Genomic DNA, 41013 nt, shown 5'->3' on the forward strand with positions numbered 1-41013 from the left:
GGCACGGCTGGGACGGAAGTCGCTGTCGTTCTCAAAATCGGTGGAGCTGCATGACAAAGTCATCGGGCATTATCTGAACATAAAACACTATCAATAAGTTGGAGTCATTACAGGAGAACTCTTCCTGGCTGGTTGCTCTCTGTGATTTCATTTTTGCACGCTTCAGGCAGTGCTGTATCCGTCTCTGGATACAGATCCGATCATCTTCCTGCAGGTAGTTCAGCAGCAATTCCTGCCAGCGTGCAGCGGCTCTGCGCCATAATCCCCGCTGTTCGAGCTCTTCAGCTTTTTTATCAGTAATCATATTCATCTCTGCTCTGGTCGGTCATGCTTTCTTCCCGGTATGTTATAGTTATTAAGATACTTTTGTCCCTGTTCTGTTCCGGAGTGAACATGATTTTTGTCTGTTCTGTTGTACTGGCTGACAAGGCATTCACCCTGCAGTTTGCCGGGAAAATGCTGTCCCTTTCTGCAGGAGATGTGCTTCTGATTGATGATACTGATCGTGAGGATTTTCAGCCTCATGCTGCGCATATCACTGAGGTGCGGCTGGATGAAAATATCATCCGCAGATATCTGGAGAGTTGTGGCGGCAACCGGGAGGCCGACAACACGGTTTCTTCTGGTTTCATCAGAGTGGCCTTTGCTCATCCTGCGTTGTTGCGTGACGTTATGCATCATCTGAATTCGGGAGGATTTGTTCATCCCGGATTTTCCGAGCAGATGTTTTTTTCCTGCATTGCTGTCTTTGCATCAAAAAAAGGCTTTCTTCCTTTGTTGCTGGGCGGAATGCTTTCTGTGGCCGGGAGAGTGAGGCATATCATCTGTACTGACCTTTCACGCCAGTGGAAGCTGCGGGATGTCAGCAGTCGTTTGTATATGAGTGAAAGTCAGCTGAAAAAGAAACTGAAGGAAGAAGGATGTTCGTTCACCGGAGTGCTTCTGGATGTGAGAATGGGCTATGCACGCCGTCTGTTACAGGCCCGTCTGCCGGTCAACAGGGTGGCCGCGCAGTGTGGTTATGTAAGCACATCTTATTTTATCTGCGTGTTCAGGGAATGTTTTGGCGTCACGCCTCACCGGATGCTGGCGCTTCAGGAGCACGGGCAGCATAAAAGTGAATGCTGAGTTTGAATTATTCTGAAGAACGGCGGGCATTTTATGGAAACGGCACATTTCCGTGTCTCTGTGGTCATTCCCGATTGCTGTTGACGCATCGCCACTCACCGGAAATGTGCCGGAATATTTTAATCGTTCTTCACCGTCTGTGAAGGTCCTGTGCTTACATTGCTGAGCGGAAAATGGCCTCAATTTCCTCCTGTGTAGCCTGAATCGGGTTTGTCAGACCACATGCATCCTTCAGGGCATTAGCGGCCAGAACAGGGATATCCTCTTCTCTGACGTTCAGGGCTTTCAGACTGGATTTGCCCCTATATTTCCAGACACCTGTTATCACTTAACCCATTACTGGCCTGCTGCCGCAGATATTCCCGTGGTGAGCGATAACCCAGTGCACTATGCGGATGCCATTCGTTATAATGCTCGAACGCCTCTGCAAGGTTCTTTGCTGCCGTTAACCCGTCTGGTTTAGGCATGATACTGATGTAGTCACGCTTTATCGTTTTCACGAAGCTCTCTGCTATGCCGTTACTCTCCGGACTCCGCACCGCCGTGTTCTTCGGTTCAAGCCCCAACATCCGGGCAAACTGCCGTGTTTCATTAGCCCGGTAGCATGAACCATTATCCGTCAGCCACTCTACTGGAGACGCCGGAAGCTCGTTGCCGAAGCGGCGTTCCACCGCTCCCAGCATTACGTCCTGTACTGTTTCACTGTCGAAGCCGCCCGTAGTGACTGCCCAGTGCAGTGCCTCACGGTCATAGCAGTCCAGCGCGAACGTGACTCGCAGTTTTTCTCCGTTATCACAGCGGAACTCGAACCCGTCAGAGCACCATCGTTGATTGCTTTCTTTCACGGCCACTTTGCCAGTATGTGCCCGTTTCGATGGCGGTACAGCGGTTTTTCGCTCAAGCAACAGCGCATTCTGGCGCATGATCCGGTAAACACGTTTGGCATTGATCGCAGGCATACCATCAAGTTCGGCCTGTCTGCGAAGCAGCGCCCATACCCGACGATAACCATACGTGGGCAGCTCTCCGATAACATGGTGTATACGGAGAAGCACATCCGTATCATCTGAGTGACGGCTGCGGCGACCATCTTTCCAGTCATCGGTTCGTCTGAGAATTACGTGCAACTGCGCACGCGACACCCGGAGACAACGGCTGACTAAGCTTACTCCCCATCCCCGGGCAATAAGGGCGCGTGCGCTATCCACTTTTTTGCACGCCCGTATTCAACGGCTTCTTTAAGGAGTTCATTTTCCATCGTTTTTTTGCCGAGCAGGCGCTGGAGTTCTTTAATCTGCTTCATGGCAGCAGCAAGTTCAGAGGCAGGAACGACCTGCTCTCCTGCGGCCACAGCAGTAAGACTTCCCTCCTGGTATTGCTTGCGCCAGAGAAATAACTGGCTGGCTGCCACACCGTGTTGCCGGGCAACAAGGGAGACCGTCATTCCCGGTTCAAAACTCTGCTGAACAATAGCGATCTTTTCCTGTGTAGTACGCCGTCTGCGTTTCTCCGGTCCTAAGACATCAATCATCTGCTCTCCAATGACTAGTCTAAAAACTAGTATTAAGACTATCACTTATTTAAGTGATATTGGTTGTCTGGAGATTCAGGGGGCCAGGTGCTGCCTCAGATTCAGGTTATGCCGCTCAATTCGCTGCGTATATCGCTTGCTGATTACGTGCAGCTTTCCCTTCAGGCGGGATTCATACAGCGGCCAGCCATCCGTCATCCATATCACCACGTCAAAGGGTGACAGCAGGCTCATAAGACGCCCCAGCGTCGCCATAGTGCGTTCACCGAATACGTGCGCAACAACCGTCTTCCGGAGCCTGTCATATGCGTAAAACAGCCAGCGCTGGCGCGATTTAGCCCCGACGTATCCCCACTGTTCGTCCATTTCCGCGCAGACGATGACGTCACTGCCCGGCTGTATGCGCGAGGTTACCGACTGCGGCCTGAGTTTTTTAAGTGACGTAAAATCGTGTTGAGGCCAACGCCCATAATGCGGGCGGTTGCCCGGCATCCAACGCCATTCATGGCCATATCAATGATTTTCTGGTGCGTACCGGGTTGAGAAGCGGTGTAAGTGAACTGCAGTTGCCATGTTTTACGGCAGTGAGAGCAGAGATAGCGCTGATGTCCGGCGGTGCTTTTGCCGTTACGCACCACCCCGTCAGTAGCTGAACAGGAGGGACAGCTGATAGAAACAGAAGCCACTGGAGCACCTCAAAAACACCATCATACACTAAATCAGTAAGTTGGCAGCATCACCCTGGATATCAAAGTTTATAGTCAACTACTTTGATGTTTTAGTCTTCCCTGACTCGCATAAACTCTACTTCTCGAACCGCCCAGTGCGCCCCCACATGCCGGGTGGGGTGGCAGGGGCGCCGCTTTGTGCTGCCCCCTATACTGATCAATCGTTAGCATAAGGTTTCAGTGGCTGCGGCGGTAAATCCATGTCACCCTGCCATCCGGCGGCGGAATAACGTACATAGAGCAGGAAATGGCTGGGCGCGTAATCTTTCGCCTGCTGGATATCAATTGCCGTACCGACAAACCAGTTGGATGTGACGCGACGCTCAAGTAATGCCCGCGCCGTATAGCCAAAGCCCTGACTGCTGCCGCCATCGTTGGATTGCCGCGCATCTTCTTCCTGCCAGTCAGTCGGGATCAGATTCATCAGCGGATAACGCGGCATGGTTTTGGTGCGTGAATGCGACCACGAGCCAGACGCCCCCAGCTCCCACGACCAGTTTTCCGTGCGCTCCCGCCACATCACCGGTATGGCAAACGACAGGTATTCCTGCGGACTGTAGTAACCGCCCTGACCGAGTGAGTAGCCACTCAGATCTTTGTCGTAATGCCAGATCATGTTGTTCAGGCCGATTGTGACGCGGCGATTGTTCTGGTTAATGACCTTATAGTAATAGCCCGTCATCCAGCGCACGCGCCAGTTATCTTCGACATTTTTACCGGTTAACTGGTCGCCACTAAGCGATGCCCAGACGCCGTTTGCTTCACCTTTATCGTAGCTCAGGCTTAGCCCCACGCCGTCCGCACGCACACCGCCCCATTTTTTCCCGGTATTACTCGGAGAGTCTTTTTGCCCACCAAAGGCCAGCAAAGAACTGGAGATGGGCCGACGGTGGGCGTTAACGGTGTAACCCAGCGGCCCGATATCATCGCTGTAACTGATGCCGCCGACCACATCCACCACGTTGAAGCCCATCGGCGTGGTGCCGATATCCCAGCTCCAGACGTCATTTCGCCAGCCGACCGCCACGCTGGCACCGGAATCCGACTGGCTGCGGTTGCCGCTACAGTCCTGTAATGTACAGGTGCCCCAGTTGTCATCCCATTTGCCATCGGCATTCGTGGAGAAACTGCCGACGTTCATATTGACGAAATCACTGCGAAAGAACATCCGCCCGTCAGAATACGGCGCGTCCACCTGCAACATAGTGGTGTGCGCTTTCAGATCGGAGTAACCACCGGTGCCGCTCGATCCCCAATAATCATGCTCAAGGGTGACGTTAAGATCCTGCTGGCGATAGAGGTCCGCCGCATCGCTGCGCACGCCGCGTTTCAGCCAGTCATCTTTCTCGTCGTTACGGGTCAGTCGGGTAAAGGTGTCGTTATCCTGCGGACGCGTCGTAGTCACACCGGATGCGACCATAGCGTCTTTGTAGGTTTCCAGCGCCTGCTTTGGATCGCCCGCCTGCGCTTCAAACTTCGCACCGTCGCGCAGCACCATCGCGCTTTCCATCGACGGTGGCTGAGATTTTGCCTGCGGGATCAACTTATTAAACGTCTGCTGCGCCGCTGCGGTATCTCCAAGCTGCGCCTGTGCCAGCGCCACGCGCCGCTGTGTGTTCAGCGAGGCGTTATCGGTAGCGGGCAGTTTCGCCAGCTGGCTACGTGCTGCCGCTGTGTCACCGGCAGCAATATCCACTTCCGTCAGCCCCAGAATGGCATCGGCGTTAGTTGGCTCCCGCGTCAGGACATTCTGATATGCAGCGCGGGCGGCGGTGTAATCACGTCGCTGCTGCGCCCAGTCAGCCAGCGTGAGGTCAATACGCGTGGAGGGCGGTTGCTGGCGCAGCATCGCTTCCGCTTCAGCTTCTTTGCCGCTTTCTCGCAGGCGATTAGCGGTTTCCAGCACCTGATCGCTTTGCAGGCGATTAACCAGCTCCTGAATATTGTTGTTCCACTGCGCGCGCGGCAGGCTGTTGATATGCGCCAGCGCCGCTCTGTCCTGGTCATGACCAGAGAGATACAGCCCGTAAGCGTAAACCTGCTCCGGGTCATTCGGCTTCTGCTGCGCCAGATTGCGCATTAACGTATCAGCCTGGCTGCGTTGTCCGGCCTGCCAGAGATCCTGCGAAAGTCGGTAAGTAATCCATACGCTGCCGGGGTCCAGCGCCAGTCGTTGCCGCTGAAGTGCTGCCGCCTGCGCCCATTTGCCCTGGTTTTCCAGTGCCTCTGCCTGCTGTGCCAGACGGTCGTTTTGCAGGCTGCGTTCGATATCATCAATGCTGCGCCGCTGGCTGGCAGAGAGCGAGGCGATAAACGCTTCAGCTTTTTCTGGCGACTGCTGGCGATAAATATTCGCCAGCCCGCGCACGGCGTTAGTGTTGCCGCTGTCCATCCGCAGGGTCTGCTGATAATAGCGTTCAGCGGCGGGGTAATCTTTGCGCGCCATCGCCACATCGCCCAGCCCCAGCACTGCATAACTGTCGGTGTTATCGACATTACGCGCCTGCTGGAACAGGCGTTCTGCCCGGTCAGGATTATTGGCTTTCAGCGCAGCATCGCCCTGCTGGATCGCCAGCCAGTAGCGGTTTACTTTCAGCAGACTGTTCCATTTGTCGTTGTTGCTGCTGTGCGGGTCCAGTGCGAGGGCTTTTTCCAGATTCGCCACTGCATTGGCGCGATCGCCTTTCTGTGAATATGCCTGGCCCAGCGCCCCCAGAGCCTCACTGTCTTTCGGGTTCGCCCGCACTGCCTGTTGTAGTTCGGGAATGGCTTTACCCGCCATACCAGAGTCCACCGCCGCTAAACCTTGCGCACGAGCGCGGAAAGCAGGGTCGGCCAGCTGTTTTTGCTGTTCTGCCAGTTGCGATTGTGCAGCCGCCACGCTATCGCCATCGCTAAAGATCGAAAGATATTTTTTCAGCGCCGACACACTGGCATCGCTGACGGGCATGTCTTTAATCTGCCCGTACCAGATTTTAGAGGCCCCCTCGCGTCCGGCGTTCGATTTCGCCATTTGTTCCAGAACGGCAAAGCCTTCGTCACGCCGATCGCTACTAAACAGCAATAGCGCCAGATTGTTTTGCAGGCCCGTGTTGCCTGGTGCATCCGCATTGATGCGTTTTAACTGATTGATCGCTTCGCCACGGCGAGCCGGAATTTTCGCCACCGTACTCCAGTACTCGACAGCAATGTCACCTTCCGGCGGCGCACCGTTGAACAGTTTGTTGTAACTCGCCACAGCTTCTTCCGCATGACCGGTAGTCGCCTGCAATCTTGCCTGTTGCAGTGCCTGACGACCATCCGGCGTGGAAAGTAGCATCGTAGTCCGCGACGATTTATACGCATTTGAACTCGGCGCTAACTGCGACAGCCGATCGAGCTGTTTTTGCGCGCCATCAATATCGCCCTGACGTAACAAAGAACGGAAACGGGCGGCAACGACGTCCGGGTTATTCGGATCAATAAGTTCCAGCCGATATAACGACTGTTGCACCAGATCTTCACGATGGGTCGCTTCACCTAACCGAACTTGCTCCAGCAACTGTTGCTGAGCGGTTGGTGCTGCCTCGACCATCGGCATGACGGCCAGACCGAGGGAAAGTGTGAATATGTTTAGTGTGAATTTGCGCATTCCTGGCCCCAGTCAGGTAATAACTCACCTTTTGTCGAGAAGAGAAAACCGTGTTGATCCCTGCCTTGTCCAAATAAGGACAGTATATAATTGTAATAAGTATTTCTGCATGGAAAGTCATTGCTCATTTGCTCAAGTATCTCCATTTTTTAAACTGTGTAGCCACCTCTCTTTTGTTCGGGGCACTTGCATATAGAAAATTATTTAGTCCCGCTACATTTACATTTTCTGTCTACTCTTCAGTAAAATTGATATCCTCCAATTAGTGGAACATATACTTTTCGATAAGTGAGTCGCTGATGATTCCAATTTATTGATAATGATTTATTGTCAGATAATGCCCTTGTCATCCGATGACACCTGTTTTGATAACGACAGCGTGTTCCCGTGCGATACAGGCAACAGATATTCTTGGTGGTGAAGTCTGTTTAACCATTTGAGGTTTATACTCATTTAAAAATATCCTACTGTTCTTACCCACCGTATCGACGTAGTACCCTCTGCACCAGAACGCCCTGTTCCTGTATTTGAATTTCAAATAACCAAACTGCTCGTAAAGCATCAGACTGCTTTTCCCTTTCAGATATCCCATAAAGCCGGATACGCTCATTTTGGGCGGAATCTCCACAAGCATATGGATATAATCTGCACAGCATTCAGCTTCCAGAATCCGTACGCTTTTCCACTCACACAGCTTTCTCAAAATACTGCCTGTTGCTCTACGCTTCTCTCTGTAGAACACCTGTCTTCGGTATTTTGGCACAAAAACTATGTGATATTTACAGTTGCATCGGGTGTACCTAAGCTCTTTTCGTTCCCCATTGGGCCCCCCTTTTGATTTCTTGTTTGACACTTGCAGTTGCCAGACCGCAAGGTGTTTTAACAAATCAAAAGGGGTTTTAATAACTGGCTCAAAGCTGAAAGCTTTCCGGAACCCCCTGCTAGGCTGGGGGGGGTCTGTGCATCGAGTAGGAGGCGGGATTACTCCCGCCGTCCTCTCACACCACCGTACGTGCGGTTCCGCATACGGCGGTTCATGTTAACTCTGGAACTGCCTCTGCTGTTCCAGCAGTGATATCAGACCCAGCCTCCTGAACCACGCATTCTTTATCGCCTGATTCATATGGCTGGCCCCCGAGTTCCACCATGGCCCGTGGTTGTTGTACGCTGAGATCATCGCCCTGTCCTTACTCAGCCCCGCTCTTTGCAGGTTCTTCGTCCGGGTTCCCGGTCTCTTCCACTGCCGCCACAACAGGCACCGCAGTTTCCGTTTGATCCAGCCATCCAGTTCTTCCAGCACTCCTCTAACTTCCGTCAGCCTGAAGTAGCTTATCCATCCACGCAGCACTGGCGTCAGGACATTGATTGTCGCTTTCACTGATTTGCTCCGGTTTCCCGTGGTCAGACTGCGGACTTTCTCCTTCAGCCTGTTCACGCTCGTCAGGGCTATTTTCAGCTTCGCCTGTTTGTGCCATGTCACACTGTACCCAAGGAACCTCCGCTCCCACGGGCGCGCCACCGCGCTCTTCTTCTCATTCACCTTCAGCTTCAGTTTGTTCTCCACAAACCCCCTGATTTCATCCAGCAGATGTTCGCCCGCTTTCCGGCTGCTTACATAGATGTTGCAGTCGTCTGCGTAGCGGCAGAAGCTGTGTCCACGTCGCTCCAGTTCTTTATCCAGTTCATCCAGCAGGATGTTCGACAGTAACGGCGACAGCGGGCCACCCTGCGGCATGCCCTCCTGCCGTTTCTCCCTTTGCCCGTCTTTAACCATTTCCGATTTCAGGTAGCGGCGTATCAGTCTCAGCACCCGCCTGTCCTTTATCGTTCTGGCCAGACGCGTCATCAGGAGTCTGTGAGCCACCCGGTCAAAGAACTTCTCCAGATCCATATCCACCACCCACCATTTGCCGCTCCGTATGTAACGCTGTGCCTGTTGCACCGCCTGCCATGCGCTGCGCCCCGGCCGGAAGCCGTAGCTGGAGTCTGAGAAGCTTTTATCCACGATGGCGCTTAACTGCTGCGCTATCGCCTGCTGGATAAGCCTGTCCAACACCGTCGGGATGCCTAAAGTTCTCACGCCGCCATCCGGCTTCGGGATGTCCATTCTGCGTATGGCCCGCGGCTGGTAATTTCCGTCAGTCAATGCCTGCCTGACGCTGGGCCTGTTCTTCTTCAGCGACGGTTTCAACTCCACCACGCGCTGATATGCCAACATCAGGTTTTCTCTCGTTATCACCGCTTCCGTTGTCAGCGGCACTTCCGCTTTCGTTTGCCCATCCGACGCCGTGCTGGTTTCAGTGCCATCATGCAGCCCTGACGAATACCGTCCGTCTCCTCTGCCGCTGGCCGCAGTTGCCTGCGCTTGTGCTTCATTAATCATCATCGGGTTCGAATGTCCTAATCACGGTTAATCATGTTCAGCCCTTCGCGCTGCCGGTTTTGCAGCACTACTACGGCGTCGGCTGACTTCTGTCGCCCCATGCCGGCGCCTCACGACGCCGGTAGCACACTGGCAGAGCGGCAGATATCCCGGGGTAATTCGCGCGACTTTCCTGCTTATGCCTGTCGGCTGTACGTCACAGCGTTCCGTGTGAGTATCGAGCTTTGGTGATTTGTGCCACCTTACCCCGCTGTGCCGCCTTAACCGCTTCCTGTTCGTCAGGCCAGCATTTTGCATCCGGCTTCCTTCAGATTTCACCTCGCGATGAACACCCTTGCCTTCCGCTAAAACTTCCCCTCACCGGGTGTGTGAAGGACTTTCACCTCTTAGTCGTTCTTGAGCCACCATAGTTGAAGAACAGCGCCAGTCACGGCGCTACGCGCCATGCCCGGCGCACACAATAAAGCTCCGTCTAAGTTAGACGGAGCTCTAACCAGTCTGTAAGGATCTGTATTACAGACCACGCTGACTTTACGCTTACTTACATCCCTGTTCTATGGGAACAGAGAAAGGGGGCTCTGGCAGAGGAAATGCTCAGTTGGCTGTATCACCCCGTTTGTTGATGTGAACGAGCGAACGTTTACTGAAGCCGTCACGTTCGCTAACTAAGCTGTATCGGCGGCGAAGCAGTAATGGGTTAAGTGATAACTGATGACTAGAATAGTGCTTCCAATCCAAGAAATATCTTATTTCTTCTGCTTCAAATTCAAACGGTGACGGCTGATAATACGCAGTATTCGCCACAATACCCAGGCGAGTAGCATCACACTACTCGCTGCCATCACGGCCAGTAAAACAGGATGATTCGCCAGGGTATACTGCAACCGCTCATGCCATGGCAAATGACCAACATAGTAAATATCGCCCGACCGCAGGCTTTCAATGCCTGAATCACGAATAATCGCCAACGAGCCAGATATCCCGGCGCGTTTTGCGCTGTCATTCAGAGCATTATTAAGCAACTGATAATCCTGAGCATTCTTTGCCAGTAACGCCACAACACTGCGCTTTTCGTGCCACGGTGACTCAAATCCTGTCACCATTGCCATCGCAGCGGAGGAGCTAAGCACTGTCTGAGTTTGTTTAAGTACAATATTGTTATCGTCTTTCAGATTCTCCGGGAGCGCGCCAATAAGCAAAATATCAGCATCTCTGCGTTCAATAGCGCGACTATCCTCCGTTATTGTGAGATTGATAGCAGGAAAACCAGTGTGTGCTCCGATTAACGCAACCGTATTTAACAGCGTGGACACCGGTGCTTCGTCTGGAGCTTTTGGCATCAGAACGAGCGTTTCTGAGAGATCCGCCATCCGGCTGAACGGAAATCCCGTGTGTGCAAACACCCGTAAATCTGGCATTGCCAAAAAGTGATGGTACTTAGAGAAATCGATCGTCGAGTCATCAGCAATTACCGCATGATTCTCAATCATCCGATAATTCATACAGCTCTTATCTGCCTGTTCTGGCAGTGCATTTTTAAACTCAAAGTTAAAATGCAGACGATTAGTTTCCCCTGGTTTTAACGCAGATGCGGGTACTTCTGGATGATCATCGAGTAATTCTTGTAATAGCGGTAAACGCAACACCAGACGTTGTGCATGGTCGTTCAAGGGTACGGATTGCAGAAACTGGTTGTTCAGGCTGATATCCATCTGCGCTCCATCGACCACCGGCGGAGCGGTGTAACGATATTTAAGGTGCATGTCGATACCAGTGTTGCGCAATAAAAAGAGATCTGGCGGTAAATTCAGTGCCACATCAATTGCCGCAGAATCCACGCCACTGGACTGTAACTGCCCTTCCCAGGTTTTCAGTTCGGCAAACGTAACCGGACGATCAGTACGTACCCAATTTGGCGCATCATATGGCTTTCGTGCTGCCAGCTGTTTGACATCTTTAACGACCACCCTTTCGCCACGGAATAATATATTGCCCTGAGCAATCCCCTTCGCCGCCATCAGTAGATCCTGATCATCACGCCCCAGGAGCAGCAATAATTTATGTTGCGGATAAGCAGGATGCGTCATCATTCCGACCACTGGTGCATCTACTGCCGGGTAATTGTTGAGGAAGTCCGGGCGATTATCGTTAGTGGCAAAAACGATAGCATTACTGGATGGTAGCTGATTGTAATGAACAGGAAATTGTTGCCCACGCCAGGCGGAGCGTGAGCCAAACCATGAGGCAACAATCGCGGCTGCCTGCTGCTGTTCACTGGCAGGTGATCCGGCAAATACCATCGGTATAATTGTGGGCCTCTCATCATGGGAATCGAAAAACGGTATCGGGAAAAAAGCTAAGTCGTTCTGTAGGGGAATTTTTTGCCAGCGCAACTCCAGGCCACTATTCCCTGAAACGTCCACCCACAGGCTACTGTTGGTCGGGTTCTCACAAACTTGTCGATAATGGCCAACGAACTCCACTCGCACACGGTTGAAGTCCTTCATATACAGTGGGTTAAGCGTTACACTGGCATAGGCTTTTTTTCCCAGTTGCGCCGATGTAATCGGCAATACATCCATCAACTCATCATTGAGATAGATTTTGAGTTGCGACTGAACAGGCAATAGTGAAGGCGATGGCGTATATTCAAGGTTAAGCAACGCTTTTGTTGCTACCTCATCACTACGCATTCCGAACTCAATGGTGCCATGCGGATTTACCCCATTGAGTTTCATTTTTCCCAATGGAGATATTTGCGCAAAAGCGAGTGTTACCTCGCGTGAAATTTCATCCTGAGTAGAAGAGCTACTCGCTGTTGACGGTGTAGAAGCTGTCGCTGGCATTAATGTTATTCCCATTGCCAGAGCATAGATACAAAACAGTTTTTTTAGCATTATCAGAAATCTTAAAACTAATTACAGTGAAGATATTTTATGAACGCAGAAGAAATTAAATAGTCATTTCTTCTTCATCGGAGAAATTAAAAACAATAAGAACTGGTAATAACCTTTTAGAGAAATCCAGCAAATAGTCAAAAAGCTTTTTAAAATCTTGTCGCCAGGAAGACTATTATGCCAGTCGCTCCAGAGATTATCTCTCGAAAAAGTTGCCCGTACATAATCGATATGTTGTTTATGCGTCATCGGCAGTATTTTCAAACCAATTTTATTTTTAAACGCGTGAACAATTTCAACAGGGATCGCGCACTCCTCATCACCAGTATGTAAATATAAGGTCATAGGTTTATTTTTTTCGATATTCTGATTATCCACCCCACCATGAAGTGTGATACCTAATCCTCCCTCAGAAAAATCGATTACCGAACAAGGTTGCCGTGTGCCATTCGTTAGCAACAAGTGACCACTAAACTCGACCTCAATACGCGGCGAAACACGCACTTGCTTTTGCTCAATAGAAACTGCCAGCGTTGCGCCAATGATAATAGTGTTATATGCCAGCCACATTAAACATATTGTGTTTAACAGTGCCGCTTCACCATTTAACTCACTAACCTGAATAATGCCTGTTATCAGAGCACATAGATTCAAAAGAGCAAAAATAACATATGGGTATGAGATCTGCCAGTCCACATATTTATTGGCGATCAATCCACCTTTTGCAGTGACATTAAAACGCCCTTTCGCCGGGGAAATTAGTGCCACCAGTGTCGGTAGCGTAATATACCAGGCCAGCACCATCTCATAAATTTCATTCCAGAACGAATGGCGGTACTTACCCTGAATCCGTGAATTAATCAATACCACAATAAACAGATACGGCAAAACATAAGACATAATATCGGTGACAGTAGCATCGATAAGCCCTACGGAGAAAAAAATGGGGCACAGTGGTGCACAAAGAAAAATTAGTCGTGGTACTCCTGATAAAAAATGCATCATGCTGCTGAGATAACACAGACGCTGAGATAGTTGCAGACCTTTTCCCAATAACGGGTTGTCGATACGTAAAATCTGGGTCATGCCGCGCGCCCAACGTATGCGTTGCCCGATATGTGCCGATAATGTTTCAGTTGCAAGGCCAGCAGCTAATGGATAGCGCAAATACGCTGAACTGTAGCCAAGACGATGCAAACGCAGAGATGTATGCGCATCTTCTGTCACCGTTTCGACGGCAATCCCACCAATTTCATCCAACGGTTTACGACGGATAACCGCGCAAGAGCCACAGAAGAACGAGGCATTCCACGTATCAGTACCATTTTGAATCAAACCATAAAATAAATGACCTTCATTAGGTTTCTGACGAAATCTCCCTAAATTCCTTTCAAAAGGATCGGGAGAAAAAAAATGGTGTGGTGTCTGCATCATCGCCAGTTTTTCATCGGCTAAAAACCAGCCCATCGTTCGCTGCAAAAAAGATACCGAAGGAATATGGTCACAATCAAAAATAGCGACAAATTCACTCTTCGCCAGCTTCAACGCATGATTAATATTTCCTGCTTTCGCGTGTTCATGAGTGCTTCTGGCTACATAACGAATTCCTGTTTCCTCGGCAAAACGGCGAAACGCTTCTCTCCCTCCGTCATCTAATAACCAGATAGTGATTTTATCTTCTGGCCAGTTCATCGCTAATGCACCATAAACAGTGTTTTTCACCACTGACAACGGCTCATTATAGGTTGGAATAAAAATATCCACTGATGGCCTGAGTATTGGATCTGCAGGTAATGGTAAAATCTCGCGGTCAAGTGGAAAACAAACTTGAAAATAGCCAAGCAGTAACACAACCCACGCATAGACTTCAGCACTCAGTAAAATTAATGAGAAGAAAATATCGGGATATTTATTCCATACTAAGGTTGTTGAAATTCGCCAAAAAATATAACGAGATGAGATAAGAATACCAACTCCCATAAGAAAAAGCGTTATAAACTTTCCTTTACGAAAATTGATTAGTAGAACAGTGAGGCACATAATGGAAGAAAATAACGTTTGTTGATAAAACGTTAGCGGTTGCTCAATTAGCGAGGAAAAAATAATAAAAAGAGTTAAGATAGGTAGAGCAAGTAACTTATGATAAAGTAATTTTTTTTTAAAACTCATTTTTTCTGTCCTTGATTGTTAATATCTTTGTCTATAAGCGATAAACTTTCAGGTTGTCGTTGATTATAGGTTGGTTGTATTTACATGACTGTTGATTAGATATGTTTTAAAATTGTTAATGTTTGTCGCAAACAGTATTTACGGCTATAAATGATGCACTCTCACCTTACGAAATTATGACTTTTTAAAAGCAAAATAACAGGAAATGTAGACGGTAAATGCATGTCACACCCAGAAAATATAATGCATGATTTTGTTATATAAAAATGATATCACCAAACGAATGAAAAAATCATCATAAGTGATATCAAAGCAATCGACAGTAAATAATAAATGGTAATATTGAGTGTTTTTATGAGCTGTTTCATGTAGATGGGATGATTAAATGGTAAAAATATTATGTGTTATCATGATTATTTTACGGAACGTCACCTGATAAAACCCCAGCAAGATCATCCTGTGAAATTTATGTTACCCACGTCATATGGACACAGCCCTAAGCGAGGTTCTGGTTTTCAAATTGTTCCGGGCTGAGACCGCCGCACGCGCTATGGCGACACCAGCGATTGTAATCACACTCGATATAATTAAACACTGTCGTCCGCATTATTTCCTGGCTGGCAAAGCGTTCTCCGTGGATATACTCCACTTTCAACGAGAGAAAGAAGCGTTCAACACAGGTATTGTCATAGCAGCAGCTCTTTGCACTCATGCTCCCCCGCAGATTATGACGTTTCAGCAAAGTCTGATAATCAGCTTAACAGTACTGGCAACCACGGTCGGTATGAAAAATGACATTTTCCGGATATTTACGCCGCCAAAGCGCCATTTGCAGTGCATCGCAGGCAAGTTGTGCCGTCATACGCGGCAACATCGACCAGCCAATGACAGCTCGCGACCACAGATCAATCACCACCACCAGATACATCCAGCCTTCATCCGTACGTCAGTAGGTGATGTCACCTGCCCACTTCTGGTTTGGGCCGCTGGCGTAAAAATCCTGTTTCAGCAGATTCTCTGACACGGGCAAGCCGTGCTCATGGTAATAACTGACCGGACTGAACTTGCGGGTCGCTTTCGCCCGTAGTCCCTGACGACGCAGGCTGGCAGCAATAGTTTTGATATTGTATTCCGGCAATTCATCAGCAAGACGAGACGCACCATAACGTTGTTTTGCCTCAGTGAAACAGCAGCATCACAGATGAGCCGGAACTGCTGGCGCGGGCTTATTTGATGGCGACGCAGGAGCCAGGCATACCAGCCGCGCGGGCAACCCGCAGTACACGGCACATGGCTTGGACGCTGAACTCGCCCGATGTTTTTCGATAAAGACATACTTCATTTCAGGCGCTTCGCGAAGTATGTCACGGCCTTTTGGAGGATAGCTTGTTTCTCGTCCGTTCCGCCAGTTGCTGCTTACGACGGGCAATATCAACAGATATTTCCTGCTCACGTTCGCAAGAGGAATGTGAATTTTTCAGCTTTCTACGCCAGGTATAAAGCTGATATTCATACAGGTTGAGCTCGCGTGCAGCGGCGGCAACACCGATGCGTTCTGCAAGCTTCAGGGCTTCATTGCGAAATTCAGGTGTGTGTTGCTTACGGGGCTTTTTGCTGGCTGATACTGGTTTAGTCATGAGTCACCTCTGATTGAAAGTGTACTCACTTAGTCCCGTGTGTACTATTGGCGAGTAGGATCACAGAAGTGAGTATATCACCTCTGTTAAGGTGACCAAATTCAGTGTGCTACTTCAGGTGTCATTGCAACAACGTCCGGTGAAAAGGGGAAGATATCGCTCAGTTTCTTGCACAGCCGCTACTTGCTGACGTTGATGAGCGAACTAAAAAACGTCCTGAGCGTAGACAGCAATAACTTCTGGCTGCGTTCAGATATCACCGTGCATAAGATTGAACTGACGATGAAGTTGTTAATTGTCCGTATGGGAGTACAAGACTTTCGTTTCTCTGGTATCAGACAGAAGAATGTGAATTCCATTGTTGAGACTTTATTTCTGCTTTTCGCCTGCGAACTCAAAAGTTGGCAGTGCCGTACACCCGGCGTGGTGCATGGCATCTGGCCTGACATCACCTATAAACATCTCCAGTAATGGCTGAAAACCGATGCTATTTGACGCTACATGCCCGGCGAATGGGTCAGCGTCTGGCTGGTTGAACGGTCTGATGTCACCCACAAGCAGATACCTACTATTCTGTCAGCCTTACTGGAAGAAGAACTGAACCAGAATAGCGACAAACTCCATTTTACCCCATTGAAAATCGACCAAAAACTGGCAATCACTGGTAGTGATTTACCAGCTGCATATTCGCAACGGGTTATCAGCCGAATCGCTGAATGCCGGGGATGGATCGCCGGGCGGGCGTTGACTCCGGTAATGTTCCGCGCATACCTCAATGAGCAGCATTTACCGTTTTCATTGACCGAGGTCGAAATCGCGCCGCCGGAAGAGCTATCTACATGGGCTGGCGCGGATGCCTAACGCCTGACGATCACGGTTCAGCCACCCATCACCACATCAGGATAACCAGAAGGGAACTTGCTGAGCGGTTACTGGCAATTTCACCCTCAGGCTGAACTGGGAAAAGATTTACATCGACGCTGTGTAATGCAGAATTCGATTGCTCCCCTATTAAAAACAACTGGTGATTTTATAATCACCAATTTTAGTGTTACATGAATACATAAATATTCACAAGATAGTTAAAACTAAGATATTGTTATTTGTTTCTTACCTTTCTCTTTACTTTTATATAATCTTTCGTCTGCAAGCAACTTCATCTTGACATTATCATAATTGCACTCTTTTGAATTTGAAACGCCTATGCTGCAGGAGCATTCTAAACCACCAACATTAAAAGACACCACCTTATTCAAAATCTCAATCAAATCACATGCTTTACTCTTTCTGTATATAATTGCAAACTCATCGCCACCCAGTCTGTAAATATTCCCGCTTTCTTCAGGTAGTGAACTCTTTATCAAACAAACAACTCTCACTAACACTTCATCGCCAAACAAATGTCCCAGCGAGTCATTAATTTTTTTAAAACCATCAATATCAAAAAAACACAAAAAACCATTATTTTCACTCAAATACAATATATCGGCATCAAATTTTTTTCTGGTTGAGGCACGAGTTAACTCATCATACAAACTGTTCAGATAAAGCTCTCGTAGATATATAATTTCTGTCTTGCTGAACAGGGTGTTTTTAACAGGAGGATGAAAATTACTTTTCGAAAGTATGCTTTTTTTCTCACTATTTAAATCATCTAATAATTTATTAAAAACATATACGCAAGAAAAGTATAAAAGAAATGACAGTATCGCTGACGCAAACACCAGAAAAGAACAGGTTAAGATGAACTTCTTCTTAGAATATCCAAACTCAATCAACATATCTAAAACATGTGGATAGACTTCTGTAGATCTATATGTGCTATAAACTAAATTTTTAGTGTTAATTGGCGTTTTAACCATTTCTTTATTTTTGTAATATAGCGAAACAGAGACCCCTTCGCTTCCGCCAATCTTCTTTGAAAGTCTGTTTATAAAATCCCCTGGATTCATTAAGAATATTAATACTGAATCAATATTAGCTTGATACGCATAATAAATGTATTTTTCATTATGTATAGTTACCACCCCCATATCAGGGGCATCAATATGAATGATATTTTTAACCAATTCATTGCAAAATAAATCAACATTATCTTTTACGTTAATACAAGCACCACGGGTCAATAAGAATGGACCTATATCAAAAAAATAATCAGGTGCAGAATGCGCACTGTAACTTTCATGAAAAAAATTAATAAACTGTTCATTTGTCATATTTGCTTTACGGATAACATCCATTTCAATTAATCGCCTGTATTCAGATGTGTTATATAATGAAATACCAGAGTCAACCAATGTAGTGGCATATGAAGAAAGTTTTTCTTTGACAAAGCTGATGTATAAAAAAACAACCAGTGACGAAATGAGTAAAAAAAACAGAATAAAAACCAGCCTTAGATTTTTTTTATGCATGAACATGTTTATTTTTCCTGTTGTGGCAGGTTTGCTGTATCCCATTTACTGAAGGGCAACGGTTTTTGAAAAAAATAGCCCTGCACCTGAGTTACCCCCATCTTTTCCAATTCATTTACCTCAGAGAGTTTTTCAACGCCTTCGGCGATCACTGGTACATCTTCATCCTTAGCATATCTGGCTATAAATTTTACAATATTTCTGGTTTTGTCAAAAATACCTTCGGTTAGCTCATTATCTATTTTTATACAATCAGGTTTTATTTTATATAGTTTTTTTATATCCCCAAGCCCACAACCAAAATCATCTATAGCAATTTTTATGCCATTTTCCTTTAGTTTATAAATATTTTCATAAAAATATTCACTTTCTCCCTGAACAGGTGTTTCTGTAATTTCTATACATATACTGCTTGATCGAATTTTATATTTTTTAAGCGCATGCAATACTTTTTTATAAAAATACTCTTCATTAAGTTGTAACGGTGATACATTTATGTGCAGGATGATGTCTTTAAAAATATTATAAAATTTACAGAATTCAGAGAAATCCTTTATAGATTTAACAATGATATAATCTCCCAGTTCCTTGATAAGTCCTGTTTTTTCTGCGATTGGTATGAATACTGATGGAGGGATCTCTCCTTTTTCCTTCGAATGCCAACGGCATAACGCTTCTGCACCAATTGTTTTTTTTGTACAAAGATTAACTATGGGTTGAAAAATAATATAAAACTCCTCATCCTTGATGGCATTTTTTATGTTTTCAAGGCACCATCTATTTTGATTCATTTTAACGTTATCTAGTTGTTCATATGTAAAAAAAACATCCTCTTCTCTGTTTGAAATATAATCACTTGCATTCACCATCATCTCAGTTATGAGATCAATACTTTTACCATTAAAGGAGTGTTGATATACAACTTTATGAATATAAACTTGTTTTCTTGATGTATTGAAAAATGGGATATCTAACAACTCAATATTTTTATAGAATACATCATTATTTTCAACGCATAAAATAATTATCATCGTTGGTGATAACAAGAGTACTTCACAGTCGCCATTAAAACCATCTGCAATGTTTTTATGAAACAATGACAAAGAAGAGTCAAAATTTTTGGTCCCATATGCTTTTCGATGATTTTCAGTACCGTACAAACTTATTACTGCAGCTGAAACATATTCGTGTGAATTTATTTTAATAACGGATTTATCAATGATAAAATTATTATTGTTGTGACTTGTCATGTTTAATAAAGATTTTATTCTTGACTGATATTTATGTTGAATATTTTGAATAAGGCTTTTTAATTCAATTATTTCTCTTGTGTCACTTTTATTTATCTCAATAACTTCATTTTTATAGATACTCTCTGTCATTTCAACAATTTCATTAGAAATCGCATCAGAATAACGTAGTGAGTGTCTTATTAAGACAATAAACAACAACCATGAAAGCGGTATGCTTAACGCATAAAAAAGCACAAATAAAATGAAATATACATTTATGTTCTCAATAAACCCTAAATTATAGTGAAAGTAATGTATGTTAGTATCTGAAATACCATCAATTTTTTGATGCATTGCGTAATATGCATCAGGGTCTCTTGATATCTGGAAAATATTCTCACGATTTTTGTATATAACACTCGATGTTAAGTTTTTGCTGCCTCCAATAATAGCTCCATTAGAAGATATTAAATAAATATCCTCATTGGGATTTTCGATCATGGAAAGTTGATTGCTAAATTCATCAACATTCAAATTAAAATAAATTAAGTCAAATGCAAACTTATTTTTTTCTTCAGGCTGTGTTCTCTTTACAAATGATAAACAAGGGACTGTTTTATTTGCATAGCAACGGTACCATTTTGTCCAATACGTAGTATCATTCTCTGAATGGCTATACCAAGGACGCTCTTTATAATCAAAGCTCTCGTAAATAATTCTATTGCTTTTATATTCTTTAAGGGGGGCGGATTCAGATGTTTGATAATATACAGAAATATCACCATTATTTTCTTTGGCTACGTTAATAAATCCACCATCATTTAATATAATTCCAACCGAGAGTATCCCCGGTGTTTTTTCTATTCTATTGACTACTGATTTTATAATCTCATCTTTATCTTCCAGAAAATACAAGGAGTCTCTGAGAGAATCACTGTCTCTTGTAAATGATTTTAAATACCCCTTTGTTTTTTGGAGAACTATATTCATATGCGTTTCTGAATTCTTCTTGTTAATACGTTCATTAAGATCGTTAACAACTAAACACATACTTCCAACGTATGAAATAAAAAACAAAGAAAAATATATATTAAATTTTTTCTCTATGCTTTTAATTATACTTTTCATATAATACTCTTTCTAACCCCAGTGTATCAGTTGATTTTTTATTTCACGTCCTGTATTCAGGAAAAGATGATTGCATTTGAAATGCACTATTATATGGCATGCAAAAAATTAAAATACTGATTTGTTTTATAAAAATACTGGTTCCTCGTATTGGGAAAATAAACGGTTTGAGTAATCAGATGAATTTATATTGCATTTACTAAATAAATACCCACAGCGTCATAAGAATATTTTTGTCGTTTGTTCAAAAAATAAAATAGCAAGATTAATTTTTAATAAAGTAAACTTTTTCGCATGTAATTATCACAGCAGAAAATATACATCCAATTGATAATGTATAACATATACGTTTTTATTAAAACAATGCTACCGCCCTTCCAGAATGTTCATTCTGGAATATTAACAAAGTTTATGCCTATCAGGTACGTTTATAAAAAACACAATCCTTTTATTTTATTATAAGCATCAGCATCAATGTCAATATTTTCATTATTAAATGAAGTCATTAAACTATTTTCAGTTATGATACATAATCTTACTGTATGTGAGATCTATTGTGCGCCAGTCAGTCTCTGATATTCTCATCCCGTTATTGGATGAGCATAACCCTGAAACAGTAGTGAGTCAGCTGCATTGCGGATAACGCTCCTTCATTCTGAGCGTATTTCATACAACCGGAGTTCCTGCTGGCGAATCTGTCCTGCAGTTCAGCTCTGTAACAAATCATACGCCATTTTTCTACCTCAGCTTATCTTCTTCTTTTTATTATTCGCCTGAGGAGCACTTGATTGGTTATTGCCTCAACAGGCGATGTTGAAACCGCCCCATTTCTCCGTATTGTGGGGGGACGTCATCTGATTCTTGCGAATGCAGGTATAAATTTCATCCAGCGGTCTTTGTTTCAGGTTTGAATAACTGAAGCTCAGGGTCATCGCACTAAACTGGTGAATATATTCGTCAACCCGTTGCTGAAACAGCAACTTCTGAACAGAATTCAACAAAGGCTTCGTCTCTGCAAAAAGAAGCCAGAATGGTCTCGGTAAAATCTTTCGCTGGTAGAGGACGTGGGCATTCACGTAGTGCATCCTCTCCTTCTCTGCTTCATTTCCTTATGGTTCGATCCTGCGCGTCCTGGCATTACCCCAATTCTCCCAAAAACGGCAAACCAGCCCTCAGCCCGCGCCACGACTGGCTTAATACGGGATCCCTGCTGCAAAACGTACCTTTACGTATTTGGTTTTACCCGCAATAATGCGTGATAAGCAAACAAAAGGATCCGCGCGCTGCGATTTATTGTCGTGGAAGGATCCGGGCGTTCAGGTCAGAATACCTGTATCCATAAACAGTGCGTGTGCTACGTGAAAAATAACTCATGAACAATGTCATTCCCCTGCAGAATTCACCAGAACGCGTCTCCCTGTTACCCATTGCGCCGGGGGTGGATTTTGCAACAGCGCTCTCCCTGAGAAGAATGGCCACTTCCACAGGGGCCACACCGGCCTACCTGCTGGCCCCGGAAGTGAGTGCCCTTCTTTTCTATATGCCGGATCAGCGTCACCATATGCTGTTCGCCACCCTCTGGAATACCGGAATGCGTATTGGCGAAGCCCGGATGCTGACACCGGAATCATTTGACCTGGATGGAGTAAGACCGTTTGTGCGGATCCTGTCCGAAAAAGTGCGTGCGCGACGCGGACGCCCGCCAAAAGATGAAGTGCGCCTGGTTCCGCTGACAGATATAAGCTATGTCAGGCAGATGGAAAGCTGGATGATCACCACCCGGCCCCGTCGTCGTGAACCATTATGGGCCGTGACCGACGAAACCATGCGCAACTGGCTGAAGCAGGCTGTCAGACGGGCCGAAGCTGACGGAGTACACTTTTCGATTCCGGTCACACCACATACCTTCCGGCACAGCTATATCATGCACATGCTCTATCACCGCCAGCCCCGGAAAGTCATCCAGGCACTGGCTGGTCACAGGGATCCACGTTCGATGGAGGTTTATACCAGAGTGTTTGCACTGGATATGGCTGCCACGCTGGCAGTGCCTTTCACAGGTGACGGTCGGGATGCTGCGGAGATCCTGCGTACACTGCCTCCCCTGAAGTAACGGCACTTCCTTATATAAGCAGTGGTCAGCAGAACAGACATAACATAAGCTGGAGCAGGTAGATAAGCTGTAGTGAGTAAACCATGTTTTATGAAGGGAGCAATGCCTCAGCATCAGGTTACGGGGTGACTCACGTAAGGGACAGGCAGATGGCAGCTCAGCCACAGGCAGCACTGCAGGAAACTGAATATAAACTGCAGTGAGCAGACCACTCACTGCACCTGATAATATAAGCTGTAGTCAGTAAAGGAGCACTCTTCACTGACTACAGTTTATGTTCAGCGGGATTTGAAGAGTTTTTCCAGGTCATCCAGTGTGATGCCCAGTTTTTCAAGCAGGGCAAGCTTCTCCGCCATCTCCGGACTGACTTTTTCCGCAGGTGAAGGTGGCAACGGATTTTCCTTACTCTCATCATTCGGCGCTTTTAACCGGGGACGCCGGTAGTGAATACAGAAGAATTTTGTCCGCCCCCGCTGGATCTCCGTGTAATCAAGATATCCAATCTCGCGCAACTGCTCCATTGCCCGTCTGACCGTCTGGTTCTGGGAAAATACAGGAGACTTCAGATTGAGGCGTGCACGCAGCCGCGCCAGCGATATCGGTGCCGGATCCCGGGGCAGGCTCTCTATAAAGGTGTAGAGTGCCTGGGCGGACTCCCGTCGCTTCAGGGCATTAATCGCCTTAAGCTGAAGAAGGACCTTTCTGTCAAACTGGTACAGTTCAAACAGGCGGGGATCAGCCTGTAACTGAACAATATCCCGTTCAGTATCGTAGTAGGCTGACTGTACCAGATGGGTGATGTATTCCCGGGTGTGCTTCTCATCGGTACGGGAAAACGAGATCACGGTACCGGCAATGCGCTTCAGGGAAGGGCTGATGCGCTCACGTAGCCTGCGGGATGACTGGCTTGAAGGTATACCACACAGTTTTGCAAACTCAACAAAAGGCAGTTCAACTTTGTCACCAATCACGTTATGGCGGGCAAAGGAATGAATGATCCCCACCCAGGTCTTGAAATCGTTATCCATATCCAGCCGGGGGCCGGTGATCTCAACCTTATCGAATCCTTCTGCACGGGCCAGAGAAAGACGCGTCAGTTCTTCCGTGGCATCGGTGCGTGACAGTGTATTTTTTTTACTGTTCTTCAGTGACTTAAGGGTCGGTACAAAGACGCCCAGACGCATCAGCGCCACAGGTTGTACGGTGTTGTTATTGTTTGGTGTCAGTGTCACCAGCTCACCGGACGACTTATCCACCTCGCCGAACAGTTTTTTGATGTCTGAATTTTCGTTTTCCAGAAAGCCTCCTGCCTGTGGACAGTAAAAGAATAAACAGCAAATCGTGTGTCAGAGCCCCGCTAACTGACTGAAGAAAAACCTGCAGCCTGTATTTAACAACTGAGTCTGGCATACTGACCATAGTTTATGTCATTAACTTACGGCAGTATATGTATTACTGAATACAGCTTATCATTAACTTGTTACAGTTTATCAGTAACATGCCACAGCTTATGTGATCGTGCTCCCGGACCATTAATGACAAGGTTTGCAGAGATATGGGGATCTTTAATGGATCCTTTGTTGATCATTCATGGATCTGTTTACTGGATCGGGCCTCTGGATATGTGGATAAATCATTCCAGAAAAACAGCATACACTACCGATTATGAAGGCTTCAGGGCGTACCTGCTCACTGTAACTACAGATCCATTGCGCTTCCTCGCCGGTTCGCGGGCTTCGCCCGGTCACCGGTCTGCGGCGAGCACTGTTTTTTTGATTGCTATACCGGAGCAGAAATCTGATAGCCACTCTGCAGGTAACACACTGTAATTACTGTACTTTCTGTACAATATCGGTTTCACTGTGCCCCCTACTGGCTCCCAAAACACAATGGCGCAGGAACAGCAAATAAAGAAATAATAAAACATATTTTATACAAAAATATATTTTGCATTTTTTGGTCTTTTATTGCAAATTTTGATGCAAAACAGAAGATTGTTATGTTTTTTATTCTGAAAATAACTATTACTATCATAGTTTTGTTCGTAATTAATCGAAAAATAAAGAAAATATCTCTTTATTATATCTTGTTTGTAGTTATTTATTCTAAAACAACTTGATTGTGATGATAAGTCATCATTATTGTGATTTTTTTAATTCTGAATAAAATCAACCAAAATTAAGAAAAGCTGAATTTTGATGTGAGGCAGAATATACGAACCTCTTAACGTGTGATAATTAACCATTCACATTCTTTTATGAGACATAAAAGTACTTTTTGTTGAGTGACAGAATTTTGCCACTCAATAAAATGTATTTTTTCAACTCAGGGTTTTGTTATATGAATAAAGTTATTATTGCAACCATGCTTGCCTCTACTGTTTCATTTGGCGTTAATGCTGCTAATCAGGGACAGGGCGTTATTAACTTCAAAGGTACAGTAATTGATGCTCCTTGTGGTATTGCACAAGAATCAGCAGATCAGACAATTAATTTCGGCCAGATTTCTAAAGCACATTTGAATGCAGACGGAATTTCCGTAAAAAAAGATCTGGATATCAAGTTAGTTAACTGCGATGCCACAGAAATCGGAAAACTGACCAATGGTGTGAAAGTTTCTTTTACTGGTACAACAATCAATGGACAGAATCAGGAGTTAGGTACTACTGGTGATACAGGGACTGCAATAGTTGTCTCAGCTGCGAATGGCAGCCTGGTTTCATTTGATGGTACAGCAGGTTCCGCGACAAAAGTTAAAGAAGGTGATAATACCCTGCGATACAGTACTTGGGTTAAAAAAGCTACTGGTGGCACCCTGAAAGAAGGCGATTTTACCGCTGTTGCTAACTTCAATCTGGCCTACGAGTAATCTGTCGGTCAGTTCTGTCTGATATGTTCGGGGGAATTCCCCGAACAATTGCCAGTGAGAAGTAAGGAATACCGCATGTTCTGGCGCATGATCATTTCGGTACCGTTTTTCTGGTGTGCGATGGCTCAGGCCCTGCCATCAGGTTCTTTTCCACCACCGGGGATGACTTTGCCCGAGTACTGGGGAGAAGAACACGTCTGGTGGGATGGGCGGGCCAGCTTTAAAGGGCAGGTTATCGCTCCTGCCTGTACGCTGGCTATGGAGGATGCCTGGCAGGAAATTGATATGGGAACCACGCCACTCAGGGACTTACAAAACAGCCCTGCCGGTCCCGAGAAAAAATTCCGGCTACGGCTACGCAACTGTGAGCTTGCAGGTGCAGGAAAGCAGGTCTATACGGCAACCCGGGTGCGTGTGACTTTTGATGGCATTCCCGGAGAAGCACCGGACAAATTCTCGCTGACAGGTCAGGCTGAAGGTATAAATCTGCAGATTATGGATAATTACGGATATCCGGCGAGAGCAGGAAAAAGCATGCCACCTTTAATTCTCAGGGGGAATGAAGATGGGTTTGATTATTCTCTTCGCATTGTCAGAAATGGTTATCCATTAAAGGCTGGCGATTACTACGCTGCATTGCGTTTTAAACTGGACTACGAATAAATACAACCGGAGTAGCCGGGCTCACTGCTATCAGCGACAGCGTTAATAATACATTCCTGAATGTTGAAGAGGGTTAGTTGCGCCCCTCAAAGTGTTTTTGTATTAAATCGACTGCATATAATGAAAAAAAATAAATCGACTTTTACCATCAATTTTATTACGTATTCATTGATGCTTTCTCTGGCGGGAGTGCCTGTCTATGCCGTCGATTTTAATACGGATGTTCTGGATGCCGCAGACAGACAGAATATTGATTTTTCCCGGTTCTCCCGGGCCGGCTATATTATGCCCGGACAGTATCAGATAGAAATCAGGGTTAATGACCAGGATATTTCACCATCGGCATTTCAGATTGCGTTTCTTGAACCACCTTTTTCGGATTCGGATAACGAGAAACCGTTACCAGAACCCTGCCTGACACCGGAGATAGTCAGCCGGATGGGACTGACTGAGGCGTCACAGGAAAAAATCACATACTGGAATAACGGACAATGTGCGGATTTTCGACAGGGCTTTGTTGAATAAATCGAACTTTTGCTGAGTTGAAGGATCAGATCACGCATCCTCCCGACAACACAGACCATTCCGTGGCAAAGCAAAAGTTCAGAATCACCAACTGGTCCACCTACAACAAAGCTCTCATCAACCGTGGCTCCCTCACTTTCTGGCTGGATGATGAGGCGATTCAGGCCTGGTATGAGTCGGCAACGCCTTCATCACGAGGAAGGCCCCAGCGCTATTCTGATCTCGCCATCACCACCGTTCTGGTGATTAAACGCGTATTCCGGCTGACCCTGCGGGCTGCGCAGGGTTTTATTGATTCCATTTTTGCCCTGATGAACGTTCCGTTGCGCTGCCCGGATTACACCAGTGTCAGTAAGCGGGCAAAGTCGGTTAATGTCAGTTTCAAAACGTCCACCCGGGGTGAAATCGCACACCTGGTGATTGATTCCACCGGGCTGAAGGTCTTTGGTGAAGGCGAATGGAAAGTCAGAAAGCACGGCAAAGAGCGCCGTCGTATCTGGCGAAAGTTGCATCTTGCTGTTGACAGCAACACACATGAAGTTGTCTGTGCAGACCTGTCGCTGAATAACGTCACGGACTCAGAAGCCTTCCCGGGCCTTATCCGGCAGACTCACAGAAAAATCAGGGCAGCCGCGGCAGACGGGGCTTACGATACCCGGCTCTGTCACGATGAACTGCGCCGCAAAAAAATCAGCGCGCTTATTCCTCCCCGAAAAGGAGCAGGTTACTGGCCCGGTGAGTACGCAGACCGCAACCGTGCCGTTGCTAATCAGCGGCTGAGCGGAAGCAATGCACGGTGGAAATGGACAACGGAATATAACCGTCGCTCGATAGCGGAAACGGCAATGTACAGAATGAAGCAGTTGTTGGGAGATTCACTGACGCTGCGTGACTACGATGGTCAGGTAGCGGAAGCTATGGCCATGGTGCGTGCGTTGAACAGGATGACAAAGGCTGGGATGCCAGAAAGCGTGCGTATTGCCTGAAAATCCAGCCAGCTACAGGGTCGTTCGCACGAAATCTTATTTATTCAACAAAGCCCCGTCATGCTTTCGAACTTGCCGATCAACTTGGTTTAAAACATCCGGATTGTATCGAGCATGTATTTCCGACCTATGCTGATGAGCAATGTACTCATGTTCTTACCGAAGAGGATTTTTTCAGCACTGAAGAACGAGAAGGAGTTGATCGCTGCATTGGTGTGATTTGCTCTTCAGTGAGTTATGAGTTATTCCCTAATGTCCATGAAGATGGTGGTGTTGGATACCAATTCCTGTATGAAGGCGATGAGCTTAAATGTTATGAACATGGTCTTCTTATCGAAAGCGTAGAATAATATGACTTCCTTCCAACCGGCTTTGTTGGCCGGTTTATTCAACTTATCCACAGCATAGATCCAATAAACAGATCCTAAAGAGAACCTAGGAAGATCCAAAGAAGATCCCGGATCGCTGTAAGCCGCGTCATTACTGGCCTGAAATGGGATCAACATTGACTATACGCGATTTTATGTTGACTGTGCACGATTTATTGTTGACTGCACGCGATTTATTGTTGACTATACGCGACAGAAACATTGACTGTAAGCGATTTTAGAGTCTGAATATTCACAGCTGTTGATAACAGCCATCCAAATTGACGTCAGGCCGCGCCACACATGGAGAAACCGTGATGCCGGAAGAAAGTAAAGGCTTCCTTAGCGTTGAAGAAGTTGCAGGAAATACAGGAGAAATCCACAGCCTGAAGCCCAATAACAACAGCACTATACAACCCATCGCTTTGTTGCGCTTAGGTGTGTTTGTGCCAACCTTAAAATCTACCAATGTGGCGCTACGTCGCGGATCGTCAGTTACAACAAACACAACGAACGCAACTGAAGAACTATCAAGCCTCAAAATTGTTGAGCAGGAAGGCTATGAGGGAATTGAAATTCATGGTCCACGCCTGGATATGGATACTGATTTTAAGGTGTGGGTGGGCATAACCTCCGCGTTGTTTGACTACGCACCTGATGATGACGGCATAATCACCCTGCCATTCTCCGAGTTTGCCGATCGATGCGGCTATCCACGTAAGCGCCTTTCAAAGGCGTTCCGTAAAAGTATTGATGACTCTCTGACACGCATTCAGCAGACAGTTGTCAAATTCCGCTTCCCGGCGGCAAAAGGTCATCTCAATAACATTAACGTCAACTTGTTGGCATATAGCAGCCTGAATACCGAGCTTGATGTTATCGAGATCCAGCCGCAGAAACAGCTATCTGAACTTTACTATGTTGACTATAAGCGAATCCTGAAGCTGAAGATGCTGGATAAACTAGGGCGCAAAGAGACGGCCAAGGTACTGTATACATTCTTTGAGGCTCTACCCGCCAACCCGGCACCTGTCAGCATTGAGCGCCTTAGAGCGAGGCTTAATCTCAAATCATCCGTTAGCGTGCAAAATAGCGTTATCAGAAAAGCCATGAAAGATTTGGAAGCTATTGAATATCTTAAATTTTCAGAGATAAAAAACGGCAGGAAAATCGGCTTCCAGATCCATAAGCGCAATCCATAATATTGACTATATGCGATAGCGAGAAGTTGACTATAGGCGACATTCGTTGACGCTGGTGGATTTTTGCTGGCGTCAATATTCTGCAAGTCGCTATTGAGATGGTTTTTAGGGGCATTTCATCGCGTATAGTCAACGTTTCTCCCGACAATATCTTACATAGTCGATCTTTGGTGGAGTTAAATCGACTACAGTCAACTTTTGACTGTAGTCACATCGCGCATAGTCAACTATTCACATTAATCTTCGCGCATAGTCAACATTTGCGCGGTTCTCATCAAGCAGTGGTATTGATATGCAAGAAGAGAAACAACACTACCTCTACGTTCTGGTGCCAGAGAACGGAGATACTTTTAAAATCGGCATTTCATGTGGTCCATTGGCACGGTTTAAAGGGCTACAAGTGAGTCCCGATTTTGCGCTTTCACGGGTCTATCGTGGTACGCGTTTGGCAATGGTTAATCTTGAGCGGGCTTTACACGCAACCTTTTTCCCCTGGAATGCGCCGTGGGAGAAAAGCGCCGGTGGCGGGCATACTGAATGTTTTACACGAGAGTGTCTTGATAAGGTTTTGGCTCATATCGAATATCTAAATGATATGTGGGGAGGGATTCTCGAGCGCATTAAGTCGAATGATTTACTTCAGCGTCCAGTAGATGCTGCTTGCTCTTTCGAAAAAGAGCTGGATGTTACTTCTATCGTGACTTTCAAAGATGACGCAGGAATGAGGGACGTGGCTTATGTCTCCATATCTGGCTATGAACCGGACGCGATCCGCGCTCAATGTGAATTGCTGAAAGCAATGTTTATGCTTCGGACTAAATATCCCTGGGATACAGGGCGGGTGTGCTTCCCTATGGAAGAGTTAACCGCCACCATTGATTCCCAGCTTTACCACGATAATCCAGAGAAGTTTTTTAGCCTTTTAGCCGGTAATGGGCTTAACTGTGTGTCCGGGCTGGGGCGAAGTAGAATCCAACATGCCTCGCTCTTCGGTCCCTTCTTTTACGATCGACACGGGTACTTTGAGGCTGAACTTCCGGCGCTTACGCGTGCTATAGATACTATCGATTTCGAACGATTATTCGCTGCTCTTAGCAAATAACACTGATGCCCCTGAACGGGGCTTTTTTGTGCCCTCCTTGTAACTCTCAATCGTGCAAAATGAACCAAACATGCAGAGAATGCTATGTACAAGCATCTACGCATACATTATTATTTTATGCAGCATTTTTAATTAAATTCAAAAATACAGCATAAAGGATGACTTTCGATGAGTGATTCCAGCCAGCTTCACAAGGTTGCTCAAAGAGCAAATAGAATGCTCAATGTTCTGACTGAACAAGTACAGTTGCAAAAGGATGAGCTACACGCGAACGAGTTTTACCAGGTCTATGCGAAAGCGGCACTGGCAAAATTGCCTCTACTGACTCGTGCGAACGTTGACTATGCCGTAAGTGAAATGGAAGAAAAGGGTTATGTTTTCGATAAACGCCCTGCTGGCTCTTCAATGAAATATGCGATGTCAATTCAGAACATCATTGACATATATGAACATCGCGGAGTGCCAAAATACCGGGATCGCTACAGCGAAGCGTATGTGATTTTCATCTCCAATCTTAAAGGCGGTGTGTCAAAAACTGTATCGACGGTTTCTCTTGCGCATGCAATGCGTGCTCATCCTCATCTTCTGATGGAAGATTTAAGGATTCTGGTTATTGACCTTGATCCGCAATCTTCAGCAACGATGTTTTTAAGCCATAAACACTCTATTGGTATCGTAAACGCAACATCTGCACAGGCTATGTTGCAGAATGTAAGCCGTGAAGAGCTGTTAGAGGAGTTTATTGTTCCTTCTGTTGTACCTGGGGTTGACGTTATGCCTGCGTCGATTGACGATGCCTTTATTGCATCCGATTGGAGAGAGCTGTGCAATGAGCATCTACCGGGTCAGAACATCCATGCAGTCCTGAAAGAAAATGTGATTGATAAGCTGAAGAGCGATTATGACTTTATCCTCGTTGATAGTGGTCCTCACCTTGACGCCTTCCTGAAAAATGCTTTGGCCTCGGCCAATATACTGTTTACACCTCTGCCGCCTGCAACGGTTGATTTCCACTCATCGCTTAAATACGTTGCCCGCCTTCCTGAGTTGGTGAAACTCATTTCGGATGAAGGCTGCGAGTGTCAGCTTGCAACTAACATTGGTTTTATGTCCAAGTTGAGTAACAAGGCAGACCATAAGTATTGCCATAGCCTGGCTAAAGAAGTGTTCGGTGGGGATATGCTTGATGTTGTCCTCCCTCGCCTTGACGGTTTTGAACGCTGCGGCGAGTCTTTTGACACTGTTATTTCAGCTAACCCGGCAACGTATGTTGGTAGTGCTGATGCATTGAAGAACGCGCGAATTGCTGCGGAAGATTTTGCTAAAGCAGTTTTTGACCGTATTGAATTTATCAGATCTAACTGAGGAGTAAGAAACCCCCATGTCAAAGAAAAACAGACCAACAATTGGGCGAACCCTTAATCCTTCAATATTAAGCGGATTTGATAGTTCTTCAGCCTCTGGCGATCGAGTCGAGCAGGTATTCAAGTTATCAACTGGTCGCCAGGCCACATTTATTGAAGAGGTAATACCTCCGAACCAGGTAGAAAGCGATACCTTTGTTGATCAGCATAACAACGGGCGTGACCAGGCATCTCTTACGCCAAAATCATTAAAAAGTATCCGAAGCACTATTAAGCATCAGCAATTTTACCCTGCAATAGGTGTTAGACGGGCTACAGGGAAAATTGAAATTTTGGATGGTTCCCGGCGTCGAGCTTCTGCCATCTTAGAGAACGTAGGGTTGCGGGTTTTAGTCACGGACCAGGAGATCAGCGTTCAGGAAGCGCAAAATTTAGCGAAAGACGTTCAGACAGCATTGCAGCACAGCATTCGAGAAATAGGTCTGCGTTTGATGCGAATGAAAAATGATGGGATGAGTCAGAAGGATATTGCAGCCAAAGAAGGGCTGTCTCAGGCGAAGGTCACGCGTGCTCTCCAGGCAGCGAGTGCTCCGGAAGAATTAGTCGCCCTTTTCCCTGTGCAGTCAGAATTAACCTTTTCGGACTACAAAACGCTTTGTGCTGTTGGCGACGAAATGGGGAACAAGAATTTAGAGTTTGATCAGCTTATTCAAAACATATCCCCGGAAATAAACGACATCTTATCCATTGAAGAAATGGCCGAAGATGAAGTTAAAAATAAAATCCTGCGCTTGATAACAAAGGAAGCCTCACTACTCACGGATAAAGGTTCTAAAGATAAGTCCGTAGTTACTGAATTATGGAAATTTGAGGACAAGGATCGCTTTGCAAGGAAGCGCGTGAAAGGCCGTGCATTTTCTTATGAGTTTAATCGACTTTCAAAAGAGCTACAGGAAGAACTCGACAGGATGATTGGGCATATCCTTAGAAAGAGCCTCGATAAAAAGCCGAAGCCTTAAACTTTCGCCATTCAAATTTCACTATTAAACTACTGTTTTTAAAGTAAATCCCTCTAAAATTTCAAGGTGAAATCGCCACGATTTCACCTTGGATTTTACCTTCCTCCCCTACTCCCGAAAAAAATAAAAAAATTGCTTGTCACGAGAAAGTCAACAAGTGACTTTCAATAAAATCTCTTCCGAAAAGGGATTCACACAAGTGCCTTGTGTTTAAGGAAGAGTAAATTGAGTAACTTACGCGAATACCAGAATCGTATTGCAGATATCGCAAAACGCTCTAAAGCTGTGCTTGGTTGGGCAAGCACTGCGCAGTTCGGTACTGATAACCAATTCATTAAAGATGATGCCGCGCGTGCCGCATCTATCCTTGAAGCTGCACGTAAAGACCCGGTTTTTGCGGGTATCTCTGATAATGCCACCGCTCAAATCGCTACAGCGTGGGCAAGTGCACTGGCTGACTACGCCGCAGCACATAAATCTATGCCGCGTCCGGAAATTCTGGCCTCCTGCCACCAGACGCTGGAAAACTGCCTGATTGAGTCCACCCGCAATAGCATGGATGCCACTAATAAAGCGATGCTGGAATCCGTCGCAGCAGAGATGATGAGCGTTTCTGACGGTGTTATGCGTCTGCCTTTATTCCTCGCGATGATCCTGCCTGTTCAGTTGGGGGCAGCTACCGCTGATGCGTGTACCTTCATTCCGGTTACGCGTGACCAGTCCGACATCTATGAAGTCTTTAACGTGGCAGGTTCATCTTTTGGTTCTTATGCTGCTGGTGATGTTCTGGACATGCAATCCGTCGGTGTGTACAGCCAGTTACGTCGCCGCTATGTGCTGGTGGCAAGCTCCGATGGCACCAGCAAAACCGCAACCTTCAAGATGGAAGACTTCGAAGGCCAGAATGTACCAATCCGAAAAGGTCGCACTAACATCTACGTTAACCGTATTAAGTCTGTTGTTGATAACGGTTCCGGCAGCCTACTTCACTCGTTTACTAATGCTGCTGGTGAGCAAATCACTGTTACCTGCTCTCTGAACTACAACATTGGTCAGATTGCCCTGTCGTTCTCCAAAGCGCCGGATAAAGGCACTGAGATCGCAATTGAGACGGAAATCAATATTGAAGCCGCTCCTGAGCTGATCCCACTTATCAACCACGAAATGAAGAGTTACACCCTGTTCCCAAACCAGTTCGTCATCGCGGCTGAGCACACGGTACAGGCGGCGTATGAAGCACAGCGTGAATTTGGTCTTGATCTTGGCTCCCTACAGTTCCGCACCCTGAAGGAATACCTGTCTCATGAACAGGATATGCTGCGTCTTCGCATCATGATCTGGCGTACTCTTGCGACCGACACCTTTGACATCGCTCTGCCGGTTAACCAGTCCTTTGATGTATGGGCAACCATCATTCGTGGCAAATTCCAGACTGTATATCGCGACATTATTGAGCGCGTTAAATCTTCTGGTGCGATGGGGATGTTTGCTGGTGCTGATGCAGCATCTTTCTTCAAACAGTTGCCGAAGGATTTCTTCCAGCCAGCCGAAGACTATATCCAGACTCCGTATGTTCACTACATCGGTACCCTGTTCGGTAACGTGAAAGTGTACGAAGTACCTGCTGGTATTTGTAAGAACTTAACGACAGAGAACATTCAGTTCAGCTCGATGGATGTGCTGTGCTACGTCCGTGATGAAAATCCGGGTAAAGCAGGCTTCGTGACTGGTGATGCTGTCCCGGCCATCCCGTTCCAGCATCCGACCACTCCGGCGCTGGTCAACCGTACCACGCTGTGGGGTTCGGCTATCAACGATATGCACCCACGCAACGGCGCTGATTACTTCACTCGTGTAACGCTGACAATGGCCAAAAAAGGCGGGCTTAACTTTATAAGCGGCGACACGATTGATGCCGGTGACTCTGAGTAATCAGGGGAAGTTCTCCGTTTAACATAGCGCCCCGTGCGGGGCGCATAACAGGGAAAGTTATGTCTCAATATTCAATTCAACAGTCATTAGGTAATGCATCCGGTGTCGCTGTTAGCCCGATCAATGCCGATGCGACGTTATCTACCGGTGTTGTATTAAATAGCAGCTTGTGGGCTGGTATTGGCGTATTTGCGCGTGGCAAGCCGTTTACTGTTCTTGCGGTTACTGAGTCCAATTACGAAGATGTTCTCGGCGAACCGCTGAAGCCGTCCTCCGGCTCACAGTTCGAACCAATTCGCCATGTGTACGAAGCTATTCAGCAAACGTCTGGTTATGTTGTCCGTGCTGTTCCGGATGATGCGAAGTTCCCGATTATTATGTTCGATGAATCAGGCGAACCGGCTTACAGTGCGTTGCCATACGGTTCTGAAATTGAACTTGATAGCGGCGAAGCCTTTGCTATCTACGTTGATGATGGTGATCCGTGTATTTCTCCTACCCGTGAGTTAACCATCGAAACGGCAACAGCGGACAGCGCGGGTAATGAACGCTTCCTCTTAAAACTGACCCAGACGACTTCGCTCGGTGTGGTAACGACCCTGGAGACACACACTGTGTCTTTGGCGGAAGAAGCGAAAGATGACATGGGCCGCTTGTGTTATCTGCCTACGGCTCTGGAAGCCCGTTCTAAATATCTGCGCGCGGTTGTTAATGAAGAGCTGATTTCGACGGCGAAAGTAACAAATAAAAAATCGCTGGCGTTCACTGGCGGTACCAACGGCGATCAGTCGAACATTTCCACTGCTGCTTACCTGCGTGCGGTGAAAGTGCTGAACAATGCGCCGTACATGTACACCGCTGTTCTCGGCCTGGGTTGCTATGACAATGCGGCGATCACTGCGTTAGGTAATATCTGTTCTGATCGCTTGATTGATGGCTTCTTTGATGTCAAACCGACATTGACGTACACGGAAGCGATTTCTGCTGTTGAAGATACCGGTTTACTTGGTACCGATTATGTAAGCTGTGCTGTCTATCATTTCCCGTTCTCCTGCAAAGACAAATGGACCCAATCCCGCGTGGTCTTCGGTTTGTCTGGCGCGGCGTATGCGGCGAAAGCTCGTGGCGTCAAGAAAAACTCCGATGTCGGCGGTTGGCATTACTCACCGGCTGGTGAAGAACGTGCCGTCATTGCTCGTGCATCACTTCAGCCGCTGTATCCTGAAGACACCCCGGACGAAGAAGCTATGGTCAAGGGCCGACTCAATAAAGTATCTGTAGGTACTTCGGGCCAGATGATCATCGATGATGCTTTAACTTGCTGCACGCAGGACAACTATCTGCATTTCCAGCACGTCCCATCCCTGATGAACGCAATCAGCCGTTTCATTGTCCAGTTAGCCCGACAGATGAAGCATAACCCGGACGGCATTACTGAGTCTGGCCTGACTAAAGGGATGACCAAACTTTTGGATCGCTTTGTCGCCTCCGGCGCTCTGGTGGCTCCTCGTGATCCTGATGCTGACGGTACAGAACCGTATGTGCTGAAAGTTACGCAGGCGGAATTCGATAAATGGGAAGTAGTCTGGGCCTGCTGCCCGACTGGCGTAGCCCGTCGTATCCAGGGCGTACCGCTGCTTATTAAGTAAGGAAATACAATGAGCAAAAACTTTTTTCAATCCGGGGCATTTTTGGGGAATGGACTGTCTCGTTTCGCTTTGAACTCTGATCCTGTGCAGTTGATGGAGTCTGCCCGAGCAAGCGCCGAACCGACAACAGATCCGGTTATTAATAATAATCCGGAACCGGCGGCACAGACTAACGATAACGCTCCATCTGCCACGGCTCCTGAGCAAATCCTGGAAGGGAAAGACGGTAAAGAATGGACCGTCGAACAGGCGCACCAGATGATTCTGGAAGCTGCAAATCGAAAAGCTATGCAGAATGCGTTGAGTGATGCGGCCGACGCCGTTTTCGCCTGGGCTGATAGCGGTGATCTGACTTTCGACTCCCTTGATGGTTTCGTTCAGGCTATCGCTGGTATCTCTGATGACGACGACTCCGAAGTTACAGAAGAACAGGACGATGCCTATAACGAAGCATGGGCAAATGTTGCTGACTTCCTCGCAGCATGCGGTGTAGATGATGACCTGATCGAAGCACTGGCTGACGATGAAGACGACGACGCTGCTGCTGATGTTGGTGCCTCTATCGCTGGTTTAGATAGCGACGACCGCGACGAACTGGAAGCGGCGTTTGTTGTTGCTGGCACTTCTGATGAAATGCTGACTGAAGCATTTAAGAAGGTTGTTCGTAACGGTGAGATCAAACTCATTCGTAAACGTCTGCGTAAAAAACGTCTGACTGCGGCTCAAAAATCGGCGCTGAAAAAAGCGCGTCGAAAAGCCCAGACCGGCGCGGCAAAACTTGCCCGCAAAAAGTCAATGAAACTGCGCCGTAAGCGCCTTGGCTAAAGGAGGAGGCCGGAGAACTCCGGCCTTTAACTTGAATGGCACCTATACCTTATGGGGTTTACAGCCAGGCTGACGGTGTATCGCCATTTCTGAAAGTTACTTTAACGAACTCTCAGTACCAGGTTACCGGATATATCAGTCAGGGGGCAGCAATGAACATGGCCCAGAATTGGGAAGCGCCGTTTACCGGTATGTCCATGGGGTCTGTTGCTGGTGCTTTCAGTGGTTTTGCGCAGGTTGGTACTGAAACAACGTCGGTTGCCCGTTGGAATAGCTTAATGGTTTGGGAAGGGGGGACTCCGCCGACGTTCACGCTGCCTGTAACTGTCATTGCTTTGAACAATCCATTCATTGAAGTTTCAGGCGCTATCGCCGCGTTGACAGCCATGATTAGCCCGGAACTAAAAGCGGCCAATGTTGGTGGTCGAATCCCGGAGCGCGTGACGCTAAACATTGGTCGCCGGATCAACATCACCGATGTCGCCATCCAGGACTTAAGTTTTGATCTCGATGCGCCAAGGGACAGTAATGGATATTTCCTGAAAAACACCGTCAACCTCCAGTTGACCGGTTCTTCGATATATAACAGCTCCGATATTGTTCGGTCGTTCCAGTAAAAGGATTTTATATGGGGCACAATAACACTAAGGGAAACCGTAAATTTATTAAGGGCCGCTATACTGCCAACGCGGCCAAAGGCGAACGACTGGTATCTTCTGAATTCCAGCTCACTTTTGCAGGCTATGAAGATATCAGTGTACTTGTTCGTACGTCGCAAATCCCTGAAATGACTCGCGAGGATGTGGAGGACTATGGTCCAAATGGTGTGAAGTTCAACCAGCACGGTCCAATTCGAAACTCTGGGGAAATCCAGGTCCAGTGCGTGGAGACTATCGAAGGCGATATTCTTCAGTTCATTAAGGATCGCATTGCGGCGAAGGACTATGTTGATATCACGATGGCTGCTACCCCTGAATCCAAATCTTCCGGGGTTAACGCTGTGACAAAAGCTGCTACAACAATTGAAATGTTGGACTGCAAAATCTACAGTGATGCAATCGACTTTAGTACCGAAGATGTGACTGCCGCTGTGCGCCCGTCACTTCGTATCGTCTACAACTAGATTGAGTGGGATTAAGAGTCATCCCTTGTATTTTAAAGCTCCTTCGGGAGCTTTTTTATTTGGAGAGGAAAGGGTGCATTGAGGATACCTGACACACGAAGAGTGGCGGGGATCTCTCCCATAAGCGCTAACTTAAGGGTTGTGGTATTACGCCTGATATGATTTAACGTGCCGATGAATTACTCTCACGATAACTGGTCAGCAATTCTGGCCCATATTGGTAAGCCCGAAGAACTGGATACTTCGGCACGTAATGCCGGGGCTCTAACCCGCCGCCGCGAAATTCGTGATGCTGCAACTCTGCTACGTCTGGGGCTGGCTTACGGCCCCGGGGGGATGTCATTACGTGAAGTCACTGCATGGGCTCAGCTCCATGACGTTGCAACATTATCTGACGTGGCTCTCCTGAAGCGGCTGCGGAATGCCGCCGACTGGTTTAGCATACTTGCCGCACAAACACTTGCTGTACGCGCCGCAGTTACGGGTTGTACAAGCGGAAAGAGATTGCGTCTTGTCGATGGAACAGCAATCAGTGCGCCCGGGGGCGGCAGCGCTGAATGGCGACTACATATGGGATATGATCCTCATACCTGTCAGTTCACTGATTTTGAGCTAACCGACAGCAGAGACGCTGAACGGCTGGACCGATTTGCGCAAACGGCAGACGAGATACGCATTGCTGACCGGGGATTCGGTTCGCGTCCCGAATGTATCCGCTCACTTGCTTTTGGAGAAGCTGATTATATCGTCCGGGTTCACTGGCGAGGATTGCGCTGGTTAACTGCAGAAGGAATGCGCTTTGACATGATGGGTTTTCTGCGCGGGCTGGATTGCGGTAAGAACGGTGAAACCACTGTAATGATAGGCAATTCAGGTAATAAAAAAGCCGGAGCTCCCTTTCCGGCACGTCTCATTGCCGTATCACTTCCTCCCGAAAAAGCATTAATCAGTAAAACCCGACTGCTCAGCGAGAATCGTCGAAAAGGACGAGTAGTTCAGGCGGAAACGCTGGAAGCAGCGGGCCATGTGCTATTGCTAACATCATTACCGGAAGATGAATATTCAGCAGAGCAAGTGGCTGATTGTTACCGTCTGCGATGGCAAATTGAACTGGCTTTTAAGCGGCTCAAAAGTTTGCTGCACCTGGATGCTTTGCGTGCAAAGGAACCTGAACTCGCGAAAGCGTGGATATTTGCTAATCTACTCGCCGCATTTTTAATTGACGACATAATCCAGCCATCGCTGGATTTCCCCCCCAGAAGTGCCGGATCCGAAAAGAAGAACTAACTCGTTGTGGAGAATAACAAAAATGGTCATCTGGAGCTTACAGGTGGCCATTCGTGGGACAGTATCCCTGACAGCCTACAAAACGCAATTGAAGAACGCGAGGCATCGTCTTAACGAGGCACCGAGGCGTCGCATTCTTCAGATGGTTCAACCCTTAAGTTAGCGCTTATGGGATCTCTCCCCGCCAGGTCTCTTACCTTTCAGATTCGTAGGCTGTGAAGACAGTGACCTCCGTCTGGCCGGTTCGGATTCGTACCTCGCAGAGGTCTTTCCTCGTTACCAGTGCCGTCACAATGACGGTTAAACAGATGACGATCAGAGCGATTAATATCGCTTTTTGCTGCTTCATAGCCTGCTTCTCCTTGACCTTTTGGTCGGTAAGAGGCATAATCTACGTATGCTAAGCATAGATATTGCCTCAGATTAATGTTAAGCGTCTTGCAGGACGCGTAATGTTATCTGGGGCTTTCTTCTATCTGCTTTTCGGGTAATGCCTGAAGCAGATAGCCTCAAGCACCCGCAGCGATTGTATCAATGTCTGGCTTTTTTTCTATAGAAATCACCTGGAAGGGTGAATATCCACATCAGAAGAAACGTTGCAGCAAACATGACCCCTAATGGCCAGACCGCGCCAAAGAAAATCCATAGTGACTGCTCCCCGCCCTGTCGGGCGAGGCTTCCCACTGAATCGCCACAGGTTTAATAGACACCTCAGAGTCATTTAAGATGACTTAAAGAGAGGTGCCCATGAGTGGTAAGCGTTATCCCGAAGAGTTTAAAATTGAAGCAGTCAAACAGGTTGTTGATCGCGGTTATTCTGTTGCCAGCGTTGCAACACGTCTCGATATCACCACCCACAGCCTTTACTCCTGGATAAAGAAGTACGGTCCGGATTCTTCCACTAATAAAGAACAGTCAGATGCTCAGGCCGAGATCCGCCGTCTCCAGAAAGAGCTGAAGCGGGTTACCGACGAACGGGACATATTAAAAAAAGCCGTTGTAGATTCAATCTGTCAATGCAACACCCCTTTCAATTATCTCTTTCGGTGTTTTGAACTTCAGTGTCTTTCTCGGTCTGTTGTTTAGCTGAGCAGCAACCAGATCTAGTT

Annotated in this window: 30 protein-coding genes and 10 pseudogenes; 22 read left to right on the forward strand and 18 right to left on the reverse strand. The window is 46.8% G+C overall.

The window, feature by feature from the left end:
* Positions 1–97, forward strand: a 97-nt coding sequence (locus tag ACJHXB_RS22915; RefSeq protein WP_000851394.1) for an IS1 family transposase, incomplete at its 5' end; no start/stop codon positions are given.
* 48 nt (positions 98–145) lie between these two features.
* On the opposite strand, the pseudogene ACJHXB_RS22920 reads toward ACJHXB_RS22915, so the two are convergent.
* A pseudogene (locus ACJHXB_RS22920) lies at positions 146–310 on the reverse strand (PerC family transcriptional regulator); the annotation flags it as partial.
* Positions 311–393: 83 nt separating this feature from the next.
* On the opposite strand from ACJHXB_RS22920, the gene ACJHXB_RS22925 reads away from it, so the two are divergent.
* Entirely contained in the window at positions 394–1128 is a 735-nt protein-coding gene (locus ACJHXB_RS22925; protein ID WP_000578338.1) for a helix-turn-helix domain-containing protein, read from the forward strand.
* A gap of 154 nt (positions 1129–1282) precedes the next feature.
* Here ACJHXB_RS22925 and ACJHXB_RS22930 read toward each other — a convergent pair.
* From ACJHXB_RS22930 to ACJHXB_RS22975, 10 genes and pseudogenes are all read right to left on the reverse strand, one after another.
* A pseudogene (locus tag ACJHXB_RS22930) lies at positions 1283–1423 on the reverse strand (L-threonine dehydrogenase); the annotation flags it as partial.
* Between the two features lie 7 nt (positions 1424–1430).
* A protein-coding gene (locus ACJHXB_RS22935; RefSeq protein ID WP_152921225.1) for an IS3 family transposase occupies positions 1431–2659 on the reverse strand; the annotation gives its coding sequence in 2 pieces (ribosomal slippage) (positions 1431–2344 and positions 2344–2659; 1230 coding nt in all).
* Positions 2660–2740: 81 nt separating this feature from the next.
* Positions 2741–3345: pseudogene (locus ACJHXB_RS22940) on the reverse strand (IS1-like element IS1A family transposase); the annotation flags it as partial.
* A gap of 199 nt (positions 3346–3544) precedes the next feature.
* Entirely contained in the window at positions 3545–7018 is a 3474-nt protein-coding gene (bcsC, locus tag ACJHXB_RS22945; protein WP_205590602.1) for a cellulose synthase complex outer membrane protein BcsC, read from the reverse strand.
* A pseudogene (locus ACJHXB_RS22950) lies at positions 7000–7125 on the reverse strand (endo-1,4-D-glucanase); the annotation flags it as partial. The gene bcsC and the pseudogene ACJHXB_RS22950, both read right to left, overlap by 19 nt.
* A gap of 239 nt (positions 7126–7364) precedes the next feature.
* Positions 7365–7871: an IS200/IS605 family transposase gene (gene tnpA / locus ACJHXB_RS22955; RefSeq protein WP_370923629.1), complete on the reverse strand. Its 507-nt coding sequence runs from the start codon at positions 7869–7871 to the stop codon at positions 7365–7367.
* A 186-nt stretch (positions 7872–8057) separates the two neighbouring features.
* On the reverse strand, positions 8058–9404 hold the full coding sequence (ltrA, locus tag ACJHXB_RS22960; protein ID WP_059039599.1) for a group II intron reverse transcriptase/maturase: 1347 nt from the start codon (positions 9402–9404) through the stop codon (positions 8058–8060).
* A 743-nt stretch (positions 9405–10147) separates the two neighbouring features.
* Positions 10148–12298 carry a cellulose biosynthesis cyclic di-GMP-binding regulatory protein BcsB gene (bcsB, locus tag ACJHXB_RS22965; RefSeq protein ID WP_074014782.1) on the reverse strand — a complete coding sequence of 717 codons (2151 nt, stop codon included), beginning with the start codon at positions 12296–12298 and terminating at the stop codon, positions 10148–10150.
* A 63-nt stretch (positions 12299–12361) separates the two neighbouring features.
* The gene (bcsA, locus tag ACJHXB_RS22970) at positions 12362–14467 is read right to left on the reverse strand and encodes a UDP-forming cellulose synthase catalytic subunit (RefSeq protein WP_074014783.1); all 2106 of its coding nucleotides are present in this window, start codon (positions 14465–14467) and stop codon (positions 12362–12364) included.
* Between the two features lie 496 nt (positions 14468–14963).
* Positions 14964–16104: pseudogene (locus tag ACJHXB_RS22975) on the reverse strand (IS3 family transposase).
* Positions 16105–16228: 124 nt separating this feature from the next.
* Between ACJHXB_RS22975 and ACJHXB_RS22980 the strand changes: the two are divergent.
* Both ACJHXB_RS22980 and ACJHXB_RS22985 read left to right on the forward strand, forming a co-directional pair.
* Positions 16229–16469, forward strand: a pseudogene (locus ACJHXB_RS22980) (type II secretion system minor pseudopilin GspK); the annotation flags it as partial.
* Positions 16453–17118: pseudogene (locus tag ACJHXB_RS22985) on the forward strand (type II secretion system protein GspL); the annotation flags it as partial. The pseudogenes ACJHXB_RS22980 and ACJHXB_RS22985, both read left to right, overlap by 17 nt.
* 74 nt (positions 17119–17192) lie before the next feature.
* On the opposite strand, the gene ACJHXB_RS22990 reads toward ACJHXB_RS22985, so the two are convergent.
* The 3 genes from ACJHXB_RS22990 to ACJHXB_RS23000 form a co-directional block, all read right to left on the reverse strand.
* A complete protein-coding gene (locus ACJHXB_RS22990) occupies positions 17193–18524 on the reverse strand; it encodes a GGDEF domain-containing protein (RefSeq protein ID WP_166510009.1) in 1332 nt (443 codons plus the stop codon).
* A gap of 2 nt (positions 18525–18526) precedes the next feature.
* Positions 18527–20878: an EAL domain-containing protein gene (locus ACJHXB_RS22995; protein ID WP_410233537.1), complete on the reverse strand. Its 2352-nt coding sequence runs from the start codon at positions 20876–20878 to the stop codon at positions 18527–18529.
* Positions 20879–21678: 800 nt separating this feature from the next.
* On the reverse strand, positions 21679–21963 hold the full coding sequence (locus tag ACJHXB_RS23000) for a hypothetical protein (RefSeq protein ID WP_074014788.1): 285 nt from the start codon (positions 21961–21963) through the stop codon (positions 21679–21681).
* Between the two features lie 26 nt (positions 21964–21989).
* Between ACJHXB_RS23000 and ACJHXB_RS23005 the strand changes: the two genes are divergently transcribed.
* Both ACJHXB_RS23005 and ACJHXB_RS23010 read left to right on the forward strand, forming a co-directional pair.
* Positions 21990–22130 (forward strand): transcriptional regulator, encoded by a 141-nt coding sequence (locus ACJHXB_RS23005; protein WP_074014789.1) that lies wholly within the window; start codon positions 21990–21992, stop codon positions 22128–22130.
* A 120-nt stretch (positions 22131–22250) separates the two neighbouring features.
* Positions 22251–22991, forward strand: a complete 741-nt coding sequence (locus ACJHXB_RS23010) for a tyrosine-type recombinase/integrase (RefSeq protein WP_001066941.1) — start codon at positions 22251–22253, stop codon at positions 22989–22991.
* Positions 22992–23269: 278 nt separating this feature from the next.
* Here the strand turns inward: ACJHXB_RS23010 and ACJHXB_RS23015 are convergent, their stop codons facing one another.
* On the reverse strand, positions 23270–24247 hold the full coding sequence (locus ACJHXB_RS23015) for a RepB family plasmid replication initiator protein (protein ID WP_000361610.1): 978 nt from the start codon (positions 24245–24247) through the stop codon (positions 23270–23272).
* A 1084-nt stretch (positions 24248–25331) separates the two neighbouring features.
* Here ACJHXB_RS23015 and ACJHXB_RS23020 point away from each other — a divergent pair.
* The 12 genes and pseudogenes from ACJHXB_RS23020 to ACJHXB_RS23075 all read left to right on the forward strand — a co-directional run bounded on the left by ACJHXB_RS23020 (position 25332) and on the right by ACJHXB_RS23075 (position 37494).
* Positions 25332–25859, forward strand: coding sequence for a fimbrial protein (locus ACJHXB_RS23020; RefSeq protein WP_001045099.1), 528 nt, complete (start codon positions 25332–25334; stop codon positions 25857–25859).
* Between the two features lie 75 nt (positions 25860–25934).
* Entirely contained in the window at positions 25935–26522 is a 588-nt protein-coding gene (locus tag ACJHXB_RS23025; protein WP_074014790.1) for a fimbrial protein, read from the forward strand.
* 120 nt (positions 26523–26642) lie between these two features.
* Positions 26643–27032, forward strand: a pseudogene (locus ACJHXB_RS23030) (FimD/PapC N-terminal domain-containing protein); the annotation flags it as partial.
* A 32-nt stretch (positions 27033–27064) separates the two neighbouring features.
* Positions 27065–28033 (forward strand): IS5 family transposase, encoded by a 969-nt coding sequence (locus tag ACJHXB_RS23035; RefSeq protein ID WP_000654811.1) that lies wholly within the window; start codon positions 27065–27067, stop codon positions 28031–28033.
* Positions 28034–28077: 44 nt separating this feature from the next.
* Positions 28078–28383: pseudogene (locus ACJHXB_RS23040) on the forward strand (hypothetical protein); the annotation flags it as partial.
* Positions 28384–28718: 335 nt separating this feature from the next.
* On the forward strand, positions 28719–29603 hold the full coding sequence (locus ACJHXB_RS23045; protein WP_001113742.1) for a RepB family plasmid replication initiator protein: 885 nt from the start codon (positions 28719–28721) through the stop codon (positions 29601–29603).
* A 292-nt stretch (positions 29604–29895) separates the two neighbouring features.
* Positions 29896–30705 (forward strand): GIY-YIG nuclease family protein, encoded by an 810-nt coding sequence (locus tag ACJHXB_RS23050; protein WP_410233538.1) that lies wholly within the window; start codon positions 29896–29898, stop codon positions 30703–30705.
* A gap of 168 nt (positions 30706–30873) precedes the next feature.
* A complete protein-coding gene (locus ACJHXB_RS23055) occupies positions 30874–32070 on the forward strand; it encodes an AAA family ATPase (protein ID WP_001285362.1) in 1197 nt (398 codons plus the stop codon).
* Positions 32071–32086: 16 nt separating this feature from the next.
* Positions 32087–33088: a ParB family protein gene (locus ACJHXB_RS23060; RefSeq protein WP_000038866.1), complete on the forward strand. Its 1002-nt coding sequence runs from the start codon at positions 32087–32089 to the stop codon at positions 33086–33088.
* A gap of 225 nt (positions 33089–33313) precedes the next feature.
* Complete coding sequence (locus ACJHXB_RS23065) at positions 33314–35020, forward strand: hypothetical protein (RefSeq protein WP_074014794.1); 1707 nt, start codon at positions 33314–33316, stop codon at positions 35018–35020.
* Positions 35021–35079: 59 nt separating this feature from the next.
* A complete protein-coding gene (locus tag ACJHXB_RS23070) occupies positions 35080–36669 on the forward strand; it encodes a hypothetical protein (protein ID WP_072662296.1) in 1590 nt (529 codons plus the stop codon).
* A 9-nt stretch (positions 36670–36678) separates the two neighbouring features.
* Positions 36679–37494, forward strand: a complete 816-nt coding sequence (locus ACJHXB_RS23075) for a hypothetical protein (protein ID WP_074014796.1) — start codon at positions 36679–36681, stop codon at positions 37492–37494.
* Between the two features lie 139 nt (positions 37495–37633).
* Here the strand turns inward: ACJHXB_RS23075 and ACJHXB_RS23080 are convergent, their stop codons facing one another.
* Entirely contained in the window at positions 37634–37825 is a 192-nt protein-coding gene (locus ACJHXB_RS23080; RefSeq protein WP_306801558.1) for a hypothetical protein, read from the reverse strand.
* A gap of 46 nt (positions 37826–37871) precedes the next feature.
* Here ACJHXB_RS23080 and ACJHXB_RS23085 point away from each other — a divergent pair, with 46 nt between their 5' ends.
* The 3 genes from ACJHXB_RS23085 (at position 37872) to ACJHXB_RS23095 (ending at position 39904) form a co-directional block, all read left to right on the forward strand.
* Positions 37872–38111 carry a hypothetical protein gene (locus ACJHXB_RS23085; protein ID WP_306801557.1) on the forward strand — a complete coding sequence of 80 codons (240 nt, stop codon included), beginning with the start codon at positions 37872–37874 and terminating at the stop codon, positions 38109–38111.
* A gap of 11 nt (positions 38112–38122) precedes the next feature.
* Positions 38123–38617 (forward strand): baseplate protein, encoded by a 495-nt coding sequence (locus tag ACJHXB_RS23090; protein WP_410233539.1) that lies wholly within the window; start codon positions 38123–38125, stop codon positions 38615–38617.
* Positions 38618–38791: 174 nt separating this feature from the next.
* Positions 38792–39904 (forward strand): IS4-like element IS421 family transposase, encoded by a 1113-nt coding sequence (locus ACJHXB_RS23095; protein WP_074014798.1) that lies wholly within the window; start codon positions 38792–38794, stop codon positions 39902–39904.
* A 193-nt stretch (positions 39905–40097) separates the two neighbouring features.
* Here the strand turns inward: ACJHXB_RS23095 and hokD are convergent, their stop codons facing one another.
* A complete protein-coding gene (gene hokD / locus ACJHXB_RS23100; protein WP_001352007.1) occupies positions 40098–40253 on the reverse strand; it encodes a type I toxin-antitoxin system toxin HokD in 156 nt (51 codons plus the stop codon).
* 398 nt (positions 40254–40651) lie between these two features.
* Here hokD and ACJHXB_RS23105 point away from each other — a divergent pair.
* A pseudogene (locus tag ACJHXB_RS23105) lies at positions 40652–40900 on the forward strand (transposase); the annotation flags it as partial.
* Between the two features lie 9 nt (positions 40901–40909).
* On the opposite strand, the gene ACJHXB_RS23110 reads toward ACJHXB_RS23105, so the two are convergent.
* A partial coding sequence (locus tag ACJHXB_RS23110) for a hypothetical protein (RefSeq protein ID WP_001414958.1) occupies positions 40910–41013 on the reverse strand: 104 nt, incomplete at its 5' end.

The organism is Escherichia sp. WS3227_2 (assembly GCF_046486495.1).
Lineage (GTDB): Bacteria > Pseudomonadota > Gammaproteobacteria > Enterobacterales > Enterobacteriaceae > Escherichia > Escherichia coli.

Coding starts and splice junctions, on each gene's coding strand:
- hokD (WP_001352007.1), bottom strand. CDS start 40,253: ATGAAGCAGCAAAAAGCGATATTAATCGCTCTGATCGTCATCTGTTTA.
- ACJHXB_RS23060 (WP_000038866.1), top strand. CDS start 32,087: ATGTCAAAGAAAAACAGACCAACAATTGGGCGAACCCTTAATCCTTCA.
- ltrA (WP_059039599.1), bottom strand. CDS start 9,404: ATGATGATTAATGAAGCACAAGCGCAGGCAACTGCGGCCAGCGGCAGA.
- bcsB (WP_074014782.1), bottom strand. CDS start 12,298: ATGCTAAAAAAACTGTTTTGTATCTATGCTCTGGCAATGGGAATAACA.
- bcsC (WP_205590602.1), bottom strand. CDS start 7,018: ATGCGCAAATTCACACTAAACATATTCACACTTTCCCTCGGTCTGGCC.
- ACJHXB_RS23090 (WP_410233539.1), top strand. CDS start 38,123: ATGGGGCACAATAACACTAAGGGAAACCGTAAATTTATTAAGGGCCGC.
- ACJHXB_RS23095 (WP_074014798.1), top strand. CDS start 38,792: ATGAATTACTCTCACGATAACTGGTCAGCAATTCTGGCCCATATTGGT.
- ACJHXB_RS23000 (WP_074014788.1), bottom strand. CDS start 21,963: ATGCACTACGTGAATGCCCACGTCCTCTACCAGCGAAAGATTTTACCG.
- ACJHXB_RS23050 (WP_410233538.1), top strand. CDS start 29,896: ATGCAAGAAGAGAAACAACACTACCTCTACGTTCTGGTGCCAGAGAAC.
- bcsA (WP_074014783.1), bottom strand. CDS start 14,467: ATGAGTTTTAAAAAAAAATTACTTTATCATAAGTTACTTGCTCTACCT.
- ACJHXB_RS23010 (WP_001066941.1), top strand. CDS start 22,251: ATGAACAATGTCATTCCCCTGCAGAATTCACCAGAACGCGTCTCCCTG.
- ACJHXB_RS23075 (WP_074014796.1), top strand. CDS start 36,679: ATGAGCAAAAACTTTTTTCAATCCGGGGCATTTTTGGGGAATGGACTG.
- ACJHXB_RS23005 (WP_074014789.1), top strand. CDS start 21,990: ATGGTTCGATCCTGCGCGTCCTGGCATTACCCCAATTCTCCCAAAAAC.
- ACJHXB_RS23055 (WP_001285362.1), top strand. CDS start 30,874: ATGAGTGATTCCAGCCAGCTTCACAAGGTTGCTCAAAGAGCAAATAGA.
- ACJHXB_RS23080 (WP_306801558.1), bottom strand. CDS start 37,825: ATGACAGTTACAGGCAGCGTGAACGTCGGCGGAGTCCCCCCTTCCCAA.
- ACJHXB_RS23070 (WP_072662296.1), top strand. CDS start 35,080: ATGTCTCAATATTCAATTCAACAGTCATTAGGTAATGCATCCGGTGTC.
- ACJHXB_RS23025 (WP_074014790.1), top strand. CDS start 25,935: ATGTTCTGGCGCATGATCATTTCGGTACCGTTTTTCTGGTGTGCGATG.
- ACJHXB_RS23045 (WP_001113742.1), top strand. CDS start 28,719: ATGCCGGAAGAAAGTAAAGGCTTCCTTAGCGTTGAAGAAGTTGCAGGA.
- ACJHXB_RS22995 (WP_410233537.1), bottom strand. CDS start 20,878: ATGAAAAGTATAATTAAAAGCATAGAGAAAAAATTTAATATATATTTT.
- ACJHXB_RS22990 (WP_166510009.1), bottom strand. CDS start 18,524: ATGTTCATGCATAAAAAAAATCTAAGGCTGGTTTTTATTCTGTTTTTT.
- ACJHXB_RS22925 (WP_000578338.1), top strand. CDS start 394: ATGATTTTTGTCTGTTCTGTTGTACTGGCTGACAAGGCATTCACCCTG.
- ACJHXB_RS23020 (WP_001045099.1), top strand. CDS start 25,332: ATGAATAAAGTTATTATTGCAACCATGCTTGCCTCTACTGTTTCATTT.